The sequence below is a fragment of the Flavobacterium bizetiae genome, from assembly GCF_024271895.1.
Classification (GTDB): domain Bacteria; phylum Bacteroidota; class Bacteroidia; order Flavobacteriales; family Flavobacteriaceae; genus Flavobacterium; species Flavobacterium bizetiae.
In genome coordinates, this window is sequence record NZ_CP091861.1 from 2,904,045 (window position 1) to 2,961,715 (window position 57,671).

Sequence of the window (57,671 nt, forward strand, 5' to 3'; positions counted from 1 at the left end):
TTAAAACCATAAACCTTTATTTTTTTAGGCAAAAAGATCCAATGTCTCTGATCATTTAGGAAATTTATTTTTAAGATATTAAAATCCAGTTTTTTGGTTTCAATTTCAATTTCAGGATTGTTTTCGTACCATCCAATCCAGTTGATGTTGAAATCCTTATACCCTCTGTTTCCGTCCACTAAACCATAACTTCCTTTGCCTTTAAACTCATCAGAAGGTGGAGTAGTAAAGCTTACTTTTAAATCTTCTCCTAAATGTGTTACAGTATTTTTGCAGATTTCCAGCCATTCTTTATAATAATTATCAGGAGAAAGTCCGCCTTCGCTGAGTTCGTAAATACCAAATTGATTGCAGGCTTTGTTGAATTTTAAAACTCTTTCTGTCAAGCCTTCTCTTACCATTTTTTCTCCTTTAGAATTTACGATAAACATTCCGTGTTGGTTTTTTCCGTAAAATTTTGCCTGTTCAAAATAGACATATTCTAAAGCCAATCGTAATTTTTGAATTCGGGAACTCAAAACCGAATCATTTTCAATGGCGCCTGAAGCTTGTTCTAATAATTGATCGTATTGGTCCATCGCTTCCGGTGTTAGAAATGTATTTCTAGCATCTACCGGACTGGAATAAATATCTAAATAGGTGTTGCTTTTTTTCTGGTTAGTTTCGAGAAGATTTAAATATTTGCCGACAAAAGGAGCTGCTTTTCCGTAAAAACCTCTTAAAAAATCGGCAGTTGTGGCTTCGACATCAATATCGGTATTCCACATTAATTTTGCCAAAAGATATTGTCGTAACTCTGAGAAATCTCCAGCAATATCTGAATATCCCTGAACAAATAATCCTTTTACCTTATTCTTTTTAAAGAGTTTATAATTGCCCTGAAAAGACTCAAAATTTGGAAAAGGGGACATATAATTCGAAAACTGAACCGTATAATCCCAAAGAAATAAATGAGGTGAAGTAACGCTCCAGTTTTCTAACGTTTTTACAAACGACGGAGCATTTTCTGGTGTGATTGATTTTCCGCGATTCAATTCTATCGGGCAAAAAATAGTATAGATATTAGGCTCTATTTTCAAATTAACCGGAGGTTTAAAAGTATGAAGATAGGCGAGGGTTGTAATTTTTGTTTTTGGAAAATGGGCTGCAATTTTATTCAAAAAATAATAAAAGGAGCCTTGTGGTCCGCCGTGTTTTTTATTTAAAGCTTTACACTGAGTACATTCGCAATACACCACATCGTCATTTTGACTTACCGAATAAAATTGAGCATTAGGCTTTTCGGCTATAATCTGAGCCATTTTTTTCTCTACCAATTCTACAACCGTATCATTGCTCATACATAAAGACTCTGTATTGCGTTCGCCTTCGTACAAAGCAAAAAGTTTAGGATTGGTTTTAAAATATTCTTTAGCCGGAACCAAAACGCTAAAAGAATGTCCCCAAATACCAAAATCATCAACCTGCCAATCGAGTTTATGCCAATCCCTAAAATCTTCATCGTAACAATCAGGATAAAAAAGTGCCCGATAATCAAATGATGGCTCATGTATTTTTTGAGTGTTTTTTGCAAAAGTAAGCTGCGTTACCTTTGGGATATAGGTTTCTGAAGCAGTAAATTTTCTAAATTCCCAGATTTCTAACAAAGTAAAAACGGCATAACGAAGGTATTTTTGATTTGGCGCAATTAAGTAAATCGATTTTGAATCGCTTTTGATCTTAAATTCATTAGGCTTGAGTTTTTCAGTTGCTGATATTGATAGTATTATTTGTGATGCATTGCTTTCTTGTTGGCTTTCGGCTGTAATTTCAAAAGGTTTTGCGAATGCTTTATTCAAGTAATATTTTAATACTCTTGCGGCTTGCTGAGCATTTTCAGAAGTGGGAACAATTTTATTCGCATCCGTTATTATAATTTCAGATTGGGCCATTATATTTAAGCTAAATAAGAAAAAAAAGAAAAGTTGAAAGTAGTAGTATTGCTTTTTTCTCATGAGATTTAAAATTTGTATTGTAATAAAAAAGCAAAATCAAGTTCGGTTTGAAATTTGTTTTTCGTGTATTCCTGCTCATTATCGGTTATTAAGAACCCTACGATGTAATGATTGCTTATTAGTTTATTAAATCCCAAACTTAATCGATAAGAGCTTAAAGACTTTCGTCTGTCATATTCTGCAGCTGTGGTTCGATCATCAGGCGAAGTTCCGTATCCTGCTATTAACGTAATATAATCGTATTTTGTTTTATAATAATAACGACCCGTTAAAGTAAAAGAAGGACTATCTTCTTGAATATATGATCGTAGATTAACCCAATATGATCCAAAATATTTTCCGAGACCAACGTTTAGTGTTTTTAGATTGCTGTTGTCTTGCATGGCGATATAACGAACGCCTAAATCAGCTTCCCAGCCTTTGTTGAAATTATGAAAATAAGAATATCCCAAGCGCCATTCCGGAAAAGCACTGTCTTTGCTATAAGCCACATCAATATAAGAATAGTTGTTTTTTTTGGCAAAAAGATACGATTCGGCCTCAAACTGAAGTCCGCTGGCTTGTACTAAATCTGAAGAAAGTCGTTTGGCATAGCTCACTCTCCCAATCAAACTTCCCCAGGTTCGTTGATGCATATAATCGGCACTAACTAAATGCCACGGACCAACTCCTTCACGATCAATTGTGGTGATGTTATAATAGGCACCAACACGATCGATATTTGTTTTGGAGTATAAAGCAAAAAGATGCTGTTCTATGTCCGGATCGTTAGGAAATTTTTTTCGGATTGATTTTAAGTATTTAGCTTCATTTTGAGTATCATTTTGCAGCGAATAAATTGCAATTCGTTTCAGCCTAAAGGTTTTGTTGTCAGGATATAATTCGATTGCTTTATAGGTTAACTCTAAAGCTTCGGTGTAATTTTTATCTTCTAAATCTAAATTAATAAGATAAATAAAAGCATCTTCATATTTGGGATTTTTATCAATTACATAATTATAATAAAATCGGGCGCTGTCTTTTACTTTGAGTAAATCATAATTTCTGCCCAATGCTAAATGAAAATCGATATAATCGGGCGCTAATTTTTTGCCTAATAATCCTCTCTGAATATTAAGTTTATAATTAGGTCGTGCGCTTTTCATGTCTTTAGTTATCACCGTTAAAAGACTATCTGTGTCTATTTTTTGCGCGTTACTATTTTGGTTAGAAAACAAAAACAAGCAAAAAATCAATACAATTGTATGTAAAGTTGTGTTCTTCATCATCAATTATTTTTTAGTTGGGGTTGTGTAGCCTTTTCGAACCATAACACCCCAATTTTGTTCTTTTTTTCGAAAGAAGAGCCAATATCCTTTTAGTGATGCGAAAACCGTAATGGGATGATATACAAAAGGTTCCAGCGCAGCCATACCGATAAGAATTAGTAACTCTTTGTAATTGGCATAACTTTTATATAAAATCTCATCAATTAAGATGGATATTATCGTTATCGAGAGATAAAACAAGTACACTAATAGACTTATAATCAATAAATATTGGTAATCTATGATACCAAAAACAAAACTTGCAATTAAAGTGATTACACCTATAAATTCAATAATTGGAACTAAAAATTCAAAACTAAAAAAGTACGGTAATACCAAAAAACCGGTTCGGCCATATTTTGGATTCAGAAACATTTCTTTGTGTAAATACAATGTTTGTACCAATCCTCGTGCCCAGCGTATGCGTTGTCTTAAAAACACCTCTTTTGTACTCGGAACTTCTGTCCAGCAAAGCGATTCCGGAATGTATTTTATTAAAAAAGGCTCTTTATTATCGTGCATATATCTTCTCATTCTCGTCACCAATTCCATGTCTTCTCCTAATGATTTGTGCCAATATCCTCCGGCTTTTATTACAATGTCTTTGTCAAACATCCCAAGGCCTCCGGAAACAAGCAATAATCCGTTAATTTGACTCCATGCCATTCTTCCAAACAAAAAAGAACGTACGTATTCTAATTCCTGAAAACGCGGATACCATTCTTTAGGATAATGTACTTTAAACAAAAAGCCTTCTTTGATCTCGCAGGAATTCGAAATCCTGATTCCGGCGCCGCATGCTATTACGCGGGTTTCATTTTCCATGAAAGGTTTTGCCAGTTTTAAAATAGTATCTCTTTTTAAAATGCAATCAACATCTGTACATAAAAACAGCGGATATTGAGACGAATTGATTCCTGCGTTTGAGGCATCGGCTTTGCTTTTTCCGTTGACTTTATCAACAATCAATAGCTTTGAATAAACGGGATTTGTCGATTTATAGTGTCCACGAACAGGCTGCGTTATGATTTTTTCCTGATAGTAGAAATCAATTTTGACAAGATCGAATTCGGTAATTAGTTTTTCAAGCGTATCATCTGTGCTTCCGTCATTAACAATAATGATTTCATATTTTGGGTATGTTAATGAAAGTAAGGATTTTACGTTGTAGACAATATTTACACCTTCGTTGAAAGCCGGAGCGACGATCGAAACACCTAAAATATGATTGGAGCGAAGCAGCACTTCTTCGTCTAAATATTTCTGATATTTTAAATGTTTTATGATGGCCCAATACGATAATATCGAGAGGAATATGTAAAATAAAATATAGGCAATAGAAAACCAGGCTATAAAAAGATCATAACCCCAAATAAGATGTGATAGAAAATCATGAATCATAACTGGCGTTTTCTAATGTGATTGATCATTTTTTGTGTGTCTGCATCTTTTGTACCTAATACATTAAGTCCTGCAGGATCTATATTATTTAAACAGCAAACCATTTGAAGTTTGAGGTCTTTGATTTCTTCTTTTTTAATTTGATGGATTAAAAAATCTATTGTTTTTTCTGAGCCTATTGCTGACAGCGCTTCGAGAATTTCAAGTTGAATTTCTAATGTTTCGGTTTGTAGTAATGATAGTAATTCAGCTTCGGCTTCAAAAAGATAAAGGTCGCGAATGGCAATAATTGCATCTATGCGCAATTCTTTTTCTTCGTGATGTAAAAGCTTAATTATTTCTGCTGATTTGTTCCTGTAGTTGTAAAAGACCATCGTCATGACGGCCAGTTTTAGAATGGTTGGATTGTCTGATTGTATCCAAACATCGATATCGGGTGGAATTGGTATTTTTTCTGAATGTAAAACATCCATCACTTTTATGGTTGTAATAATCGAGACTTTTACCGGTAGTTTGTTTACGGCCTGCCAATCGCCTTTTGATAAAACCAAATAGGCAATATTAGCATTCGACCGAATAATTTTGTCCGGATGAAAAAGGTACTTTTTTAGAAGTGAAATTCCGGGTTTGTATTTTAATGCCTGAAAATGATAAATACCTTCACGTTTTTTATATTTTCTAAAATCCCGAATTAAACTTGCTGAATAATGATTAAGATCGAGTTGTTTGTAAATAAGAAGAATATTTTTTGCTGTCTTACCTTTTAAGTTGCTTTTCATCCGGATCATATCCTCGATGAGCATGTTTTTGCACCAGGTTTTATGTATCGGAATTTCTGATTTGAACTTCGCGATTTTATATTTTAAAGTATTTTTATCCGGTTTTGATAAGGTAATCTCTGTCAGGAAAATTTCAGATTTTCGTATTATAAGGTGTCTGTAAGGTAGTGTGTACTGATAATGAATTCTTTTTAGTATTAAAGCCAGCGCCAGAGATAAACTTGTAAATACAAATAAAGGAATGGCGTAATGTTTTATATAACCTATAAAATGTTCCATATAACATAGCTTTATGTAGTAATATTACGAAAAAAAACGCAATAAAGCTAATGAATGGGGGAGTTGTTGGGGTTTGAATTCTTTGAAAATTCTAATGTGAAGTAAGTTAGCAGATAGTTTGAAACCCCAATTAATTTGTTAATTGGGGATTTAGAATATTTTAAATTAGTTCTTATCTTTAATAATTTGTTTTATAAATTTTAGTATTTGTAACTAAGTAAATAAAGTTTCCAATTTTATAAAAATCAAGGCATGCTCCTTCAAGTTTTTCGCCATAATTCTCCCAGCTATTTCCTTTATCTTTTGATATAAAAACTTCATTATTACGACCTGCAAAAAGGTTATTGTCAATAGAGTAAAAACAAAAAACAGATGTTGGGGATAAATTGTTTTTCATTGAAAGTGTCAAATTAGATATGTTTTCGTCTGTACGGTAAATATTTCCAGGTGCACTGCCAGATCCTGTAGCGATAAAAAAAGTATTATTTAAAAATGCCATTGAAGTAATACTTCGTTCATCATTTAATTCATTATTCATCAAACTAAAATTATTGCCTCCATCTAAGGATTTATAAATTTGCCCAGTAACATTAAAACCTAAATAACTAGACAGTAAAAAAATACTAGAATTAACTTTTAAAAATTGTTTACCATTGTACTGGTTCTTTGTATCAAAAGCTTTAATAAATTTCCAATCTATACCATTATTGCTAGATTTAAAAACATAAGAACCAATAGTAACAAAAATATTTGAATCTATAATTGCAATAGTTCCAACTGAGCCAGTTATATAGGAAGCATCAGCCTGAGATACTAGAGTTGGAGAATAATAAGAACCTTCAATAGTTTTATAGTCATACAATGTATTCCAAACAGAAATCCAAGTGTTACCATTATCTATTGATTTATATATTCGAGTCTTAGTAGAACTGCCTGGAGACATAAAACTTGTGGTAGCATAAAGGGTGTTATTTAAATAATAAATTTTGCATACTCGTTTATCAATAAGACCATTGTTGATTGCAATCCAATTTTTTCCTCCATCAACAGATTTATATATACCATCTGCTACTGTCCCTATAAACAAATCTTTTCCATTTGTACAACTAGAATAAATTCCATATCCATTATCTTCACTAAATGGAACATTTGTCCATTCCGCAGAAGAAATATCGGTGTTATCAGAATCACTTTCTTCAGAGCTACTACAATTAGTAAATAAAGCTAACATAGAAACTACAAGACAAGCAGTTTTTAAAAATTTAAAATTTTCCATTTAGGGTTTTGTTTTGATTAATAAAATTCAAAAGTATTGGAATTGAAAAATCGAAAAAACAAGAATTAGTTATCGTATCTAATCCTTTATTTATCGTTAAATGGAATAAAAAAAAACTATTCGTTTATGAATAGTTTTTTAAGGTTGAATGAATCAATTATTAGCTTTTATTTTTAGTATCAAAATGTATATTTTATTTTAAAACTTCGATTTTAATTCTATAATTACCGCTAACAGGCACATCGGTATTTTTATTGATGAAAGTACAAGTAAAGTTTCCTTCGATGATGTAGAATTTAGATTGTGAATCTTCGGATACAAAATCAACTTTAGTTATTTTGTGTGTAGTTTGGCTGTTTGGTTTTAGATTTAAATAAGTATTCGTCTTTTTGTCTTCGTATACAATGCTTAAGTCATTGTTTAGATTACAAAAATCACTATCGATTCCGTCTGTTGAAAATGTCCAGATACTATTTGTATCCGTTATTCTTGTCGTAAGTATGTTGTTTTTTTGTGCATTTGCGTAATCATCAAGATTTTCAAAGTGAGCAAGACTAACTTCGACATATAAGGCTGAATTTTCTACCTCACCAACATACTGTAAAAATAAATCACCAGTATTGCTACAATTATCCTGGCCACCAAAACCGGTTGCATATAATCCTTCACTATTGAAAGTTGTACCGGATATATTTATTTTTAAGAATAAATCTTCATTTGAAGTTGAATCATTTTCATCAGAGCTGCTACAACTGCCAAATAGAATTAGAATTAAGGAACATACAGAAATTTTTACAAGTAATTTTAAATTATTCATCATATTGCTTTTAGTATTAATATGAATCAAAAATAATTTAACGGAATGTTGAATTTTGGGCCACTTAGTTCCCGTATACATTCACTGATTAATCGTAATTAATTAAAGAATTTGAAGTTTGAGAATTACCGTGGTACCCTCATTTTGGCTGGAAGAAATAACAATTGGATTAGAATTATCTGATTGAAATAAAGTAATACGTTCTTTTGCTAAATCTATTCCTTTTGAAGTATGAAGTTTGTTTGCGTTTCCTGATTGAACTCCTTTTCCGTTATCGATAATCTCACAAAAAAGATAATTATCTTGTTGTCTAAAAGAAATAGTTAGTTTAGGGTTTAAAGATCGGGAATCAAAGGCATGAACAAATACATTTTCAACAAAAGGCTGAATAAGCATTGGTGGGATTTCAGTTTCAAATAAATCTAAATTTTTATCGATAATTAAATCAAATGCAACCTGGTTTTTAAATCGCATATTTTCTAATGTTATGTAAGATTGCAAATATTCTATTTCATCAGATAATGCAATTCTTTGAGCGGATGAATTATTAAGAGTCTGACGGATTATTTTCGAAAATTCGCCCATATACATTAACGCATCATCTGTATTATTATCAATAATATAGTTCTGAATAGAATTCATAGCATTAAAAATAAAATGCGGATTCATCTGACTTTGCAGAGCTTCCATTTTAGTTTCGGCAAAACGCTTTTGAATTTCTGCTTTATTACGTTCCTGATTTTTTACCGCACGGATACGATTGATATAAATGAAATAAACACACATGCAAATTAGTACAAAACTTCCTCCCAAGAACCACCATGTTTTCCAAAAAGGCGGTGTTATTTGAATTTTAAATATATCATTTAAAGATATTTCGCCCGAAAATAAATCCTTCGTTTCTAATCTTATTATATAATTACCGTTTGGTAAATAAGTTAAATTAATGGTCTTGTCTTTTGTCCATTTGCTCCAATTAGAATTGGATAATCCTATAACCTGATAACGATATTTTAGTTTATTAGGATATTGGGCATTTTGAGGTTCAAAGCTAATAGATATTGTATTTTTATTATAAGGAAGTGCTATTTGGTCTGAATCATAACTCAGCCATTTAAAATGATTTTGATTGATACTTTCAAAATTGACGTCTATTCCCGTAATTTTTATCTTTCTCGAAGTATTTTTTGAAACAATATAATCTTTAAAATCAAATTCAAAATAGCCGTTTTGTGTTCCGATCGTTAAAATAGTTCCTGTAATATTTGACGAAGTAAAAGTCTTAGCTGTTAATCCCTGTTCTTCATCAATCAATCGAACAGTACCATTTTTATATATGTTTAATCCTTTTTCTGTTCCTATAAATAAATAATCCTGATAACATTCTATAAACGAAATCGAATTGCCATTTAATAGTTTTCGGTCAATTTTATGGATGATTTTAAAACCTTTTAAAACATCAATAATAAAAATATCTCCAAATGAATTGGCAACTACAAGCTCTTTTTTGTCATTGATCTTGATTTGTACGATTTCATTTTCTTTCCAAACATTATTGAAGTAGTACGAATAAAATTTACCGTTTTCATATCTATATAGTCCATTAGTTGATGAAGCTACATAGTATTTGCCTGCTAATGGTAAAATAGCAAAAGCATCTTTTGGATTGTTTAAATTACTAGATTCATAGCGCTTAAAAGCATAATTGGTTCTAAAGTTTTCAACTTCACAAAATTTGCCATAAGCGACCTGAAAGATTATTTTATTATGATCTGTAAAATCAAAAGCACTGGTTGAGTAGGGATAATATTCCTTGATTATTCCGTCAGTCTTTATCCCAAACAATCCTATAGTTGAATTTACCCAAATAATCGAATTAATAATTTTAAGGCCTCTTAATTCAAACGCCTCTAATCTGGTTTTTGAAAAAGAAACAAAATATTCGTATTGTGATAATTTAGGATTTGTTCTGAAACTAAATCGGGCAAAATCGTAAAACTTTTGATTAGATATTTCAGTAGTGATTTTGTTTTTTTTCAGAAAAAGTAATCCTGCTTTGTTTAAAATTAAGTTTTGATCTTTAAAGTTTGCAAGAGAAACAATATCTAATTTTGATTTTTTATGAAAAGAAGCTGGGTAATATTTTATTTCTTGTTTTAAATCGATTTTAAACAATCCTTTATTTATTGTCCCTACATACAGATTGTCTGTTTTAGCATCATAATATAGACTCCAAACTTCAAAACTTTCAATTCCGAAAGCATCATTAAGATTAATTATTTTATTGTTGATTACTTTATAAATACCGCCTGTTGCAAAGTTAATTCCGTTGCCTGCAATATAGGTTATACCTCGTTTATCTGTAGCAAAATTCCAAAAGACACTACTCCCAAAATGCAGATTAGCATCTTTACTTGACAAATAATCTTTTATACTAATCTTGCTTATCGCATTATTGATATGATCACTATGACAAATATAAAGACTATCACTTTTTTTATGGATTGAAAAAATATCCGGCTCTTTATGATTGATCAATTTGATACTTTTTTTTGCCAAATCTACTTGCCAAAAGCCATCATTAAAAGTGCCAAAATATATCTGAGAATCTATCTCAACAAAATCCATGACCTGAAAGAGGTTTCTCGATCCGATAATTTTGTGGCTAAAAATAATTTTATGGGTTTTAATATCGAGAACTGAAATCCCGAATTCAGTACCTATGTAGAGAAGGTTTTTGTAGATAAATAGCCTTCTGATTTTATCATTAATCAATCCTTTTTTTTGATTTATGATTTCGAAATTTTTACCATTATAAAAACTCAAACCTCCACCATGACTGCCAAACCACATATTATGATTGCCATCTTCTGTAATAGTCCAACAACTATTGTGCGCTAGACCGTCTGAAGTGGAGTAATTTTTTACTCCTCCGTTTTGAATGGCTGATAATCCATTTGCAGTTCCGACCCAAAGAATACCACGAGTATCTTTATATATTGAATAAATACTATTGTTAGGAAGTCCATCAATTGTAGAAAAATTCTTTGATGGAAATTGTTGCGAAAAAGTGGTCTCAACAATAAAAAACAGAATAAATAATAGATTACTTTTTTTGAATGATAGCATTTATAAATTCTTCTTTTTTTCTAACAGAGACAGGCAAAGTTTCTCCATTGCTAAGTTCAACAAGGAGTTCATTTGTTTTATTAAATCGGGTAACGTAATTAAGGTTTACTAAATATGATTTATGGATTCTTTGAAAAATAGAAGCCGGAAGCAACTCTTCGACATATTTTAAGGTTTTAGATAAAACAATATTTCTACCGTCTAAGCAAACAACTTTGCAGTAATTACTATCCGCTTCACAATATAAGATAGAATTGGTTTTTAGCAACTCAAATCCGTTTTCTGTTGGTAATGCAATCCTGTTGTAAGCTGAGCCTCCTGTATCAATATTTTCTAAAAGTAATCGTAGTTTTTCTTCCTGAGATGCTTTGTTTTGTTTTTGATCGTATTTTTTAATGGTCTCTAATAAATCGATATAATTAATTGGTTTTAATAAATAATCTAAAGCGCTGCATTTTATAGCATCGATGGCAAATTCTGAATACGCGGTGGTAAAAATGACTTCAAATTTTATTTTATTCAACTCTTTAAAAAGCTGAAAACCATTTTTATTAGGCATCTGAACATCGAGAAATACTAATTCGGGATTGTATTTTTCGATGGCCGTAATTGCTTCATCAACGCTTTCACATTTCTCGAGAATGAGAAATTTATCAGGAAAATAACGGGTTAAAAGTTTTTCCAGAAACTCTCTCGCGTTGTATTCATCGTCTACAATAATGGTTTTAATCATTCGATAAATGTAGAAATATTTTATTTAATTCAGAAGGATGAATTAGTAAACGTATTGAAATCGATGGTAACCGTAAAGTAACACAATTTATATTTTTCTTTGAAAGCGAGTGGGGTTAAAATCCTTCAAAAACGCCCAATCCAAATAAAGCAAAATCATATTTTACGGGATCGAGAGGATCCATTTTTCTAAGTTTAAGATCTAATTCGTTCAGGGCTTTTCCGTCGTTTTGTTTTCGGGTAAGAATACCTAATTTTCGGGCTACATTTCCTGAATGAACATCTAGCGGACAGGATAATAAAGCAGGCGAAATGGTTTTCCAGATGCCTAAATCGACTCCTTTTGTATCTTGTCGAACCATCCAGCGCAGGTACATGTTGATTCTTTTTGCTGCGGAATTGTTTAACGGATCTGAAATGTGTTTTTGCGTTCGGGGCAAATGATCGATTTCGAAGAATATTTTCTTGAATTCGTGTATGCTTTTTTGCAAACTGTCTTTTTCCTGATGTTTTGCAAAAACGGCTTCCAGGCCGCCATGATTTTTATAAATGTGTTGTAATCCTTTTATAAATCCTGAAAAATCTTTTCCGTTGAAGGTTCGGTGAACGAAATCTTCAAGACGGATTAAGTCGTCTTCGGTATGTGACATGACAAAATCATAAGGAGTATTACCCATTAAATCCATCATTTGATGGGAGTTTTTGATAATCATTTTACGATTTCCCCAGGCAATCGTAGCGCTTAGGAAACCAGCGATTTCGATGTCTTCTTTTTGAGAAAATAAATGCGGAATTTGTACAGGATCACTGTCTATGAAATCCTGATTGTTATATTGAATGACTTTTTCGTCGAGAAATTCTTTGAGTTCTTTTTGGGTCATGATTTTAATGCAAGTTCTTGTGATTCGGGTGCCCTAGCCCTGATGGGAGCGGCATCCTTTTTCTGGCTTCTTTAGCCAGGAAAAGATATGGCGGACAGCAGGAATAGCTCCTTATTCTAATTACTAATTAAACCATCGACCATAACTAATTTTCTATCCGCCATATTTGCCAGTTCTTCGTTATGCGTTACAATCACAAATGTTTGACCAAATTCATCACGAAGCTGAAAGAATAACTGATGCAGGTTTTCGGCAGAATGAGTGTCCAGATTTCCGGAAGGTTCATCGGCAAAAATCACGTCAGGTTTGTTGATTAAAGCTCTTGCTACAGCAACTCTTTGTTGTTCTCCGCCCGAAAGTTCGTTGGGTTTGTGATGTATTCTGTGTGATAAGCCTAAATATTCTAAAATTCTTTTAGCCTCTTTTTCGGTTTCGGCCTTTGGTTTGTTTGCCATAAATGCAGGAATACAAACGTTTTCTAAAGCAGTAAACTCAGGCAATAATTGGTGAAACTGAAAAATGAAACCAAGATTTAAATTTCGGAAATTAGATAATACTTTGTCTTGTTTGCTTTTCTTTTTAAAATAACGATTCATATAAATTGCTAATACAAAAAGTGGGAGCAACAAAGCCGCGATGGTAATGTATCTAAAAATATCGTCGAATATGGTGAGTTTGAAGAATAATAAAAAAGCAAGTAATCCTACGGTATAAATAGCGCCTATCCAGGAAATTAATCTGAATGTTTTTTCCTGTTTAGAATTGTCAGTTTCTACATCCTGTAATTTTAATACATTTTCTCCGTTTATAGTCAGAGACGATTCGGTGTTTATTTCCGGTTTATCGAGTGTTCCTAAAATTTGTAAAAGGGTTGTTTTTCCGGCGCCTGAAGCACCAACAATAGAAACAATTTCTCCTTTTTTGATGTGCAAATCGACTCCTTTTAGAACCTCTAATTTATCGTAGAACTTATGTATATTTTTTGCGTGAATCATTTTGAAACTGTTTTTACAAAGAAACAAAGATTCTGCCGATATAAAAATGGGTTGTAACAGAATTTTATGAAGAAAGCTATTTAAATAGGTATTGAAATTTTATGCTACATTTATTAGAAATTATTTAGCAAGATGAAAACAAAAATTGGGGTATTAGTTTTGATAATTGTACTTCTTGGTCTCTTTATTGGTGCCAAAGTATATGCTGATGATCAATTTGTGGTGTATAAAGCCGATCTTAAAAAACAAGATTTAAGATTGTACTGGAAGAATGATAAGAGAGAAAATTTTGGAAGTATCCAGAACCTCAAACTTTGGCTGGAGAAAGACAATTTGACGCTAAAATTTGCCATGAATGGCGGAATGTATAAAAAGGATAATTCGCCACAAGGGCTTTATATCGAAAAACAAAAGGTTCTGGTTGCTTTAGATACCTTAAAAGCAGCGGGTAATTTCTACTTAAAACCGAATGGTGTTTTTTATCTGACAACAAAAAAAGTTGCCGGAATTTGTAAAACAGAAGATTTTCGCAATAATAATACAATAGCATATGCGACCCAATCCGGCCCGATGTTGGTTATTGACGGAAAAATTCATCCTGACTTTAATAAAGGCTCGGGTAATTTGAATATTCGAAATGGAGTAGGGATTTTACCGAATGGAAAAGTAGTTTTTGTATTGTCGAAAAAGGAAATAAATTTTTATGATTTTGCGAATTATTTTAAAAGCTTAGGTTGCAAAAATGCTTTGTATCTTGATGGATTTGTATCGCGTGCTTATGCGCCATCAGAAAATTGGATTCAGACCGACGGAAATTTTGGTGCGTTATTTGCAGTAACAGAAAAAAAAGAATAATTAAAGGGTTTATTATATGGGAATTAAGAAAGAAAATGGCACTAATAAATAAGTTCAATTCAATCAATTCTTTATAAATTCGAATAATCTAAATGAAATGAAAATGCAGGAAGTAAAAACAATAAACGCAGACGATAGAACCAGAAAACTCCTTTTGGGTTTGCTTTTGGATGGTGTTGGAATGATATCCTTTTCGATTCCGTTGATTGGAGAATTCTCAGACGTAATTTGGGCGCCAGTTGCCGCATTTATTATGACCAGAATGTACAAGGGCAGAGTAGGTAGAGTGGCAAGTGTATTGACTTTTATAGAAGAAGCGTTGCCGTTTACAGATATAATTCCGTCGTTTACACTTACGTGGATTTATACTTATTATTTTCAAAAAGGAGAAAATTAAAAATCTAACAGTTTTATAAATAAAAAATGGCAACCTTAAAAGTTGCCATTTTTTTTTATTTCTTAATGAGAAGTTCAATTAATCTTTAAACAAAAATCCGAGTCCCATATTTTTAAGCATTTTCTTTTCGAAATTCCAGAAAAAACGGAATTGACCAAAAATAGTTCCTATGGCAACCAATAAAACCTGATAGATAGGAAAAATAATCAATAAACGAATTAAAGTAAACCATCCGCCAAAATCTTCCTTGGTGATGCCCAGTAAAACACAAAAGGGTTTAGACAACCATGCAGATGCCGATCCTGTGATGGCAAAAACAATCAATATAATTATGGCTTGTAGGTTTGAGGTAATCCCCCAACGTTTCTTTAATCGATTCATTTTTATTTGCAATATTTACAAATATAAGAACATTATCTTATAGGAACATAGCCGTAAAGCTTTTGTTTGTAAGTATTTTGAAAATAAATCATATAATTGTAAATAAGGTAATTTACTTCGTATCCGTAATGAATGTTTGGCTGATAATCGATCCTCATTTCGTATAAACTTGGATTGTAACGTTGTGGTTGCAAAACACGATTATTCCATTCTGTTACATACAAATTATTCTTATTTTCAAGATATGATAAAGAATAATAATTACGCGGAAGCGCCGTTGCAGCCAGCCAGGTGCTAAAACCATTGTCGATAATAATAACTTCGTATTCTAAAGAATCGTTTGCAATACGTACCGTATCATTTACAGCAACTTTAGGAGTATGTCCGGGATTGGTATTGTTTGCAATATTATTTTTTGAAGTGGTAGAACAAGCAACAATTGTAAATAAAAGGATAAAGATGTAGACGTAATTTTTCATAACTTTTTAGTTTGAAACTTAAATTTACAAAGATATCAATCAACTATGTTGCTATTTAACAACAGTTTATAATTAGTAATTGCAGATTTAAATTTATTTAAAAGTTAGAATATCAAAACCTTTGCCATTCTTACATTCAAAACAAAAAAAAGCTGCTTACCTAAAGTAAACAGCTTTTATATTTTATAAAGAAACCTTTGTCCGTTTGTTACTCTGAACCTTTGAACCTGGAAGTTTATTTACTTCCAAACAACTTCCCAATAAATCCTGCGATTCCACCTTTTGTTTTAGTGACTACAAGAACATCAGCTACATCTACCTTTCCGTCATTGTTTTGATCTAAACCAAATTGCATTCCGTATTTATTGATCGTTTCCATGATGCCGGAAGCTTGTCCGCTGCTTCCAGTAAGCGAACCAATAATATCAGAAATCTGAAAACTACTGTCATTAGGATCTTTTGCTTTATTAACCAAAGAACTTAGTATTTGCGGAATCATATTGGCTGCAACGCCTGATGAAGCCTCGCTGCTTAATCCGAATTTTTCTCCAAGATTTCCGGATAATTGTTGTGTTATTTGCTGCACAACAGGATTCGAGCTGTCAATAGAAGATTTTCCACTAAACAAACCGGCAAGTTGTTCGCCGCCACCTTCTGAAGCAATTTTTTGTAATCCTGCAAATATCGAAGTACTGGTTTCATTTATAACAGCTTCGTTATGCTCATTAGGAACTGCAGCGTTGTTTACTACAGCATTGCCTCCGTATTGTTGTACTAATTGAGTTAATTGTTCAAACATAATGTTTAGATTTAGATTAGACGACAAATTTAATAAAAAGAAAGGTATTTACTACAAAATTGTAATAAATACCTCTAAAGTTAATCTATTTTTTAATTACTCGGTTCGACAAATTCAAGAAATTGTGCAAATCCTTATTTATATGACCTTAAATTAAAGCCAATGTTAAGGTTTAGTATTTTGGCACTTTTACTTTGCACCAGGTCGTAACATCTTCAGGATTAAATCCGGGACAATTATTAACGTTCTTTTTAGGGAAAAACAAAACAGCATTATCAAATGTGCTCAGGTTGAAATAATAGTTGCTGTAATCTTCTCCATATCGCCACACATCGCTTGAACCTCCATTGCCAACCGTTTCAGTAAAAGTAAAAATAGAAGACTGCTCAGGAATAAAATATTCTTTTTCGATAATAAGCGAAAACACATTGCCAAAGATAGAAGTACAGAACAAAGCAATTGCAATTACCATTAGAATCACTTGAATGATCCATTTACGTCCAGAGCTTTTTTGGGGTGTATTCATCGTTATACTTTAAATATTCGCGAAAGTATAAAAAAGAAAGGGATTTACTACAGGTACTTAGTAAATCCCTTTCATCAAATTTAATCTATTTTTCTTAGCTCAACAAAGTAATAATCTGAGAAGCTAATTCAGTACCAATTCTGTCTTGCGCCTCTCCGGTTGCAGCCCCAATGTGTGGAGTCAAAGAGATTTTAGTGTGCATTAAGATTGCCATTTCTGGTTTTGGTTCGCTTTCAAAAACGTCTAAACCTGCAAAAGCAACTTTTCCAGAATCTAAAGCTTTTACTAGAGCTACTTCATCAATAACGCCACCACGAGCACAGTTTACGATTCCAACACCATCTTTCATGATTGCCAGTTCTTTCTCTCCAATGATGTAACCATCCTGAGCAGGAACGTGTAATGTAATGAAATCAGCTTCTTTAAATAAAGATTCTAAAGATTGAGAAACAATCGTAGTTGTAATCGACTGACCGTCAAAAAACTCAACTTTAATATCTACAGAAGGAATAAAACTATCTGCAGCAATTACTTTCATACCTAAACCAAGAGCCATTTTTGCTGTAGCTTGTCCAATACGACCAATACCAACAATACCAAGCGTTTTACCTCTTAATTCTACACCATTTGCGTAAGCTTTTTTCAAACCATCAAAGTTTGAATCCCCTTCAAGAGGCATATTTCTGTTAGAATCATGCAAGAAACGAACACCAGAAAACAAGTGTCCAAAAACCAATTCAGCAACAGATTCTGATGATGAAGCAGGTGTATTAATTACATGAATTCCTTTGCTTTTAGCATAATCAACATCAATATTATCCATACCAACACCACCACGACCAATAATTTTAAGTCCAGGGCAAGCATCAATAATATCTTTACGTACTTTAGTTGCAGAACGCACTAAAACTACATCTACATTATTTTCATTCACAAAATTAGCTACTTGTTCCTGAGCTACTTTTGTAGTTATAACTTCAAATCCACCTTTTTCTAAGGCTAGAATTCCACTTTTAGAAATTCCGTCATTTGCTAATACTTTCATTGTATTTATTGTTTATTTGGTTAATCGTTTAATTGTTTAATCGATAAACCAGCTATTTGATTTTTCTTTTTTGATATTTTAAAGGAAGCATTTTTTTTCGATTAAACAGTTAAACAAATTAACGATTAACCGAAAAAAACTAAACTTTAGTCTCCAAAGCTTTCATTACATCAACCAGTACCTGAACACTTTCGATAGGCATAGCGTTGTAAATAGAAGCTCTGTAACCACCCACAGAACGGTGTCCTGGCAATCCGGAAATGTTTGCTGCTTTCCATAAAGCATCAAAAGTTTCTGTATGATCCGGGTTGTTCAATAAGAAAGTCACATTCATTTTAGAACGATCCTCAACCGCAGCAGCCCCTTTAAATAATGGGTTTCTGTCGATTTCAGCATAAAGTAAATCAGCTTTTGCGTCGTTTAATTTCTCAACAGCAGCAACTCCGCCTTTTTCTTTAATCCATTGCAAAGTCAATAGAGAAACGTAAACAGCAAAAACAGGAGGAGTATTGTACATACTTTCTGCTTTAATATGTTTAGCGTAATCTAACATACTTGGAATTGTTCTTCCGCTTTTCTCTAAGATTTCTTCTTTTACCACTACCAAAGTAGTTCCTGCAGGACCCATATTTTTTTGAGCTCCGGCGTAGATTAAATCAAATTTAGAGAAATCTAAATTACGCGAAAAAATATCAGAACTCATATCGCAAACAACAGGAATGTTAGTTGCCGGGAATTCTTTCATTTGAGTTCCAAAAATAGTATTGTTACTAGTACAGTGAAAATAATCAGCATCAGCTGGTATTTCGTATCCTTTTGGAATATGGTTATAATTTTGTTCTTTCGAAGAAGCTACGATAACAGTTTCTCCAAAATATTTTGCTTCTTTTATTGCTGCAGTTGCCCAGGTTCCGGAATCTAAATAAGCGGCTTTTCCACCTTCTTTCAATAAATTATACGGAGCCATCAAGAAAGCGGTACTTGCACCACCTTGTAAAAATAGTGCCTGATATCCTTTTCCTGTAAGTCCTAATAACTCTAAAGCAAGGGAACGAGCTTCATCCATAACGGCAACGAAATCTTTACTTCGGTGCGAAATTTCAAGAATAGAAAGTCCTGAATCATTAAAATTTAATATAGCTTTTGATGCTTTTTCAAAAACCTCTTGAGGTAAAATACTTGGTCCTGCGCTGTAGTTGTGTTTTTTCATGGTTGTTGTTAAAAGTCGAAAATTTTAAAGAGGCAAATTTCGGCAATAGGAGCTGAAAAAGCGATAAATTATTCGAAATAATTAAACATATTTTTACTTTGTTGTTAACAAAAACGTTATAGTATCTACGTTATCTGCATAATCCCACAATTGAGGATTTTGAGTTTGCCCGAACGGAATACTATTTTGAATTAAATCATTGCTCACGATACACTGAATTTGTTCAGCATCAGCATCAAGACGCGCTTGTAATTCGTCTATGTTTTCGTAAAATTCATAAAAAACACTCGAAATAGGAGAGGCGTAACTAGGATCTTCTTTTAACGTTAAAAATCCGTTATCTAATAATTTAAAATTACTCATTAAAAATACTGCCTTATTATAATCGTAATTATTAGCATATTTCTCGTAATGAATAACGTCCTGATATTTAAAAATAGCCTGAAAAAAAGCATCAAACGAATAACCTTTTGGTACAAAAAGCTTGGAAACATTGCGGCATCCTAAACCAAAATACCTGAAAATATCTTCGCCTAAAGCTTCTAATTCTTCATGTGTTTCTTTTCCGTTTAAAACAGCTGCCGAATTTCTGTTTTTTCGAATAATAGACGGTTTGTCTTTGAAATAATATTCAAAATATCGCGCCGTATTATTGCTTCCTGTAGCGATTACAGTATCAAAGTTCTCCAGTTTTCCTTCCACGAAAGTGATCTTATCTTTTAGGCTTTCATCAACAAAAACTAAATATTTAGCTAAAAATGGCAACAAATGCTGATCGTTTGAAGATGTTTTTACCAATGCTTTGTTTCCTGTGATTAATACCGATAAAAAATCGTGAAAACCAACTAACGGAATATTTCCGGCTAAAATTAAAGCGACGTTTTTTTCGGTTTTGTTATCCTGAGCAAAATCTGTAGCGTATTGAGAAAGCCATTTCGTAATGTTTTCTTCGGTCAGCGCATCGGCCCATGATTTTATAGCAAAGTATACTTGTTCAGGTGTATACCATCCGTTATGAGATTGAGATAAAAGGATCAGTTTTATAAAATCATCAAAAAACAAGTCATTACCTAAAACCGATTCATTTCGTGTATTTTCTTCTTCGGAAAACTGACTTAAAAATTTTCCTAATTCAACAAAAACACTTTTTTTTGTTTCTAATGTCATAATGTTTGTTTATGAATTGTTTTGATTGTAATTTTGCACAAAAATAAGCTATATTACGTTATAAGGCAAAGCAGAATGAAATCTTTGGTATTTTAAACTCAAAGCCTGTAACTTTTAACATGTAACCAAGAACGAGATGGCAATTATTATAACTGACGAATGCATAAACTGTGGGGCTTGTGAACCAGAGTGCCCAAATACAGCAATTTATGAAGGCGCTGACGATTGGAGATATAAGGATGGAACTAGTCTTAAAGGAAAAGTAATTTTACCTGACGGAACTGAGGTTGATGCAGAAGATGCTCAAACACCAATTTCTGACGAAGTGTACTACATTGTTCCTGGAAAATGTACAGAGTGTAAAGGTTTTCATGACGAACCTCAATGTGCTGCTGTATGTCCTGTTGACTGTTGTGTGCCAGACGATAATCACGTAGAAGATGAAGAAACCTTGTTGAACAGACAAGCGTTTTTACATGGTGAATAAATTTTTATTTGTAGAAAATATAAATCCTGAGCTCTAAACTCAGGATTTTTTTTGCTCCAATTTTTAAATTTCAGGATTTGTTATTCGGTTGATTTATAATGATTTATTTTTTAAATGTTAATTTATTGATAAAAAATTAATACTTTAGTTGAAAATTTAACAACGCCTATGAAGAGATTGATACTTTTGATTATTGTGTGTTTTAGCGTTAATAGTTTTGCTCAAAATACAGAATATTCTATCATTGTAAAAGATATAGAAACGCAATTGCCTATAGAAAATGCAATGGTGGTCATACTTAAAACCAAACAGGTTTTATTAAGTAATGAAGACGGAAAAGTTACTTTTCTATTAAACGGAGCTTCGAATGTTCAAGTTTCAGAAATGAATTATGAGAATCTTACCCTTCGCTGGGCTAGTTTAAAAGAAGATCAATTTGTGGTTTATCTGCAAAATAAGGACAATAAATTAGATGAAATTGTCTTGTCTAAAGAAAATCCGCAAAAAATACTGCAAAGAGTTGTTTCAAACTCCATACAAAAACTCACAACACCTTACCGTCTTAAAGTATATGTAAGAGAATTTTTTATGCTAGATAATAAATACTCCTATTATAATGACGGACTTGTAAATTTTCAGTTTTCAGGAAATAAAAAAGCCACAACTACATTATTGGTCGAACAAAATAGATCGTATGGTTTGCTGGAAACAGATGTAAGTACAGATTTAAGAGGTTATAATCTCAATAATATTATGGAGAATTATTCGAACTTAAAGTATTTTAATCCTGTTTTAGATTCAAAAGTAAAAAACGAATATGATTTTATTATAAAAGGACATCCTAATAACAAAGACTATTTTGTAATGAATATTACGCCGCTGCATAAAAAAGATGCAGATAAATTTGAGGTTATTTACGATCCGGTAAAAAAGCTAATTATCGAATTTTCGTGTGTTTTGATTCCTGGAGATGTTGATGAAATAGAAGAAAAGCCAGTAATTGGGTCAAAAAAAATTACCAAATCTTATGTAAAAGTAGATTACAGATTAGACGATTCGAATTATTATCTTTTAAGTTCTAATGAAGAAATAGCTTATAATCTTACTTTAAAAGATAAAGTTAAAAATATTCAGGTTCGCAATAGTTTTGTTACAACGAGTTTCAACAAGCAAAAGTTTACCTATAATGAAAGTGATGTTTTTAAAGAGAAAACACTTTTTAATAAACAAAATAAAATCCTCACCAATTACTGGGACATTTCAGGATTTACCGCTACTGATGAGGAAAAAGCAATAATTGCTTCTTTAGATTTTAAGCTTTAAATTGTAATCTTTAAGAAATAAAAAAATCCTGAGTTTGACGCTCAGGATTTTTTGTATCTAAAAGTAAAGTCTTTTTCTCTAAATTGTATTAAAAATTAAATCCGAGTCTCGCGTAGTAATAAGCTCCGTTGAAACCCATTTGTACAGCATCCCAATATCCTCCGGCTTCTACCCAGTCATCTTGTTGATCAGGATAAATGTTTAAAAGGTTGTTGGCACCAATACTAATTTTAGTCGATTTAGAAACTTTAAAACCTAAAGTTAAATCAGTTACAATTTTTGCACCGTAAGTATCTGTTGCAGCTTTCTTTTGGTTGGCAAGTACTTGTGCATCAGTTTCAGACGGATCTAATCTATAGTCTTCAGGATCTTCATCCATTTGGTAATCCAGTAATTTTACTTCGCTAAATCTCGTAAAAGCCAATCCTGCATCAAACCATTTTCTGCCATAATTAAGGTTTAATCCAAATTTGTTTGGCGGTGCAGAAGCTAATAAGAAAGCTTTGTCGCGTTCTCCAAAGAATTGATTTGCAGGTAAAGTACCATTATGTACCTTGTCAATTTTCATATCATTAATATTACCCACAAGAGTTGCACCGAATCTATTTTCGTTAATTGTTTTTTTCCAGGCCAAAACCACATCAAGTCCTTTTGTTTTAGTATCTACACCATTTACAAAAAATTGAGCTTTAGATTTGTTTCCTAAAGCAGGCGCATCAAAATAACCTGTTAATACAATTCTGTCCTTTACATTAATTAAGTAACCATCTATTGTTGCGGTAAAGTCTCCAAAATTAGCTGTAAATCCTAAAGATGCATTTATAGCTTTCTCCTCATTTAGTTTTTGAATTCCAAAAGATCTTGTGATTTCGCTGTCATTTGAAGCTAATAAAACTTCAGTTGCACCGGCAGAACTAAAGTTGGTAAAATGTAAATTATAATAAATTTGCGCTAATGACGGAGCGCGAAATCCTGTACTTACAGAACCTCTTAAGTTAATATGATCTGTAATTTTTAGTCTCGAAGCAAATTTTCCGTTTACCGTACTTCCAAAATCACTGTAATTTTCATAACGAACGGCACCGCTTACCATCCATGCCTGAGTAACATCTAATTCAGCATCTGCGTATAAAGAAAAGTTAGTACGGCTTTTGTTTACTTCGTTTAACGGGCTATATCCCGGGAAACCCTGAGAACCTCCTGGTCTTGGTATAGTTGGTGAAGAAGTTGGATCTGTAGGATCGTAATCAGGATTTGGAACTGTAGGAGCGCTTTGAGTTTTAGGATCGGTAATTGGTACTCCGTTAGTATCGTAAGTTGCATAAGAACCTTCTTCTCCTGCAAAAATTTCGAATTTTTCTACTCTAAATTCAGTTCCAAAAGCGATGTTAAGTCCGCCAAGAATATCACCGTAATTTTTGGAAACATCTAAATTAGTTGTGTTTTGAAGTAAGCTATGACCACCGGCATCAAATTCTCTAGGCGATTTATCTTCAAGAGAAGCATTAATGGTTCCTTTTATATCATAATGAAATTTGTTCTTGCCTAAAGTGTTGCTTAAATCCCATTTCCAGCCGCCTGAAGTCTCTGATCTAATTCCGGCTGCGATCGAATTGTCGTTTATTTTTGATGTAATTCTAGGCGTATATCCACCCGGATAAATCGATTCTACAACTCTTTCTCCATCGTTTCGTGTAAATGCGTAAGCATCTGTATCTCTAAAATTACTTCCTCCAAAAGCATAAAATTGAGTTTTATCAGAAATCGGAATGGCAAGATTTACAAATAAGTTCACTCCTTGAATTTCAGCTTCTCCAAAACCTTTTCTAAAATCAAAACCCGGACGTAATGTTTTGTTTTTATTTAAGAATTCTCCGGTAACGTTAACGTAGCCTCCTTTAGTTCCTATTGCCGTTCCGTAATTGGCAGATACTTTTAGAGATCCTCCGTCAAAATTTTGATTTTTTCCAAAAGTGTTTCCGTTTCCTTTTTTATCTAATCTGAAATTTTTTGTATTGGCTGTGCCTTCAGGAAAATCACCTTTTGCATCTGTGTTAAACGCGCCATAAGTAATCGCTCCGGTAAACTCATTAATATTATCATTCGTAACAATATTGATAACTCCTGCGATCGCGTCAGAACCATATTGGGCTGCGGCACCATCTCTTAAAATCTCAATTCGTTTAATAGACGCAGCAGGAATTGCATTCAAATCTGTACCTGTGTTTCCGCGTCCGCGAGTTCCAAATAAATTAATCAATGACGACTGATGTCTTCTTTTTCCGTTAATCAAAACCAAAGTCTGATCAGGTCCCATACCTCTTAAAGAAGCCGGATCTACGTGATCTGCACCGTCAGAACCGGATTGTTTATTGGCATTAAAAGAAGGCGCAACATATTGTAGTAATTCATTAATTTCCAGTTTTCCGCTTTGTGTTGTAACATCTTTTACATTAATAACATCGATAGGTACAGCCGAATTGACAACTGTTCTTTTTGCATTTCTTGAACCAACTACCACGACATCACTTAAAATTTGACCGCCGCTTTCGTCTAAAGTAACTTCTATTTTGTCACCAATAACTTTTTTTTCTATCGAAGAATAGCCAACATAGCTAAAAATTAATGTAGCTCCATCTTTCACTTTTATGCGATAACTACCTTCAAAATCAGTAGATGTGCCGTTGGCAGTTCCTTTTTCAAGAACATTCACACCTGGCAAAGGCGCACCGGACTTGTCTTTTACAGCTCCTGAAATTTCTTTTTGAGCAAAAAGAAACATCGTATTTAGCAAGAATAAAAATAATGCAATCTTTTTCATGGTTTTGTGAGTTTGGTTTAATTTTTTGTTTTGATCATTGTTAAAAGTAATATAATTTAACAAAATATTAATAAAAAGTTTAATTTTTTTAAACGTAATATTTTAAAATACATTAATCCTCATTTTTACTTCACTTACGAGCTATTAAATCTTATATTTGCAAAATTTTAAAGCCAAAAAATATCATTTTGGCAGAAACAAAAAATCGAGACATAAATTATACATCATTAAGTAACGCTCTATATATTAAGGTAGAAGCTTGATGATAAGACCTGAGAGAATCAGGATCTAATAAAAAATAAATAGAAACAACAGATGAAAGCAGGAATTGTAGGATTACCAAATGTTGGAAAATCAACATTATTTAATTGTTTATCTAATGCAAAAGCGCAAAGTGCAAACTTTCCGTTTTGTACAATCGAACCTAATATTGGTGTTGTAAACGTTCCGGATCCAAGAATCAACAAGTTAGAAGAATTGGTAAAACCAGAACGCGTACAAATGGCAACAGTTGATATTGTTGATATCGCTGGTTTGGTAAAAGGTGCAAGTAAAGGTGAAGGTCTTGGAAACCAATTTTTAGGAAACATTAGAGAGTGTAATGCTATTATTCACGTTTTACGTTGTTTTGATAACGATAATATCGTTCACGTAGACGGAAACGTAAACCCAATTCGCGACAAAGAAACGATCGATATCGAGTTGCAGTTAAAAGACTTAGAAACAGTTGAAAAACGTTTAGAAAAAGTAAACCGTGCTGCTAAAACTGGAAATAAAGAAGCGCAAACAGAAAAAGCACTTTTAGACAGAATCAGAGAAGCATTATTGCAAGCTAAATCAGCTCGTACAATTGTACCTCAAGGAAATGATGAAGAGGTTTTAATGGAATCTTTTCAGTTAATTACTGCAAAACCAGTTTTATACGTTTGTAATGTTGATGAAAATTCAGCAGTAAACGGAAATAAATATGTAGATCAGGTTCGTGAATTAGTAAAAGACGAAGATGCTGAAGTTATTATCCTTTCAGTAGGAGCAGAGGCTGATATTACAGAATTAGAGAGCTACGAAGAGCGTCAGGTTTTCCTTGAAGATATGGGATTAACAGAGCCGGGAGCGTCAGTTTTAATTCGTGCAGCTTACAAATTATTAAAACAACAAACTTACTTTACTGCTGGTGTAAAAGAAGTTCGTGCCTGGACAATCAATATTGGAGCTACAGCGCCACAAGCAGCGGGAGTTATCCATACTGATTTTGAAAAAGGATTCATTCGTGCAGAGGTAATTTCATACGAAGATTACGTTCAGTACGGTTCTGAGGCAAAAGCAAAAGAAGCAGGAAAATTTAAAGTAGAAGGAAAAGAATATGTAGTAAAAGATGGTGATGTAATGCATTTCCGTTTCAATGTATAATTTCTTTTTGAGAGAATAGAATATAGAATATAGAGAATAGACTAAACTGCTGGAGAAATTCAGCAGTTTTTTTTATGCTTAAAAATAAACGTGTTATATTTTGAAATGACAAATTAGGCGAAAACATTATTATGAATATGATTGCCCTAGCCCCGATAGTAGAGGAAATCCTTTTGTGCCGGGGTTCAGCACAAAAGATTGTAACGAATAGCGGGATTAGCTCCTGAGAAAAATGATTTGCTTTTAATTATAGAAAACGAATAAAAAAAATCCGCCCAAATCCGCGTTTTCGCTTTAGCGAATCCGTGTCATCCGCGTGCTATTTTTAGTTACATCCAACATGGAAAAAATATAAAATTTCTCCTAAAAGCGAGAATTCAATTTTTTGATAATTGCGTAAATTTGAGAGTATTTCAAAAAATTAGCAAATGAAAATTAAAAATATATTCTCCAAGTCATGGTTTCTGCTTAAGAATACCTTTTTAGAATTTAATGATGATAATGCGATTAAGTTAAGTGCGGCATTATCGTATTATACCATATTTGCGTTGCCTCCTTTATTAATTATTATCATAACGATTTGCGGTTTTTTCTTTGGTGAAGAGGCTGTAACGGGAGAGTTATACGGACAAATAAATGGTTTGGTAGGTAACGGCGCGGCGATTCAGATTCAGGAAGCAATAAAAAATGTACAATTGTCTGGTGAAAATGTTTTTGCAACTGTTTTTGGAATCATTATGTTGTTAATTGGAGCGTCAGGAGTTTTTGCCGAAATACAAAGCTCGATAAATTTTATTTGGGGATTACGCGCCAAACCGGATAAAGGAATTAAGAAATTCATTCAAAATCGCTTAATGTCATTTTCTATGATCGCTTCGGTTGGTTTTTTAATGCTTGTCAGTCTTTTTATAAGCACCACTTTAGATTTATTAAGCGCACGCTTAAAAGTATATTTTCCGGAAAGTACGGTTTATTTATTCTATGTAGTAAACATCGTTATTGTATTGGCGAGTATAACGCTTCTTTTTGCTATTATCTTCAGAACATTACCCGATGGAAAAATAAGATGGAAAGATGCTTTTATAGGATCAACTGTAACGGCGATATTATTTATGATTGGTAAATTTGCTATAGGATTTTATCTGGGCAGTTCTACAGTTGCATCTGTTTACGGTGCAGCAGGTTCTGTGATAATTATTTTGGTTTGGGTGTATTATTCGGCAATTATTCTGTATTTTGGAGCAGAATTTACCAAAGTATATGCAAAATCTTACGGAGGTAAAATTTACCCGAATGAATACTCAGTAGAGATTCAAAAAGAGATTTATGAAATAGAGCCAAATAAAATATAAACCACAGATTAAAAGATTTTCACAGATTAAATTAGGTAATCATTTAAAATTATTTAATCTGTGGAAAAAAAGCAAGCTCAAAAAAAATAACCAAATATGAAAATAGTAGCCTTTGGAGGAAGTAACAGTAAGCATTCTATCAATAAACGCTTAGCAACTTATGCGGCAGGTTTATTTGATAATGCCGAAGTTGAAGTTTTAGATTTAAATGATTTTGCAATGCCATTGTTTAGCGTTGATGTTGAAAAAGAAATTGGTCAGCATGAAATTGCAAAAGCTTTTTTGGCTAAACTTGCCGGTGCAGATATTTTAGTTGTTTCTCTGGCAGAAAATAATAATAATTATTCTACAGCATTTAAAAATATATTCGATTGGTCTTCTCGAATTGAAAAAGATGTTTTTCAGAAAAAGCCAATGTTATTATTGGCAACTTCGCCTGGAACAAGAGGCGGTGCTTCGGTTTTAGAAATAGGTCGTAATGCTTTGCCAAGATATGGTGCTGAAATTAAAGGTACATTTTCATTACCTGCCTTTAATGCGAATTTTGATTTAGAGCAAAATAAAATCTCGAATGTGGAGTTAGATAAAGAATTAAAAGACATAATAAAGTCTAGTTTTTAATCGATGACCATAAAAAAGATTACCGTTTTAGTTCTTTTCCTGAGTTTTAGTTTTCTGCATTCATCTTACTCTCAAAAGTACAGTGATGTTGATAGAGCAGTTGTTAAATATCCTAAGCATTTTAATTCTACAGAAGATCTCGCCGAGAAAATTCAGAGCGATTTTAGTTCTGATGGAGATAAAGCACGCGCTATTTATACCTGGATTGCTCTTAATATAAAATACGATTATGCTTCTTTTTTAAAACCGCAAAGAACGCAAGGTTTTAGCTATTCTACAGAAGCTGAAAAACAAAGAAAGATCAAACAAATCAATGATAAACTGATTCAGAATACCTTTGATTCCCAGAAAGCAGTTTGCGAAGGATTTACAGCTTTGTTTCAGCATTTGGCTGGGTTAGTTGGCTTAAAGTCAGAAATTATTAGAGGAGATTCAAAAACAAGATTAGCAGATATTGGTAGAAAAAACACTTCTTCAAATCATGCATGGAATACTGTTTTGATTGATAAAAGGTGGCGTTTAATAGATGTTACATGGGGTCAGGGATATTACGATAGTAGTAAAGGAAGAATGGTAAGCGATTTTGATCCGGTTTATTTTGACACAGATCAGGACTATTTTTTTGCTAAGCATTTTCCGGATTCGGGTTTGTATTTGGGGAATAAAATAGATAAAAATGAGTTTCTAAACGGACCATTAATTTATAATAAAACCATTTCAGGAGATCATAGAATTAAATCCCCGGATTCAGGAATAATTGAAGCTAAGTATGGTGATAAGATCACAATTGAAATTAAAAACGTTTCGAAGTCAAATGTCATTTTCTATTTAAATAAAAGAAATCAACCCGTTAAAATTCAGAACTCTAAAGAAAAACGAGGAGGTTTAGAATTTCAGATTACTTACGATAAAAATATAGGCGATTATATTACTATTTATCTGGATACTTTTAGTATTGTTTCTTTTAAAGTAATTCGAAGATAAATATACTGGAGAGTTTAGTTTAAAGAATTTTCCTGTTTTATAGAATTGATGTATCTTAGCCATAAAGAAGATGAGATTTAATGATAACAGCCAATAGAGCTGTTAAAATGTAATTATGCGTATGGAGACAACTTTCCTGAAATCGATTTTAGATAATGATTTCTATAAATTTACGATGCAACATGCTGTAATAAAACTTTTTCCAAAAGCAAAAGTACGTTACGGTTTTATAAACAGAGGAAAGCATATTTTTCCGCCAGGTTTTGCTGATTTACTTCGACAATCAGTAAATGCAATGGCAGATTTGCGATTGACCAAAAGCGAAAAACACTACTTAGCTAAATTTTGTCCGTATCTGGATCCTACTTATTTAGATTTTTTACAAGGTTATAATTACGATCCGTCTGAAGTTCATATCAGTCAGGAAGGGTCAGAAATAAAAGTTACGATTGAAGGTTTTTGGTATCGTACCATTTTATGGGAAGTGCCTTTAATGGCTTTAATTTCAGAGCTTTTTTATAAATCAAATCATCTAATTCGACTGAACGACGATGCGATAAAAAAACTAACCAAAGACAAGATTGATAATTACAATTCATTAGGAGTTTCGATTTTAGAATTTGGTACAAGACGACGTCATTCTTACGATGTACATATTTTAATCAATGAAACTTTACAGGCGTATGGCTCGCAAAGCTTTATTGGTACTAGTAATGTACATTTTGCAATGGTCAATAATATTCGTCCGTTAGGAACACATGCGCACGAATGGTTTATGTTTCATGCAGCGCAATTTGGTTTTAAAATGGCCAATTTGATTAGCCTCGAACATTGGACACAAGTTTACGGCGGTGATCTCGGAATTGCCCTGACAGATACTTATACAACAGATGTTTTCTTTGAACAATTTGACAAAAAATACTCTAAACTTTTTGATGGAGTTCGTCATGATAGCGGAGATCCAATTGAGTTTGCACAAAAGGTAATTTCGCATTATACCAAAATGGGAATTGACCCAAAATCTAAGGTAATTGTCTTTTCGGATTCCTTAAATTATGATAAAGTAAAACTCATAACTGACTTTTGCAAAGACAAAATAAAAATGTCATTTGGTATTGGTACCAATTTTACCAATGATGTTGGTTTGCCAGCTATGAATATGGTTATAAAATTAACAGAAGTTAAGCTGGATAATACCCACTGGCAAGGTGTTGTGAAACTTTCTGACGAAAAAAACAAAAATACGGGAACGCCCCAAATGATTGCTTTGGCGAAAGAAGTACTGGGAATCAAATAGTATTTTTTTGTTTCAAAGCTGTTTTTTTATATTTTTAGCGACCTTATTATTTTAAAATCAATTTAAATAGAATTTAAAGCTGTTATAATTCATAACAAAAAAGAAATACGCTTTTATTTTTTAGCTATAAATGGTACATTAGCCAAAAATCCAATTCACTTTATGCTAGAGCAAAATCAATATACCGAAGATAATATTCGATCACTCGATTGGAAAGAACATATCCGTATGCGTCCCGGAATGTATATCGGGAAATTAGGAGATGGTTCTTCGCCGGATGATGGTATTTATATTCTTTTAAAAGAGGTTTTAGACAACTGTATCGATGAGTTCGTGATGGGGTCGGGGAAAACTATTGAGGTGACTATCAAGGATAAAACGGTTTCGGTTCGTGATTACGGACGTGGAATCCCGTTAGGAAAAGTAGTCGACGTAGTTTCGAAAATGAATACCGGAGGAAAGTATGATTCTAAAGCTTTCCAAAAATCAGTAGGTTTAAATGGTGTCGGAACAAAGGCTGTGAATGCACTTTCGAGTGCTTTTCGTGTAGAATCTGTTCGTGACGAAAAACAAAAAGCAGCAGAGTTTTCGGCAGGAAATTTAATTCTTGAAGAAGATGTGATCGATACAACAAAGCGAAAAGGGACAAAAGTAACCTTTACGCCAGATGAATCTATCTTTAAAAACTATAAATTCCGTTTAGAATATGTAATAAAAATGGTAAAAAACTATTGTTATTTAAACAATGGTTTGACTATTATATTCAACGGCGAAAAATACCTTTCAGAGAATGGTCTTAGAGATTTATTAGAAGAGACAATTAGCGAAGAAGATCTTGAATATCCAATTATTCACCTGAAAGAGCATGATATTGAGATCGCTTTAACGCACAGTAAAACGCAATATAGCGAAGAATATCACTCATTTGTCAACGGTCAGAATACCACACAAGGAGGAACGCACTTAGCGGCTTACAGAGAAGCAATTGTAAAAACCATTCGTGAGTTTTATAACAAAAACTTCGAAGCTTCTGATGTTCGTAAATCTATTGTGAGTGCGATTAGTATCAAGGTGATGGAGCCGGTTTTTGAGTCTCAGACCAAAACCAAATTAGGTTCTATGGATATGGGTTCTGATGACGGAACGCCACCAGTATCTGTTCGTACTTTTGTAAATGACTTTATTAAAACGAAATTAGACAATTATCTACATAAAAATCCGCCAACGGCTGAAGCTTTATTGCGTAAAATATTGCAGGCTGAACGTGAGCGTAAAGAATTATCAGGAATTAGAAAATTAGCTACAGATCGTGCTAAGAAAGCCAATCTTCATAATAAAAAATTAAGAGATTGTCGTGCGCATCTTCCTGATACAAAAAATCCTAGAAACTTAGAAAGCACACTTTTTATTACCGAGGGAGATTCGGCTTCCGGATCGATTACAAAGTCACGCGACGTAAATACCCAGGCAGTATTTAGTTTGCGTGGTAAGCCTTTGAATTCGTATGGAATGACAAAGAAAATTGTGTACGAAAACGAAGAATTCAATTTACTGCAAGCCGCTTTAGATATCGAAGACGGATTAGAAAAATTGCGTTACAACAATATCGTAATTGCAACCGATGCCGATGTCGATGGTATGCACATTCGTTTATTATTGATTACCTTTTTCTTGCAGTTTTTCCCGGAATTAATCAAAGAGGGACATTTGTACATTTTACAAACACCGCTTTTCAGGGTTCGTAATAAAAAAGAAACCATCTATTGTTATTCTGATGAAGAAAGAAAAGATGCCATCGAAAAATTGAAACCAAAACCGGAAATTACCCGATTTAAAGGTTTGGGAGAGATTTCGCCAGATGAGTTCAAAAACTTTATTGGAGAAACGATTCGACTTGACCCAATTATGATGGATAAAAATACTTCGATAGAGCAATTATTGTCTTTTTATATGGGTAAAAATACTCCGGACAGACAAGAATTTATCATCAAGAATTTGAAGGTGGAGTTGGATGCTGTTGAGGCTGAGGTTTAGAAGTTAAATAAAAATATGAAAACCTCAGTCACTGACTGGGGTTTTTGAGATATAGAATTCCGAGTCGGTGACTCGGATTTTGGAATTACAAAAAATGAAATGAGTGATTTTGTTTTTTACCTGTAATAGTAATCTTGCCAGTAAATATAAAACCGTTTTACCAAGCGTTGAAGTTTTAAAAGAACTCATCGAAAACAAATAATACTAAAATTATAATTTCGAATATAATTAAATGAAAGACGAAGAAGACGATAACATCATTCCAAACGACGACGACAATAATTCTGAAGAAAACCAGCTTGATGACAATCAGGACGGAGATGATTCTGAGGAAATTATTAGTGTAAATGCTAAGAATTTTGAAGGACAGCATTTTTACGAAAACCAGGAAGAAGAAGGAGAGGACGTTATTACCAAAGTAACGGGCATGTACAAAGACTGGTTTCTGGATTATGCTTCGTACGTAATTCTGGAACGTGCAGTTCCGGCGATTGAAGATGGTTTTAAACCGGTTCAGCGTCGTATTATGCACTCTTTGAAAGAGTTGGATGACGGTCGTTATAATAAAGTTGCCAATGTTGTAGGTCACACCATGCAGTATCACCCACACGGAGATGCGAGTATTGGTGATGCGATGGTACAAATTGGTCAGAAAGATTTATTAATTGATTGTCAGGGAAACTGGGGAAATATCTTAACAGGCGATGGAGCAGCAGCTTCTCGTTACATTGAGGCACGTTTATCTAAATTTGCTTTAGAGGTTTTGTATTCTCCAAAAATTACCGATTGGGGAGTTTCGTATGATGGTCGTCGTGCAGAACCAAACAATCTTCCGGTAAAGTTTCCGTTGCTTTTGGCACAAGGAGCAGAAGGAATTGCAGTTGGTTTATCCACGAAAGTGTTACCTCACAACTTCAATGAGTTAATTGATGCTTCGATCAAGATTTTAAAAGGAAAAGCATTTACATTATACCCTGATTTTATGACACAAGGTATTGCCGATGTGTCAAATTATAATGACGGACTTCGTGGCGGACGTGTTCGTGTTCGTGCTAAAATTGCACAACTAGACAAGAATACCTTGGTGATTACGCAAATTCCGTTTTCGACTAATACCACAACTTTGATTGACAGTATTTTGAAGGCCAATGATAAAGGTAAAATCAAAATCAAGAAAATCGAAGACAATACAGCGGCCGATGTTGAGATTTTAATTCATCTTTTCCCGGGTGTTTCTCCAGATAAAACGATAGATGCTTTGTTCGCATTTACCGCTTGTGAAACTTCTGTAGCACCTTTAGGTTGTGTAATTGAGGATAACAAACCGTTGTTTATTGGAGTTTCTGAAATGTTAAAAATTTCAACACACAGAACGGTTGATTTACTACGTCAGGAATTAGAAATTCAGTTAGAAGAATTAAAAAATAAATGGCATTTTTCTACTTTAGAAAAAATCTTCATTCGTGAAGAAATGTATATTGATTTCAAACTGTATTCAGACAGAGAATCACTTTACAAATATTTGTACGATAGATTCGAGCCTTTCAAAAAATCGTTTGTCAGAGAAATCAACGATGATGATTTGCAACGTTTGACTCAAATCCCGATGATTCGTATTACTCGTTTTGACTCTGATAAAGCAGATGATTTTATCTCGAAGTTAGAGGACGAGATGAAAGAAGTAGAGCATAATTTAGCCAATCTGACTGATTTTGCGATTGCTTACTTTACCAAATTAAAAGAGAAATACGGAAAAGGACGCGAACGTCAGACAGAACTTCGTGTTTTTGATAATGTTGAGGCTACAAAAGTAGTTTTACGTAACACAAAATTATACGTAAACCGCGAAGAAGGTTTCGTAGGAACTAGCCTTAAAAAAGACGAATACGTAGGTGATTGTTCTGATATTGATGATGTTATTGTGTTTTTAAGAGACGGAACACTGATGGTAACAAAAGTTGATGCCAAAACTTTTATCGGAAAAGATATTATTCATGTTGCTGTTTTTGACAAGAGTGATAAACGTACGATTTATAATATGATGTACCGTGATGGTAAATCAGGTCCTTCGTATATAAAACGTTTCAATGTTTCTGGTGTTACCAGAGATAAAGCGTACGATTTAACCAATGGTACCAATGGTTCTCAGGTGGTTTATTTTTCGCATAATCCAAATGGGGAAGCTGAGGTTGTTACCATTTTATTGCGTCAGGTAGGAACAATCAAAAAACTGAAATTCGATATTGATTTCGCTAAGCTAGCCATTAAAGGTAGAGCTTCAAAAGGAAATTTGGTAACGAAATATCCAATTAAAAAAATCGAACTAAAAGAAAAAGGAATTTCGACTTTATTACCAAGAAAAGTTTGGTTTGATGATACCGTAAAACGTTTAAATGTTGATGCCAGAGGTGAATTATTAGGTGAGTTTAAACCAAGCGATAAAATATTAGTAATTAGTCAGGCAGGTAAATTAAAAGTCATTATTCCGGAATTGTCAACTCATTTTGAGGAAGACATGATCGTTTTGGAGAAATTTAATCCTAAAAAACCAATTTCGGCCATTTATTATGATGGAGAAAAAGAGCGTTATTATCTGAAACGTTTCCTTGTAGAAAATGAAGGAAAAGAAGAAAGTTTTATAACGGATCATCCAAATTCCCAATTAGAAATTGTTTCTACAGATTATCGTCCGGTAGCGCAACTTATTTTTGCAAAAGTAAAAGGCGTTCAAAAAGAAGATTTACATATTGACGTAGAAGATTTTATTGCTGTAAAAGGATTTAAAGCTTTAGGAAATCAACTTACAACTGATAAATTGAAACAAGTAAATTTACTGGATCCTTTACCTTACGAAGAACCCGTTGAAGAGGTTCCTGAACGACCAGAATTAGATGATGATGATTCGGTTGAAACAGAATTAGATGACGACGGCCAAATAGGATTGGTTTTAGACTAATGTAAAAACAGAAAACGCTAAGAGATGATCTTAGCGTTTTTTTTTATAATACATTGTGTCAATTTAGTTCTCCGGAACATTTGCAATAATTTCTTCCTTGATCCATTTTACCTCTTCATTTTCAATAATAACGGTTATTATATCGCCATCTTTTACTTCTCCCGAGATTATTTTCTTAGCCAAAGGTCTTCTTAAATGGCTTCTTATGATACTTTTTATAGGTCTTGCTCCGTATTTGGCATTATAGCCATTTTCGGCAAGATAAAGTTTGGCTTCCATCGGAATTTCGACTTTTATATTAATGTTCTTTAGTAAATCCATAAACTCTTTTTTAAGATGGATTTCGAATATTTTTAAAGCATTTTCTTTACTGATAGGAGCAAAAGGTACAATTTCAGTTAATCGCCCTAAAAATTCAGGTCTGAAATAATTTCCCATGATCTCCATTAAAGAAGTTGAAGTTGGAATTTTACCACTATTGAATGTCTCAACAATATGATCAGCACCAATATTCGATGTAAACAAGATAATGGCATTTGAGAAATCACCTTCTTTTCCTAATCGATCGTGTAGTTTTCCTTCGTCCATAATTTGAAGAAAAACATCATATACAGAAGTATGTGCTTTTTCGATTTCATCAAATAAAACAATAGAATAAGGTTTCTGTCTAATTTTATTCACTAATAGCCCTCCTTCTTCGTAACCCACATATCCCGGAGGGGCTCCATAAAGTAAAGCTGCAGAGTGTTCTTCTTTAAACTCCGACATATCAAATCGTATAATGGCATTTTCATCCTGAAAAAGAAACTCAGCCAAACTTTTTGCTAATTCTGTTTTTCCGGTTCCGGTTGGACCTAAGAAAAAGAAAGAGGCGATAGGCTGTCCTGCTTTGCTTAATCCGGATCTTGACTCTAAAATAGATCCTGCAACGGTTGCAATACAGTGATCCTGGCCAATAACTCTACGATTTAGAACCTCTTCGATATTATTAAGTTTTTGTTTTTCTTCTTCTTTTAATTTTCCGGCAGGAATACCCGTTTTCTGAGCAATAATAAGCGATAGGTCAAAAGCTTCGATATGAACGCGTTTGTCTAATGCTTTTTGTTCAAGGGCAGTAATTAAACTTTCGATATAATTTATAAGTGATCTTGAAGTGTCTAATGTTTGTACTTCATTTTCTTCTTCTACATCCATTAAAAATGTAGTTTTATTTACCAAATCAGTCAAAAACCAATTGCACTCTTTGATTAATTGCTCTTCAGATAAATGAGTTTCATTCTTTTTTAGAACATCTAATTTGTCAAGAAGAGATTGCTTTTCTTTTAAAAATGTCTCTCCTGAAGTTTTTAGAACCGACATTGTATGATCAATCAGATTTATGGCAGATTCAGGAAGGCTTTTTTCTTTTAAGTATCTTCTGGATAATCGAATAGATTCTGATATCGTTTCATCATCAATTTGTATTTTATGATGTTCCTGATAGGTTTTGATCGATTCGCGGATCATTCGGAACAAAGTATCATCATCAGATTCTTCTAATTTTACAATTTCAAACATGCCTGAAAGACCTTGTTCTTTTTCAATTCTTTTAGAATATTCATCGATTGTTGAAGTTGCAATAATGTTTAATCCTTTGGCTAGTTCGCCTTTTAAAACATTCGAAACTCCGGAATCACCTCCGTTTTTATCTAATAAAGTATGAATTTCTTCAATGATCAAAATAGCTTTTGGATATTGTTTCAATTCCTGAATACAGTTTTTTAAACGATCTTCAATTTCACCCTTATAAGATGCTCCGGCAATTAAAGAGGATAAATCTAATTCAAAAAGCTGTACTTTATTTAATACATCAGGAACCTGATTTGTGATTACGTTTTGAATTAACGTTTCAATCAAAATTGTTTTTCCAATACCGCGATCACCAATAAGCAATACGTTTGGCTTAGAAAATCGACAAAGTATTTCTTTGATCTTGTTTAATTCAGATTCACGGCCAATAGCAGCTATTCCGTTCTTTTTTTTCTCAATATTTTTGTGAATGCAATATTTACCCAGAAAACCTTTTTTAACTTCTTGTTTGGCAATGCCTTCAGCTTGAGGAATTATAATTTGATCTTCCAGCAATTCATTCCTCGAGATCGGGTAGGATTTCATCTGATCGAAATTAAATCCTACTCCCGGAGAACTTATAGCGACAATAATAGCATAAAGACTAATTTCGTCTTCATTCAAAGCAATTCGTACTGATTCTGCTTCTTTTATAATTTCATCAATTAAATCGCTCGGTTCGGCGTCAAGAACATGAGTGGTCTTTGGTTCCTCTTCCATACGCACATCTGCCCATTCATCGAGATAATAAACATCTTTACCCATGGTTTCAAGACGTTTTAACAACGATAAATCCCGATTTAAAATGGCTTTTAATAAATGAGAGGCTGAATAATATTTATTTAAATTCGTTTTTGCAATCTTCTTTGCAATTTCAAAAGCACTTAATAGTTCAGAGCTGAAAATATTTTGTTCCTGTTCCATCATAATTTTAATCTTTTACCCAAATCAAATATTTTTTCACTTTATAATTTATAGACATTCCTTTAATGCAATTATTGTTTTTGTCTTTGTTTAATCTTATCGATTCTATTTTTATTTTTTTTCCCTTAATATTGGCACATAACTGCGCAAAAGTGAGAAGGTCATTATTGTTTTTTACAATTGGGATTTCGAGATCGTCACATAAAAATTCTGCAAAATCATCTTTAACCTTACTTCCTTCGGCTACTTTATTGAGTAAAATTTCGAATTGATCTTCGGATATTTTAGGTGCTTTTTTTACCTCCTTTATGCTATCCTTAATTGTTTTAGTTTTTGGAGCAACAGGAACATATTGTAACATATCGTCTAGCGGATCTTTTTTTACAGTTCCTCTTGGCAGGGCAAAAGCGTCAGCATTTTTCTCATAAACATAAGAGGTAACATCAAGCGGATTTGTTTTCTTAATTACTCTGGGATGAACATAAATAACTTTTTTAGCAACTTTACTAAAGTCTCCGTTTATTACCAGGGTGATTGTTTTTTCGCCGGGGGTAGAAAAAGTATACACCGGATTTGCAAAAGTTTCGTCGATACCTCTGTTTTCTCCAAATGCCCATTCCCAGGTTTTGGCACTCTCAGATCCAGACCTAAAGTAGGCAGGTTGCCCGACAGTAATAATTTTAGAAGTTATTATTTGTGGGGAGCCCAGCTTATCTGCTGCATATTTATCTTTTATAATTAACTCCTGAGTATTTATGCATTCGCCATTTATAGTTAAGGTGACCAGATATTTTCCAGGTTTTTTATAAATGTGTAAAGTGTGTTTTCTGGTGTCTGGTTCTGATCCGTCTCCAAAATCCCATTTCCAGGATTTGGCATTTGGTGTTTTATCATAAAAATCAATGGCTTCTTCACTTTGCGAATGATCAGAAAAAATATAAAATTTTACATCTTCGCAATCGACATGATTAAAAAATTGGATGATGAATGTTACAAGGCCAATTAATAATATAATGGCAAAGAAAAATATGACCCTGATATCGATTCTTTCTTTCTTCATATTTACAACTAATATTAATTCCTTACCTCTTTGTAAGAAAAATTAGCAGCAAAAATAACTTTTAATAATTATAAATTGTAAAAAAAAGCTTATATTTTTTTGTAAAACTTAAAATAATAGATATATATTTGTAGCTTTATGCTTATGTTTTATATTATTGATAACTAACAAAATACCACACCGGTTAGTTTGTACATAAGTTTTAGGCTTTTTAGATGATGTTCTAAAAAAGTCAGATATCTATTTTTAATCATTCAATAATTTTTCATGAAGCAGATCATTATAATCATGCTCGCTATTACTATATGTATGGGATGCAGTAGTAAAAATTATATTTCTCAAATTCCTTTTAAGTACGATTATTCTCTTGACTTGTTAAAAAAGCAATCTCAAATGCAGGAGGTTTCTTTAATAAATCAAACGATTGTAAATGATAATTCAGAAAATTTAAGTGATGAAGTTCTGGCATTAAAGGAAAAATATTCGATTGTACTGGCTGTAATGCCTAATAAAATAACAAATTATAAACTTTACTCTTATATAGATCCCTGGATTAACACACCCTATAAAGAAAAGAGTTTTTCAAGAAACGGAATCGATTGTTCGTATTTTTTACAATCTCTGTACAGTGACGTGTATAAAGTGACACTACCGAAAGATCCGGCCGGAATGTGGAAATCAAAGTTGATACAGATTTTTACAGGAAGGACTTTTTTAGCTGAGGGAGATTTGGTTTTTTTTAGATACGATAAAGATCATCCTATATCAGATGTGGGTTTATACCTGCACAACGATAGAATTTTAGCCTGTACAGATAAAGGTTTGGCGATATACAATTTTAATGATGAATATTTTCAATTACGCTATATAGGAGCAGGAAGAATAAATGAGGATGCAAAGAAAAAATAAGAAGAGTCTTGAGGATCTGGTAAAAGAAATTGAAAATATTTCATATGACATCAGGGCTGAAATAATTGCTAATGAACTCATTAAAAGTGAGGAGATTACCGCTGATGGAATTACAATTTCTAATCAGGGGCAATTTTCGAGAGCTTACCGAAGAGATATTTTAGGAGTAGCAATTCAGGATGATAATTACGATAAGAGCGAATATTTGAAGTTACTCTTATCAAGAGATAGTCTTTATGATGTGCTTCCAGAAGGATTTGTACATAGTCTGAATGAGAATGGTACTGAAAAGTCAGTCGGTAGGATGATTAAAGAAGGCAAACATCAGAAAAAACAGGAAACAGATGCTCGTATCTTTTTTGCTCCATTTGAGGATGAGATTTTTCATTACAGAACAAAGATAGAAAGTGTTGAAAGAGATTTTCTATACAAACTAAACGGAAGTAAACCACTAGACTTCTTTTATGATTTTTGGGGACTATCACAAGATTACCCAAAAGTTTTGGTATCCAAGTTTATTCAAATTTTGCCTTATGCATATCAAATTGTTGGGGATATCGATTTAGCATGTCATTGTCTGGCAAGTATTATAGAAGAAAAAGTACAGTATAATACTACTAGTTCTAAAGAATATAGTGATGATAGTCAGGAAATTAATTTAGGAGAAAATAGATTGGGGGTCGATTTTATTTGCGGAAATAAATACATGGATTATTCTATGAATGTAAGTATTGAAATAGGCCCAATAACTAACGCCTCCTTTGAGAGTTATATCCATAACGGAGAAGTGAAGTTATTTATAGATTGTTTTTACGAACATTTTTTTCCATTGGAAGTTGAGGTTAAGACAATTTTATTAATGGATCAGGGAACAGAGGCGTTCAATTTTACCAAACAACCAGTGTTGGGGTATACAACAAGAATTTAGAGATGATAAAAAAACATTTAACAGCGCTCATTGACATTAAGCTCATGGTAATTTTAGTTATAATTATTGCCATTAGCATTATACTTACGTTAATATTTAGTGATAAAGTAAAAGAATTTAAAACAACTTATAAAAAGAGATTTTACATTTATATACTCTCCTTTATGTTGTTGTATGCCCTGGTCGCTTTCTTGGGGCACAACAAGTTATTTAATGAAATATCCGATGAATTTATTTTTTATCAGGTAGCTTCGTTATTGTTCGGAACCCTGCATGCCTATTTCTATAGATGGTATTTTAAGAAGTTTGAGTTAAAATCAATTCCCAATGAATTGTTGTTCGCCTTACTTGTCATGTTATATTCAAGTGTATTATTTATTATTATTTATACAGCTCTCAACGGAATCTATTTTACTTTTTTGATGTGTTCGCATTTTCTTGTGTTCATTGTGCCTACGGGAGTCAACATCGTATTTAATTTAATGATGATAATACCGGCCAAAGAATACATTACATGGAAAATACCTGAAGGGGAAAACCCATATCCCGAAATAGATGGTGGAGAAATGAAACATCTTTTACTTATAACTCTTTTAATTCAAAAAAAATCAAATAGCGCTGCTTATACATCCCTTAGATCGAAAGGTCCGGTACGAATTGATTTTGGCAATTTGTTTTATCACACTGTTTCAGGGTATAATGAGCATAATGCCGAAAGCACAATCGACTTGCTGAATGATAAAGGAGAAAATTGCAATTGGGTGTTTTTTCTGCAACCCAAATGGTATCAAAGTGCAAAATATATAGATCCCAACTTTACTTTAGGAATGAATGGTATTACCGAGAATTCGGTTATTATTTGTAAAAGACAGGAAAAAGAAAAAACAATAGAAGATTCAATTAAAAATAAAGAAACAGAAGATCCAATATATGGCGTTGGAACTTAAAATGGGCAATCTTCATCGAATAAACAAAGGCTTAAAGTAAAAACGAAACAGTACACCTCAATTAAAAAATCATGGTAGAAAAATTGAACCACTTTCCCGTTAACTGGATTGATGGGATGAAGATAAATAAAAGTCATTTTTTATCAATGCAGGACAATGTTTCTGGATTAGTAAATGATGCGATAGGAATTCACACCACACCCATAAGCTACGGTTTACTTGATTCAGGAAATCAAAATAAAGAATCTACGAAAATTTCATTAGGAATAGACAACCACAAACTATTGCGTGTACGTGTAGAAGAATGTCATGCTATTACACCTAACGGATCCAGGATTGAAATAAGTAAGAGTAATACAGATACTTTAGATTTACAGATTCCTTATCCGGAAGATACTTATGAGATAAAACCTGGAGAACAATTAGTATTGCTTGCGTGTATATCAGTTAATTCGATGACAAGAATTCCTTTTGGAGAGCCTGATCCGGAAGAAGTACCTCCAAGATATCCTTATACCCAGCCCGAATATAAATTACATCTAATTAAATCCGAACAATTTCGTTCAGGAATAGGTTATGGAGGATATTATCTGGCTATTGGTAAGATCTTGATTGGAGATACTACAATTCTCGATGAAAATTATATTCCGTCATCTATGACTGTGGCTTGTCATCCAAAATTGGTCGATATGCAAGCTCAGATCGCTCGTTCATTTGGACAAATCGAAATTTATTCAGTACAAATTGCTCAAAAAATAAACCGAATCCAGCAAACCGGTCTTTTGGCGCATACCATGATACAATTGGCAGATAATACCGGATATTTTTTAGGGAATTGTTTAACTCAATTTCGATGGTTTTCACTACATCAGCACCCGGCAGCGATGTTGAGTACAGTAGTATCTTTTGCCAGAGTGATGAAAAATTTTATCGACTCAAAATCGGGTGCCGGAAAAGAAGAATTGCTGAATTATTTTGCCGAATGGTGTGATCTCTCTCAAGGAGATTTAGAAACATTATTTACATCACTGATCAATACAAATTATGATCATGTTCATATAGATAAAACAGCAATTCCTACCATGAACTTTCTAGCCAAAATAGAAAAACTGTTCGAAACTTTAAGCAAGTTGGATTACATAGGTAAGAAAAAAGAAAATATCGAATTATTCGTGGCCGAAACTGACAAAAAGGATATCGTACACAACCCAAAACGACACGGTTACTTTATAAAAGATTAAAAAACAAAACAGCGATAATAAATTATGGAAGTATTAAATAAATCAGAACGTCAGAAAGCATTTGTCGCTTTTTTAGTAGCCTTTACACTCGTTTTTATAGTGATGATAGTAGCGGTAACTTACAATTTTTATATGCCTGTAGCTGAAAATAAAATGTTGAAAGTTGAGAATGAAATGATGAAAAGAGAATATGATTATCAAACCAACTTTTCTGTCAAAATTGATAGTATCAGAATGACCATTGATTCTATTAATTCGCCAAAAGTAGATAATGATTTTCAACAGCGTCTGGCAAATGTAATGGTAGCAAATCTCTACCAAAAAATACCTAAAGATACTACAGAGAATAAAAAATTATATAATAACATCATCCTGGCGTACAAAAATATTATTGATTACAAAAAGCAAATCAGGAGCCTTACCCATAATGCACATTTAATAGACAGTTTGAACCAATCAGCTAAAACATATAAAGAAGAACTGGAAAAAGTAAGCCGTGATTTGGACGTTTGTCGTCAAATCTATCAGAATCAGTAGGCAAGAAATTAAAATATTGAATTATGGGATGGAAAGATATTTTTGAGGGATTAAGCATGCCTGATTACAACAAAATGTATCAGGATCGAATAGCAAAAGAACAAAAGGAAAAAGATGAAATCTTTGACTTTAGTAAAAATATAGATTCGATAAACGAACGCAGAGAAAATGATGCAATAGAATATCGACTATCTCAAAAAAAAGAACGCGAGCAAGAAGTAGAAGATGAAAGGGAAAAAGAAGAAAAAGCAGCAAATGATCTAAAACTTGTTATTGATACCGCAAAATTACAATGTGATTTGTGTACCAATCCTGCGGGCGACCTTAAAGTAAATTTTCGTACCCCAACAATTCAGGGCAAGAAAACGGCTACTGTAAAAGAGAAAGATCAAACGAGTCTCATCTTTAAAGGCAATTGCAAAAAAAGTCCGCAAAGTGCTAGTCCTTGCGCCTCGGTAATGCAATTGGGAGACTGGAAAGATGTGGGCAATATGAAAGTTCAAGGACAATTTCCTTTACTTCTTAAAAGCACTATTAAATGTAATTATGGAGGTGTCGATATAAAGATTACAGATTGTGCACAACGTAATGAACCAACAGATATTGATGCAGTGCCAAAGGAGGCAAAAAAGAAACAAATCCTTAACATAACCTGGATGTGCGCTGAAATGGAAGAGGAAATTAAAGATGCATTTGTAGGCGATAAAGTAAGTCTTTTAGTAAAAACTAGAAATTTTAAAGAAGGAGAAATTTTAACACTAATTCTTGACGATGAAAACGGATATGATGCAAAACAAGATGAAAAAGAAGTAACATTTACGGGAACAGTGGAGAAAGATGGTTATGCAAAATTGAAAGAGCAAATAACGGTTGAAGAAGTAGAAAAAACTACAAAACACAAAACGGACAAACAATTAGAACAAGAAGAAGTTCAAAAGAATAAAATTCATGTAACTCACGATGGCAAAGATTATACCCGAACTGAATGGAAAGAGTATCAGGACAAATGGCATGATGATATGGAGAAAAGAAATGCAGAGAAGAAAAAAGGATTTTGGGGGTAATTTTAAAAAAATACTATGGGTGTTCCAGGAAGAGTTTTAAGGGTAAAAAGTATAAATGGAGATGAAAATATTCCAGTAGCAAGATTGATAATTAATCCCGAATCAAACGGATATTTTTATAATGAAGATGGAACTTTTGAAGGGAAAGTAAATAAAACTGGTAATGCAGGAAGTATAAACGATGTCTATACTTGTACAGGAAAATCAATAACTAAAGATACCAAAGGAAATGAGGTTGTAAAATATAAAGGCGCAAAATTATTGAAGCTATTTGAAAATAATTTGACTCACTCCGATTTATTAATTTTTGGAGGAATTATTCATGGGGAAGCAACAAATCAAAATTCTACAGACGTAGGTATAACAATTAATGAATTAAAAATCGAAAGATATTGTTTTGCAAATGCAATACATAATTTCATGAAGAGTACAAATAAAAAAAAGCTTTCTGAATTATCACCGTCTTTTTCATATGCAAAAAAAGATGAAACCCCGTCATACAAATTAGTAGCTAATTCAACCGATGAAGATAGAAATAGCCAATGGATTAAAGTTGCTATTTTCTCCGTGATAAATGCTGTTCGAGAAAAGCAAGATTACTCGAATGGTGCTACTTACTGGGATGGTCCAGATGTTATGACTGGAAACTTTGCGGGAAATTATGATCCTTTAAAACATTTTAGACAAAAACCATTAAATGGGGATGAATATAGAGTACAAGGTATTTTCGATCCTAAAAATTTAAGTCTCAAATTTTATAATAATGCTAAATTATATTATACAAAATATGACACTCATAGAGCTCCATACTTGAAAGAATTAAATAAATTTTCAACATCTGAACATTATGTTGTAGCAACTATAGATCCGCTGGATAGACAACAGAAATTAAAAGCAATTGATAGTTCTAAAAACATATCATTTAATAAGAGTAATACATTATTAGAAGGAATTGGAACAGGGGCGTTTAAAGTAACGATAAAATGTCTTTGGGAAATAAGAATGCAATCTGCTTGTTCTGTGTTTTATAAACAATTAAATAAAAAATATTAAAATTTTAATATGAAGTTAAATCCTCTAATACTCATTTTATTTTTATCCTTTCTTTCATGTAAAAAGGAAACAAATCAATCAACGAAGAAAACGGACTTAGTATTTTCTAAAAGACAACATAGTCAAGATACAGTAGTACCTCAAAAATTCTTAAGTGAATATGATGGTAAGATTTATTTTAAAATCATTATAAAAAAAGATTCGACATTAAAAAATGACATTATAAGAGCACTTAAAAATCAAACTCAAGTTGACTATAATGAAATAAAGTTGGATAAAAAAGTGATCTTCTGCCAATTTAAATTAGAGGAAGAAACTTTATACAATTACTGTTTTAGTAATGATAAAATGATTTTTAAGTCAATTGTTCCTATAAATAAAGCCCATTTTAATTTAGAATATAAAGATTGGAATCATGATTCTAAACCTGAATTACTTACTTATTATGAACAATGGGAAGGCGGCGGTGGTGCAAATTCTTATTATAAATCATTATCAATTTACGAAATTCAAAAAGACACATTATATGAAATAGTGTCGATGCCTATACAAACTATTACTTGTGAACTTGATGAGAAATCATCAATTAGAGAATTCCAATATGATTTTAATAACAAAACAAATGTTTTGAAAGCTAAGAAAACAACAGGAAAAGGAAATCGTGATGCTAATAAAATTATAAAAATAGATTCAGTCAATCAAAGAACCTTTGTTTTAAAGAGATATAATAACAAGATTGACTTCAAATAGAATATTACAGCTAACAAAATGAGCTTATAAAAACAAAAAACTGTTAATATCTGGAAATTTAACATGCAAAATAGCGGATGTTTTTGCATGAATAAGATTAGAAATAAATAAAGTATTTACAAAATAATAATCATTTAAAAACTAAAAATTATGTTATCAAACTATGGAATTGGCGGTAATGAAGTAAAGTTAGATGCAGATGAAGCCATCATTGCAATCCCTCAAAACAGAACACTTGTTGCTCAGAAATTAACGGTAGATGCTCCTATTAAACCGGAATTGGTAGAAGGAATTACAAGTGTTGAAAAAGCATTCGAGCACTTTAAACCAGAGGTAAAAGTGAATTTTGAAACTGTTGATGGTGCTACAAAAGTCGAAGCACTAAAATTTAAAAATTTAGGAGATTTTGGAGTAAATGGAATTACAGCACAAAGTAAATTTTTATCTGATCTGGAAACAGAAAAAGATCAATATCAAAAAATTATTCGTCAGTTAAAATCCAATAAGATTCTGAAAGGAGCTTTAGAAGATCCGGAAGCTAAAAAAGCATTATTAGAAAGTCTTGGAACGTTAATCAATGAATTGAAAGAAAATAAATAAGAATTTAAAAATATTAAGATATGTCAAATAAACAAGCACATCAGGGTAATGACGTCGAGGCAGCTGTATTAGAGCGTAAAGTTTCAGGAAGTTCAATCGAAAAAAATGTTGAAAAACTAGCGAAATACGGTGGATTTGATTTACTGGAAATGTCTATTGAAGGTATTCAAAATCTTAATCCTGATAGAAAAGCAAGAAGAAAAATTTTTCTTGGCGAAGTAAACAAAACCAAAGAAAGAGAGACCCTTAAAAAGACATTAGAACTTTGGGCTTCAGTTTTAAGCAGTAACGATGCTTTGACTGATATGGTAGCCCAGAGTGAGGACAAATGCAAAGAATCAGAAGCTTTATTAAAAAAGAATTTGGTAAAAGCAGTTGAAGATACAAGAGAAATTGAGGCAGCATATAGAACGATAGGTTTGTTTTTTAAAAACACAGAAATAGACAAAGTAAAAAATCTTACGATTGTTAATGCTGACTTGGAGCAACTAAAAGATCTTGACAATACCCGTTTTATTGATTCCATTCATGCGGAATTAGTCGATAATTATGATCGTTTAGATCTTAAAAATAATTATGGAATTTTGGTTATTCCTGGATATTTGGGATCAAATAAAGTAATCGAAAAATGGGCTAAGATTGCGCATGAAAACAAAGTAATGCTGGTTACCGATTTCGAACATCTTGACGAGCCGGATGATGTAATGGAAATGTTTGATGCAGCTTCATTAACAGGAGGTGATGCCTATCGTTCTAACGTTATTATGACATGCAACTGGTTAGTAGGACGTGGAAGATTTGATCAAATTGGAGAAAATGAAGATTTACACATTGCACCTTCGGCGGCACTTGCTGGTAAAATTTACAAAACATTGATGTCGCAGGTTACAGCGGGTAAAAAATTTGGTGGAATCAACGAAGTTGATGGAGTCAAATTTGATCTTAAGAAAAGTGAAATTGCTAATCTTGAAAACTTAGGACTTGTTCCTATGGTAAATGAGTACGGAAAAGTTATGGCATTCTCTGCAAAAACATTGTTTAGCGGAGACAATTTAGGATTGCAAACGTATTCTGTAGTTCGCGTATTTGATTATGTAACCAAAGTATTGATGGATTTCCTGAATCGTCGTGCATTCGAAAATTTTACAGCGAAAACGCGTAAAGAAATAATGAATCAAATTGTTAGTTTTCTGGACGGAATTACTGGTCCTGACAAACTAATTGAAAATTTCGAGATTAGAAGATTCGAACAAGATCCAATTCAAAAAGACAGAATCTATATGGATATTCATATGAAACCTTATTTCCCTGCTAAAAACTTCCTTATAAAAATGGATGGACATAAAGGAGATGACGGAACAGAATGGGATACTGATTACGAACAGCAAAAATAGTTATGCATATTAAATTGAAGATTAAAATTGTTGTTCATTGATCTTCAATACAACCTAACAGGTTTTGAAAACCTGTTAGGTTTAATTCATAAAAAAGATATTGATCCTTTGAATAATCAAACCAAATAATTCAAAATACATGAATGTACTTAAAATTTTACTTTTAATCGTATTGACTATAATTTCAAATACGGTTAAAGCACAAAATGTTAATCAGACAGATACTATAAGTTGCCCTATTTCGCAAAATGAGTTATTGTTGTCCGGAAAACGATTTGCAAGTACGACACCTATTTTATTGCGTGTTTTTAATGAGGATTATGAGTATGCAGTATTTCAATTAGGCAAGAGAAAAAGTAAAATATACCTGTATTTTAAAATATTCACAGATAATGTCTGTGTAAAACAAAAACAGCCTCTGGAATTGTATTTTAAAAATGGAGACCGGTATATTTTGAAAAATTCATTTGCGGTGAACTGTGACGGAACAGCTGCGTTACAACTTACAAGAAAAGACAGGAAAAAGTTAATGACTAATGACATTAATAGCATAAAATTTTTCACACTAAAAAAAGATTATGAATTCAGCCCCAATGCTTCCGATAATCAAAATATAAAACTGTATCTCCATTGCCTGAAATTATATAAAGTTAAAAAGATATAAATAAATAGCATTTATTAAAAAACAAAATATGCCCATTCCGGAATTAAATCTTTCACTAGGACTTACAGATAATAATGGTTCTGTTTTTTATGCAGGAAACGGCGAAGGTGAAATCATCGTTCGAACCGATTCTGCTTTAAAGCAACATACCATTAGCATAACAATTTCAGAACAACAAGTAGGTTCAGTAAATTTTAAAACACATTTACCCGGAGCTGAAACTCCTGCAGAAATTGAGATACCAACCTATCAGCTGATTGTTACTGATGATAAAACTAATGAAAAAGAAGTCTATAAAGTGACTCGAGATACCTACTTTTTTAAAGAGCAAACTATAAAAAAGGGTTTATGGACTTTTCTTGGATTAAATTTTTTGGCTACTAAAAATTTTCTTTTCGAAAATATTCCTTTTGAGCCTTTAAATGAAGAAATCGAAACTTTTGATATTTCTAAATGTAGAAAATTAAATCACGATGAACTTACGTATACATTTCAAAAAGAAGATCAGACAATAGAAATTTTTGCTGGTGACGTTAATGAATTAAAAGTCAAAAAAGGAACAAGTTATTTTGTCATTGTCGATGAAAAAAAAGGACAACGCTTTATTGGAGATATCTTATATCGTGAAAAGTTTTTAAAACTTACACCAAAAGTAAAACTCAATGTTATTAAGCGAAAAAAAGTTTCCAAAGTAATGAAAACCAATAAAGAAGGACAGACCGACCGATTAATCTATATTTAATAAGAACAGATGAAAGGAGTTTTTTATAAACTGCCAATAGATTTTAATGCTATTGTTCAGAAAAAAGAATTAGAAAAAACGGCTATTGAGCATTCTATAGCGCAGCAGATAATATTATTGGCGACAACCACTTTTGGTGAATGTAAGTTTGATGAAACTTTCGGCTCTAAAATCTGGGAGATTGATTTTGATTTGCTCATGAATGAAAATGCTTTGAAAGAGATAATCTCAAAAACGATGAGAGATACTTTGTTTCTTCATGAGAGAAGAATTAAAGCAAATGAAATTAAAGTCGAATTATCAGAAACCAAATATTTTGTAGATGACGTAAGCAGGTCCAAAAAAAGAGTCGATATCATTATTGAAGCTACTATAAAAAGTACTAATCGAAGTTTTGATTTCAGAGGATATTTTTTCGTTGGGCCATTATCTTATAAATAGTTACCAATCAAAATTAGTAGTAAATGACTTCAACTATATTCTAAATGCAATATCTTAAAAAATAAAATATAAATAAAATATTACAAAAATAATTAAAATAGTAGGAATTTTATTTGTATATTTATCGTATGAATAAATAAATTAATAATTAAAATTTTTCATTATGTCGTTTTTAACATCGTTGACAGTAGCCGGAAAAGACTACAAAGTATTGAATGTGAGTTATGATTTAGCTCAGGAAACTGATGCTTCAGGGCGTCCATCTACAGTAACACGTGGAGGAAGAATCATGATTGAGGTAGAATCAACAGGAGGAACAGAATTGTTCGAATGGATGACTAACAATTTCGAAAGAAAAGACGGGTCTGTAAAATTCATCAAGCGTGACTCAAATGCTACCTTAAAAGAGCTGAAGTTTACAGAAGCTTACATGGTAAAGTACAAAGAAAACTTTAATCATAACAGCGACAATCCTTTAACGGAAAGCTTTATGATCTCTGCCCGTAAGATTTCGATGGGTGGCGGAGAGTTTGACAATGCTTGGGTATAATCCTTAGCAGGGGCTTTATCAAACTTAATGAAAGGAAGTCCGTTAATCGGACTTCCTTTTTATCTTTTTATTTATTCCAACTTTTCTAGCCTAATTTCTTCAGGCTAAATAATGATATACCTATTAATTTAAAAATACAACACATGAGTTTTTTAGCAAAATTACATATTGATGCAAAAGAATATAATATTCTAGATTTTAATATTCATTTTAAACAGGAAATCGATGCTTCGAGCAGACCAACAGGAGATGCCAAAGGTGGTATTGTTAAAATGATAATAGAAGCAACTCAGGATACCGATTTTTTATCCTGGATGTTAAACAGAGATTTAACAAAAGACGGAAAAATTACTTTTTACAGAAGAGATGCGATGAGTAAGATGAAAGAGTTATCATTTGTTAAGGCATTTTGTATTGGTTACGAAGAACAGTTTAGCAGTACAAACGATATTCCGATGAAGATAACGATGGAAATTGTAGCGAAAGAATTGATTTTTGGAGATTCTAAATTTTTAAATAACTGGATAACGATAGATTAAGCTTTAAAAGCTAAACATATAAAACCAATACATCATGTTAGAAAAAATTGAACAAGTACGCATATTTATAAATGGCTTTGATCATAATGTAATTTATTATGATTTAAAGCTATCGCAAAAAATGGCAGATCACCACTATTTCTCTTTTATGTGGCAATATACCAGTAAGCCAGTAATAAACCCGGAAGATCAGGAAAAAGCGACTCGAAATTATATAGGCAACGAGGTGATTTTTACTTTCAGATGTAATGGAATAGAGCTAATGTCTAAAGGAATAATTAAAGGACTAGATTCTAATTATGAATTTGGAAGTCCAATAGGATTGCAGGTTACAGGAGTGAGCCATACCATAGCATTGGACGATATAACAAAGTCAAGAATCTTTTTAGGGAAGAATCTGCAGGAAATTGCATTAGAATTGTTTGCTGAAGAAAGTTCTGGAGAATTTTATCAACGCGAAGCAATTTTACCTACTTACACTAAAAGATTACCTTTTAAAACACAGTACAATGAAAGTAGTTTTGATTTCATGAAACGACTTTCGATACAATATGGACAATGGTTTTACTTTGATGGAATGCGTGTACAGTTTGGGCAGACAAAAGATTCGAAAGTAACTTTAATTAATGGAGCTTCTCTTCATAAATTTAGAATACAAACTAATTTGGTCTCACATAAAACAGGATTTGCAGGATATGATTACAACAATGCATCAAATATAGAAAGTGCTGCTGCGAAAACTTCTACAGGTAGTAGGGACAGTTATGCAGCTATAGTGGGTGCTAACCAAGGTCAGGTAGCACGTCCTGATTTAAGCCATGGAGCTTATACCAATAGTGCGCAAAATAAAGAGGAAATCGAACAAATGGTTCAGATTCAAACTTCTGGAATGGATGCTAATAGTATTTTTTACAGCGGCATTTCTTATTTACCTATTGGTTTGGGGCAGATATTTACTATACAAAATTTGACGGTATCACATGAACTTGTAGCAGTAGAAGTCATTCACCATTCGCAGATAAACGGAAATTACACCTGTGAGTTTAAGGCAATTCCAGCTGATGTAAAGGCACCACACTATACTAATGTAAAAATATTTACCAGAGCCGACAGTCAGCCGGCAAGAATAAAAGACAATAATGACCCTGAAGGAATGGGGCGCGTAAAAGTGGACTATTATTGGACAGGGTGGAATAACACCAGCGAATGGATGCGATTAATACAGCCGTATGCAGGAGATGGTATGGGGGCGTATGTAATTCCCGAAATTGGTCATGAAGTTCTCGTAAATTTTGAAGGTGGTAATGTAGATTGTCCCTATGTAACGGGAAGTCATTACAACGGAAGTGCCAAATCCGGTCATGCGACGCCCAAAAACGACCTGAAAGTAATGCGTACCCGCTCCGGAATCATCATGATTTTTAACGATGCAGAAGGAAGTGTTTTAATCGAAGACCCTAGTGGGAATAAATATTTCATGGACGGAAAGGGCAATATTTTTGTAACGGCGCCTAAGAATATGACTTTTGATGTAGGCGAAGATCTTACCATCAATGTAGGAAAAAATATGATCACTCAAGTAGGTGAAGATCAAACTACAGATGTGGGAAAAAACAAATCAACAACAGTTACTAATAAAATAAGTTTGAAAGCTCTGGAATATAAACAAAACATTGATAAAAATAAAACTATGGATATAGGTGGCGACTTAAATGAAACAACTGGAAAAACAACACATCATGCTAATGGTGATGTTTTAATAAAAAGTACAACAATAGCTAAATTATTAGGGGCTGAGGATGCAGAAGTTAATATAGGATAATAAACATGAAGCAATATATTTATTCTTTAATAATAACTATTATAAGCTCAAAATGATAAAACCAATAAAACTACTAATTTTTGGCATGTTAATTAGTTTGACCGTTTCCTGCCAAAACAAACCACAAAATAGAATGTTAGAAGATTATACAAAATTACCCGAATTTAAATGGGTCGAAAACCTAAACTGCCCAACAGGTTACCCTATAGCCGTATACAGGGGTGGACTGGAAGGAAACGGCTTCGTAAGTTTAAGTGATAGATTCTCAACAGGCATACGGGGCTGGGGATCAAGTGGAAACGGCACTAGCAATGGTATAAAACCCCTGCCAAGCCGTATTAACTGTATTTGGGTTTCGTATGCCGAGAACTATACCTACTCTATAGACAGTGATATAGATTATCAAAGAATGGTCCAGCTTTTTAAGGAAGAATATCCAGATAGTAATAGAAAATTTGGTAAAAAACAAACCACTTTTGATACTGTTTTAGTAGGTTTTGCGCCGGGAGGCGTTGTAGTAATTTGGGCAATGGGAGCAGGTAGAACTGTAGAAGTTGGGCGCTACAAAGGCGAGAAATATACAGTACCGCAAGCAGAGATCGATAAACTAGACAATCATGAGCGATTATTGTTTGATGCTACAGATCGCAAAAACATCATGCTCAATACCAAAGTTATTCCGCTTGAGGTTCGAGAAGCCCATGCTGGCAAGCCTATTCCTTTTGGTTTATGGGATACTTATAGAACCAGATATAGCTGGCGCCCTACTTTTGTTTTGAGAACTGAAGGAGAAGTGGTGGCGACCTATTATGATATGTTTAATGGAGAAGCAGAAGAAATATTTGCAGAAGGCTTAATAGAAAATAAATTTGAGAAACGAGCTATACCTAAACGTGTAAATTTTGGCTGGAGGGATAAAGAAGGACAAGGTTACGGAGGGAGAATTATTTTTGACGAGCAGGAAATTCTTAATGCGTTTGAGGAAATATATAAGGATGATATTGAGGGAGCATCCGAGTTGCAATTTAGTATAAACTATGCCAACGATTATGTTGCGGTTTTGCTTAAACAAAGAGAGAAAGAAATAAGATTACCAAAAACTAAAGTAAAGGTATACCATTCAAGTAAACTAACCTTAAAAAAATAATTATGGGTAAATCATTTGTTTACAACACAGGATCAGCAGACGATGATAAAAAAGAGGATGAATTGCGTCTAACTTTTGGGATATTTATTGATGGTACTCTTAACAATAAATAAAGCCAAAATGATAAAACCAATAAAACTACTAATTTTTGGCATGTTAATTAGTTTGACCGTTTCCTGCCAAAACAAACCACAAAATAGAATGTTAGAAGATTATACAAAATTACCCGAATTTAAATGGGTCGAAAACCTAAACTGCCCAACAGGTTACCCTATAGCCGTATACAGGGGTGGACTGGAAGGAAACGGATTCGTAAGTTTAAGTGATAGATTCTCAACAGGCATACGGGGCTGGGGTTCAAGCGGAGGTGGTACAAACAACGGTGTAAAACCTTTGCCTAGCCGTATTAACTGTATCTGGGTTTCGTATGCCGAGAACTGTACCTATTCTATAGACAGCGACATCGATTACGAAAGAATGATTCAGCTTTTTAAAGAAGGATATCAAGACAGTAGTTTCTTTTTTAATGGAGACGGAGAGTATAAACAAACCACTTTTAGAACTATTTTAGTTGGCTTTGCACCGGGTGGCGTTGTAGTAATCTGGGCTATGGGAGCAGGAAGAACTGTAGAAGTTGGTCGCTACAAAGGGGAGAAATACATCGTTCCGCAAGCAGAGATTGATAAACTGGATAACCATGAGCGATTATTGTTTGATGCCACAGATCGCAAGAACATCATGCTCAATACCAAAGTAATCCCTCTTAACGTGCGCAAAGCCAATGCTGGCAAGCCTATTCCTTTTGGTTTATGGGATACTTATAGAACCAGACATAGCTGGCGTCCTACTTTTGTTTTAAGAACTGAAGGAGAAATGCTATTGAGTTATATAGAAATGTTCAATGGCGAAGCTGTAAATTTATTTGATCAAGAACTGGTTCAAAATAAGTTTAAAAAACGTGCTATACCTAAGTTTTTTGATTTAGGCTGGAGAGATAGAGAAGGACAAGGTTATGGAGGAGATATTATTTTTGATGAGCAGGAAATCTTTAAAGCATTTGAGGAAATATATAAGGATGATAAAGAAGGACAAGCCGAGCTGCAATTTAGTATAAACTATGCCAATGATTATGTTACAGTTTTGCTGAAACTAGGAGACAAAGAAATAAGGCTGCCAAAAACTAAAGTAAAAGTATATAAATCAAGTAGTTTAACCTTAAAAAAATAATCATGGGAAAATCATTTGTTTACAACACAGGATCGGCAGAAGATGACAAAAAAGACGACGAATTACGTCTAACTTTTGGAATATTTATCGATGGTACACTTAATAATAAATAAAGCCCAAAATGATAAAATTATTAAGAGCATTAATTTTTGGCATGTTAATTAGTTTGACCGTTTCCTGCCAAAACAAACCACAAAATAGAATGTTAGAAGATTATACAAAATTACCAAAATTCGAATGGGTCGAAAATGTTTGTAGCCCTTTAGGATATCCTATAGAAGTTTATAGAGGTGGGCTCGAAGGAAATACGTATGCAAGTTTAAGTCAGGGCGTAACAACAGGTGAATGGGGCTCAAGTGGAGGTGGCACAAACAATGGTGTAAAACCCCTGCCAAGCCGTATCAACTGTATCTGGGTTTCGTATGCCGAGAACTGTACCTACTCTATAGACAGTGATATAGATTATCAAAGAATGGTCCAGCTTTTTAAGGAAGGATATCCAGATAGTAATAGAAAATTTGGTAAAAAACAAACCACTTTTGATACTGTTTTAGTAGGTTTTGCGCCGGGAGGCGTTGTAGTAATTTGGGCAATGGGAGCAGGTAGAACTGTAGAAGTTGGGCGCTACAAAGGCGAGAAATATACAGTACCGCAAGCAGAGATCGATAAACTAGACAATCATGAGCGATTATTGTTTGATGCTACAGATCGCAAAAACATCATGCTCAATACCAAAGTTATTCCGCTTGAGGTTCGAGAAGCCCATGCTGGCAAGCCTATTCCTTTTGGTTTATGGGATACTTATAGAACCAGATATAGCTGGCGCCCTACTTTTGTTTTGAGAACTGAAGGAGAAATGGTGGCGACCTATTATGATATGTTTAATGGAGAAGCAGAAGAAATATTTGCAGAAGGCTTAATAGAAAATAAATTTGAGAAACGAGCTATACCTAAACGTATAAATTTTGGCTGGAGGGATAAAGAAGGACAAGGTTACGGAGGGAGAATTATTTTTGACGAGCAGGAAATTCTTAATGCGTTTGAGGAAATATATAAGGATGATATTGAGGGAGCATCCGAGTTGCAATTTAGTATAAACTATGCCAACGATTATGTTACGGTTTTGCTTAAACAAAGAGAGAAAGAAATAAGATTACCAAAAACGAAAGTAAAGGTATACCATTCAAGTAAACTAACCTTAAAAAAATAATCATGGGTAAATCATTTGTTTGTAATACAGGATCGGCAGAAGATGACAAAAAAGACGACGAATTACGTCTAACTTTTGGGATATTTATCGATGGTACGCTTAACAATAAATAAAGCCCAAAATGATAAAACCTATAAAACTACTAATTTTTGGCTTGCTGATAAGCTTGACAGTTTCCTGCCAAAACAAACCACAAAATAGAATGTTAGAAGATTATACAAAATTACCGAAATTCGAATGGGTCGAAAATGTTTGTAGTCCCTTAGGGTATCCTATAGAAGTTTACAGAGGTGGACTCGAAGGAGATACATATGCAAGTTTAAGCCAAGGCGTAACAACAGGCGAATGGGGCTCAAGTGGAGGTGGTACAAACAATGGTATAAAACCCCTGCCAAGCCGTATCAACTGTATCTGGATTTCATATGCGGAGAATTGCACGTATTCTATAGACAGCGAAATAGATTACGAAAGAATGGTAAAGCTTTTTAAGGAAGGATATCCGGATAGTAACAGAAAATTTGGTAAAAAACAAACCACTTTTGATACTGTTTTGGTTGGTTTTGCACCGGGAGGCATTGTG

At 33.0% G+C, this 57,671-nt stretch carries 50 protein-coding genes and 2 pseudogenes (2 of these 52 cut by a window edge); 31 read left to right on the forward strand and 21 right to left on the reverse strand.

The annotated features are described in order from the left end of the window. The 11 genes and pseudogenes from L0669_RS12550 to L0669_RS23710 form a co-directional block, all read right to left on the reverse strand. Positions 1-1,931, reverse strand: partial view of a DUF4838 domain-containing protein gene (locus L0669_RS12550; RefSeq protein WP_263758034.1) — the 5' portion only. The gene continues 220 nt to the left of window position 1, outside the view; only the first 1,931 of its 2,151 coding nucleotides appear in the window; the start codon lies at positions 1,929-1,931; its stop codon lies off the left edge, out of view. A 68-nt stretch (positions 1,932-1,999) separates the two neighbouring features. Further along, on the reverse strand, positions 2,000-3,262 hold the full coding sequence (locus L0669_RS12555) for a YaiO family outer membrane beta-barrel protein (RefSeq protein WP_263758036.1): 1,263 nt from the start codon (positions 3,260-3,262) through the stop codon (positions 2,000-2,002). A 3-nt stretch (positions 3,263-3,265) separates the two neighbouring features. After that, positions 3,266-4,702, reverse strand: coding sequence for a glycosyltransferase family 2 protein (locus L0669_RS12560; protein WP_263758037.1), 1,437 nt, complete (start codon positions 4,700-4,702; stop codon positions 3,266-3,268). Next, positions 4,699-5,760, reverse strand: coding sequence for a HEAT repeat domain-containing protein (locus L0669_RS12565; RefSeq protein WP_263758038.1), 1,062 nt, complete (start codon positions 5,758-5,760; stop codon positions 4,699-4,701). Before L0669_RS12565 ends, L0669_RS12560 begins: the two co-directional genes overlap by 4 nt. A gap of 178 nt (positions 5,761-5,938) precedes the next feature. Continuing rightward, positions 5,939-7,036 carry a beta propeller repeat protein gene (locus L0669_RS12570; RefSeq protein ID WP_263758039.1) on the reverse strand — a complete coding sequence of 366 codons (1,098 nt, stop codon included), beginning with the start codon at positions 7,034-7,036 and terminating at the stop codon, positions 5,939-5,941. 193 nt (positions 7,037-7,229) lie between these two features. Next, positions 7,230-7,856 carry a hypothetical protein gene (locus L0669_RS12575; protein ID WP_263758040.1) on the reverse strand — a complete coding sequence of 209 codons (627 nt, stop codon included), beginning with the start codon at positions 7,854-7,856 and terminating at the stop codon, positions 7,230-7,232. A 99-nt stretch (positions 7,857-7,955) separates the two neighbouring features. After that, positions 7,956-10,982, reverse strand: a complete 3,027-nt coding sequence (locus tag L0669_RS12580; protein WP_263758041.1) for a sensor histidine kinase — start codon at positions 10,980-10,982, stop codon at positions 7,956-7,958. Beyond that, positions 10,960-11,715, reverse strand: a complete 756-nt coding sequence (locus L0669_RS12585) for a LytR/AlgR family response regulator transcription factor (protein ID WP_263758043.1) — start codon at positions 11,713-11,715, stop codon at positions 10,960-10,962. Before L0669_RS12585 ends, L0669_RS12580 begins: the two co-directional genes overlap by 23 nt. A 115-nt stretch (positions 11,716-11,830) precedes the next feature. Next, positions 11,831-12,595, reverse strand: coding sequence for a TIGR02757 family protein (locus L0669_RS12590; RefSeq protein WP_263758045.1), 765 nt, complete (start codon positions 12,593-12,595; stop codon positions 11,831-11,833). Between the two features lie 116 nt (positions 12,596-12,711). Then, a pseudogene (locus tag L0669_RS23705) lies at positions 12,712-13,161 on the reverse strand (ABC transporter ATP-binding protein); the annotation flags it as partial. 207 nt (positions 13,162-13,368) lie between these two features. Beyond that, positions 13,369-13,590, reverse strand: a pseudogene (locus L0669_RS23710) (ATP-binding cassette domain-containing protein); the annotation flags it as partial. Between the two features lie 132 nt (positions 13,591-13,722). Between L0669_RS23710 and L0669_RS12600 the strand changes: the two are divergent. Together L0669_RS12600 and L0669_RS12605 are read left to right on the forward strand one after the other, a co-directional pair. Then, positions 13,723-14,445: a phosphodiester glycosidase family protein gene (locus L0669_RS12600; RefSeq protein ID WP_263758047.1), complete on the forward strand. Its 723-nt coding sequence runs from the start codon at positions 13,723-13,725 to the stop codon at positions 14,443-14,445. Positions 14,446-14,542: 97 nt separating this feature from the next. Then, positions 14,543-14,842: a hypothetical protein gene (locus tag L0669_RS12605; protein ID WP_173972642.1), complete on the forward strand. Its 300-nt coding sequence runs from the start codon at positions 14,543-14,545 to the stop codon at positions 14,840-14,842. A 78-nt stretch (positions 14,843-14,920) separates the two neighbouring features. Here L0669_RS12605 and L0669_RS12610 read toward each other — a convergent pair whose 3' ends face one another. From L0669_RS12610 to L0669_RS12640, 7 genes are all read right to left on the reverse strand, one after another. Then, positions 14,921-15,223 (reverse strand): DUF6787 family protein, encoded by a 303-nt coding sequence (locus tag L0669_RS12610; RefSeq protein ID WP_173972643.1) that lies wholly within the window; start codon positions 15,221-15,223, stop codon positions 14,921-14,923. A gap of 32 nt (positions 15,224-15,255) precedes the next feature. Then, the gene (locus L0669_RS12615) at positions 15,256-15,702 is read right to left on the reverse strand and encodes a DUF6146 family protein (protein WP_173972644.1); all 447 of its coding nucleotides are present in this window, start codon (positions 15,700-15,702) and stop codon (positions 15,256-15,258) included. A gap of 235 nt (positions 15,703-15,937) precedes the next feature. Further along, the gene (locus L0669_RS12620; RefSeq protein WP_263758048.1) at positions 15,938-16,501 is read right to left on the reverse strand and encodes a hypothetical protein; all 564 of its coding nucleotides are present in this window, start codon (positions 16,499-16,501) and stop codon (positions 15,938-15,940) included. 172 nt (positions 16,502-16,673) lie between these two features. Next, positions 16,674-17,027, reverse strand: a complete 354-nt coding sequence (locus L0669_RS12625; protein ID WP_263758049.1) for a hypothetical protein — start codon at positions 17,025-17,027, stop codon at positions 16,674-16,676. A gap of 94 nt (positions 17,028-17,121) precedes the next feature. Continuing rightward, the gene (locus tag L0669_RS12630) at positions 17,122-18,072 is read right to left on the reverse strand and encodes a D-2-hydroxyacid dehydrogenase (RefSeq protein ID WP_173972647.1); all 951 of its coding nucleotides are present in this window, start codon (positions 18,070-18,072) and stop codon (positions 17,122-17,124) included. 139 nt (positions 18,073-18,211) lie between these two features. Further along, entirely contained in the window at positions 18,212-19,282 is a 1,071-nt protein-coding gene (gene serC, locus L0669_RS12635; RefSeq protein ID WP_263758051.1) for a 3-phosphoserine/phosphohydroxythreonine transaminase, read from the reverse strand. A 93-nt stretch (positions 19,283-19,375) separates the two neighbouring features. Continuing rightward, positions 19,376-20,449, reverse strand: coding sequence for an acyl-CoA reductase (locus L0669_RS12640; protein WP_263758052.1), 1,074 nt, complete (start codon positions 20,447-20,449; stop codon positions 19,376-19,378). A 136-nt stretch (positions 20,450-20,585) separates the two neighbouring features. On the opposite strand from L0669_RS12640, the gene L0669_RS12645 reads away from it, so the two are divergent. Both L0669_RS12645 and L0669_RS12650 read left to right on the forward strand, forming a co-directional pair. Then, positions 20,586-20,936 (forward strand): 4Fe-4S dicluster domain-containing protein, encoded by a 351-nt coding sequence (locus L0669_RS12645; RefSeq protein ID WP_173972650.1) that lies wholly within the window; start codon positions 20,586-20,588, stop codon positions 20,934-20,936. A gap of 168 nt (positions 20,937-21,104) precedes the next feature. Beyond that, positions 21,105-22,259: a hypothetical protein gene (locus tag L0669_RS12650; RefSeq protein WP_263758054.1), complete on the forward strand. Its 1,155-nt coding sequence runs from the start codon at positions 21,105-21,107 to the stop codon at positions 22,257-22,259. An 88-nt stretch (positions 22,260-22,347) separates the two neighbouring features. Here L0669_RS12650 and L0669_RS12655 read toward each other — a convergent pair whose 3' ends face one another. Next, the gene (locus L0669_RS12655; protein ID WP_263758055.1) at positions 22,348-25,080 is read right to left on the reverse strand and encodes a TonB-dependent receptor; all 2,733 of its coding nucleotides are present in this window, start codon (positions 25,078-25,080) and stop codon (positions 22,348-22,350) included. A 315-nt stretch (positions 25,081-25,395) separates the two neighbouring features. Between L0669_RS12655 and ychF the strand changes: the two genes are divergently transcribed. The 7 genes from ychF to L0669_RS12690 all read left to right on the forward strand — a co-directional run bounded on the left by ychF (position 25,396) and on the right by L0669_RS12690 (position 35,734). After that, positions 25,396-26,490 carry a redox-regulated ATPase YchF gene (gene ychF / locus L0669_RS12660; RefSeq protein ID WP_173972653.1) on the forward strand — a complete coding sequence of 365 codons (1,095 nt, stop codon included), beginning with the start codon at positions 25,396-25,398 and terminating at the stop codon, positions 26,488-26,490. Between the two features lie 428 nt (positions 26,491-26,918). Continuing rightward, a complete protein-coding gene (locus L0669_RS12665) occupies positions 26,919-27,842 on the forward strand; it encodes a YihY/virulence factor BrkB family protein (RefSeq protein WP_263758056.1) in 924 nt (307 codons plus the stop codon). Between the two features lie 96 nt (positions 27,843-27,938). Then, positions 27,939-28,463, forward strand: coding sequence for an NADPH-dependent FMN reductase (locus L0669_RS12670; protein ID WP_173972655.1), 525 nt, complete (start codon positions 27,939-27,941; stop codon positions 28,461-28,463). Between the two features lie 3 nt (positions 28,464-28,466). After that, a complete protein-coding gene (locus tag L0669_RS12675) occupies positions 28,467-29,447 on the forward strand; it encodes a transglutaminase domain-containing protein (protein ID WP_263758058.1) in 981 nt (326 codons plus the stop codon). A gap of 121 nt (positions 29,448-29,568) precedes the next feature. Beyond that, positions 29,569-30,744, forward strand: coding sequence for a nicotinate phosphoribosyltransferase (pncB, locus tag L0669_RS12680; protein WP_263758059.1), 1,176 nt, complete (start codon positions 29,569-29,571; stop codon positions 30,742-30,744). A 162-nt stretch (positions 30,745-30,906) separates the two neighbouring features. Beyond that, the gene (locus L0669_RS12685; protein WP_263758061.1) at positions 30,907-32,778 is read left to right on the forward strand and encodes a DNA topoisomerase IV subunit B; all 1,872 of its coding nucleotides are present in this window, start codon (positions 30,907-30,909) and stop codon (positions 32,776-32,778) included. A 232-nt stretch (positions 32,779-33,010) separates the two neighbouring features. Then, positions 33,011-35,734 (forward strand): DNA gyrase/topoisomerase IV subunit A, encoded by a 2,724-nt coding sequence (locus L0669_RS12690; RefSeq protein WP_263758062.1) that lies wholly within the window; start codon positions 33,011-33,013, stop codon positions 35,732-35,734. Positions 35,735-35,797: 63 nt separating this feature from the next. Here the strand turns inward: L0669_RS12690 and L0669_RS12695 are convergent, their stop codons facing one another. After that, the gene (locus tag L0669_RS12695; RefSeq protein WP_263763949.1) at positions 35,798-38,266 is read right to left on the reverse strand and encodes an AAA family ATPase; all 2,469 of its coding nucleotides are present in this window, start codon (positions 38,264-38,266) and stop codon (positions 35,798-35,800) included. 7 nt (positions 38,267-38,273) lie between these two features. Then, complete coding sequence (locus tag L0669_RS12700) at positions 38,274-39,326, reverse strand: PKD domain-containing protein (RefSeq protein WP_263758063.1); 1,053 nt, start codon at positions 39,324-39,326, stop codon at positions 38,274-38,276. A 267-nt stretch (positions 39,327-39,593) separates the two neighbouring features. On the opposite strand from L0669_RS12700, the gene L0669_RS12705 reads away from it, so the two are divergent. From L0669_RS12705 to L0669_RS12800, 20 genes are all read left to right on the forward strand, one after another. Beyond that, entirely contained in the window at positions 39,594-40,235 is a 642-nt protein-coding gene (locus L0669_RS12705; RefSeq protein WP_263758065.1) for a C40 family peptidase, read from the forward strand. Next, on the forward strand, positions 40,219-41,163 hold the full coding sequence (locus L0669_RS12710) for a type VI secretion system baseplate subunit TssG (RefSeq protein WP_263758067.1): 945 nt from the start codon (positions 40,219-40,221) through the stop codon (positions 41,161-41,163). The genes L0669_RS12705 and L0669_RS12710 overlap by 17 nt, the downstream gene beginning before the upstream one ends. 2 nt (positions 41,164-41,165) lie before the next feature. Continuing rightward, positions 41,166-42,110, forward strand: a complete 945-nt coding sequence (locus L0669_RS12715; RefSeq protein WP_263758068.1) for a TssN family type VI secretion system protein — start codon at positions 41,166-41,168, stop codon at positions 42,108-42,110. A 71-nt stretch (positions 42,111-42,181) separates the two neighbouring features. Beyond that, a complete protein-coding gene (locus L0669_RS12720) occupies positions 42,182-43,351 on the forward strand; it encodes a hypothetical protein (RefSeq protein WP_263758069.1) in 1,170 nt (389 codons plus the stop codon). Between the two features lie 24 nt (positions 43,352-43,375). Then, complete coding sequence (tssO, locus tag L0669_RS12725) at positions 43,376-43,888, forward strand: type VI secretion system transmembrane protein TssO (protein ID WP_263758071.1); 513 nt, start codon at positions 43,376-43,378, stop codon at positions 43,886-43,888. 23 nt (positions 43,889-43,911) lie between these two features. Then, positions 43,912-44,952: a DUF4280 domain-containing protein gene (locus tag L0669_RS12730; RefSeq protein WP_263758072.1), complete on the forward strand. Its 1,041-nt coding sequence runs from the start codon at positions 43,912-43,914 to the stop codon at positions 44,950-44,952. 15 nt (positions 44,953-44,967) lie between these two features. Next, a complete protein-coding gene (locus L0669_RS12735) occupies positions 44,968-46,005 on the forward strand; it encodes a hypothetical protein (RefSeq protein ID WP_263758074.1) in 1,038 nt (345 codons plus the stop codon). Positions 46,006-46,014: 9 nt separating this feature from the next. Then, complete coding sequence (locus tag L0669_RS12740; RefSeq protein ID WP_263758075.1) at positions 46,015-46,755, forward strand: hypothetical protein; 741 nt, start codon at positions 46,015-46,017, stop codon at positions 46,753-46,755. 150 nt (positions 46,756-46,905) lie between these two features. Beyond that, the gene (locus L0669_RS12745; RefSeq protein WP_263758076.1) at positions 46,906-47,355 is read left to right on the forward strand and encodes a hypothetical protein; all 450 of its coding nucleotides are present in this window, start codon (positions 46,906-46,908) and stop codon (positions 47,353-47,355) included. A gap of 20 nt (positions 47,356-47,375) precedes the next feature. Continuing rightward, on the forward strand, positions 47,376-48,749 hold the full coding sequence (locus L0669_RS12750; RefSeq protein ID WP_263758078.1) for a DUF5458 family protein: 1,374 nt from the start codon (positions 47,376-47,378) through the stop codon (positions 48,747-48,749). A 139-nt stretch (positions 48,750-48,888) separates the two neighbouring features. Then, positions 48,889-49,413: a hypothetical protein gene (locus L0669_RS12755; protein WP_263758079.1), complete on the forward strand. Its 525-nt coding sequence runs from the start codon at positions 48,889-48,891 to the stop codon at positions 49,411-49,413. Between the two features lie 28 nt (positions 49,414-49,441). Then, complete coding sequence (locus L0669_RS12760; RefSeq protein ID WP_263758080.1) at positions 49,442-50,155, forward strand: hypothetical protein; 714 nt, start codon at positions 49,442-49,444, stop codon at positions 50,153-50,155. A gap of 9 nt (positions 50,156-50,164) precedes the next feature. Continuing rightward, the gene (locus L0669_RS12765; protein ID WP_263758081.1) at positions 50,165-50,596 is read left to right on the forward strand and encodes a GPW/gp25 family protein; all 432 of its coding nucleotides are present in this window, start codon (positions 50,165-50,167) and stop codon (positions 50,594-50,596) included. A 163-nt stretch (positions 50,597-50,759) separates the two neighbouring features. Next, positions 50,760-51,146: a type VI secretion system tube protein TssD gene (gene tssD, locus L0669_RS12770; RefSeq protein WP_263758082.1), complete on the forward strand. Its 387-nt coding sequence runs from the start codon at positions 50,760-50,762 to the stop codon at positions 51,144-51,146. 143 nt (positions 51,147-51,289) lie between these two features. Further along, on the forward strand, positions 51,290-51,685 hold the full coding sequence (tssD, locus tag L0669_RS12775; RefSeq protein ID WP_263758083.1) for a type VI secretion system tube protein TssD: 396 nt from the start codon (positions 51,290-51,292) through the stop codon (positions 51,683-51,685). Between the two features lie 34 nt (positions 51,686-51,719). Beyond that, positions 51,720-53,507, forward strand: a complete 1,788-nt coding sequence (locus L0669_RS12780; RefSeq protein ID WP_263758085.1) for a type VI secretion system Vgr family protein — start codon at positions 51,720-51,722, stop codon at positions 53,505-53,507. 52 nt (positions 53,508-53,559) lie between these two features. After that, on the forward strand, positions 53,560-54,654 hold the full coding sequence (locus tag L0669_RS12785) for a DUF2931 family protein (protein WP_263758086.1): 1,095 nt from the start codon (positions 53,560-53,562) through the stop codon (positions 54,652-54,654). Positions 54,655-54,774: 120 nt separating this feature from the next. Beyond that, positions 54,775-55,881, forward strand: coding sequence for a DUF2931 family protein (locus L0669_RS12790; protein ID WP_263758087.1), 1,107 nt, complete (start codon positions 54,775-54,777; stop codon positions 55,879-55,881). A gap of 121 nt (positions 55,882-56,002) precedes the next feature. Then, entirely contained in the window at positions 56,003-57,091 is a 1,089-nt protein-coding gene (locus tag L0669_RS12795; RefSeq protein ID WP_263758089.1) for a DUF2931 family protein, read from the forward strand. A 121-nt stretch (positions 57,092-57,212) separates the two neighbouring features. Further along, positions 57,213-57,671: the 5' end (the start) of a DUF2931 family protein gene (locus L0669_RS12800; protein WP_263758090.1), read on the forward strand. The gene runs 621 nt beyond the window's last position; 459 of the gene's 1,080 nt are visible here — the first part of the coding sequence; its start codon is at positions 57,213-57,215; the stop codon falls past the right edge of the window.

Excerpts from the sequence above, each read along its gene's own strand:
- L0669_RS12555 (WP_263758036.1), bottom strand. The coding sequence starts at position 3,262 with ATGATGAAGAACACAACTTTACATACAATTGTATTGATTTTTTGCTTG.
- L0669_RS12560 (WP_263758037.1), bottom strand. The coding sequence starts at position 4,702 with ATGATTCATGATTTTCTATCACATCTTATTTGGGGTTATGATCTTTTT.
- L0669_RS12565 (WP_263758038.1), bottom strand. The coding sequence starts at position 5,760 with ATGGAACATTTTATAGGTTATATAAAACATTACGCCATTCCTTTATTT.
- L0669_RS12570 (WP_263758039.1), bottom strand. The coding sequence starts at position 7,036 with ATGGAAAATTTTAAATTTTTAAAAACTGCTTGTCTTGTAGTTTCTATG.
- L0669_RS12575 (WP_263758040.1), bottom strand. The coding sequence starts at position 7,856 with ATGATGAATAATTTAAAATTACTTGTAAAAATTTCTGTATGTTCCTTA.
- L0669_RS12580 (WP_263758041.1), bottom strand. The coding sequence starts at position 10,982 with ATGCTATCATTCAAAAAAAGTAATCTATTATTTATTCTGTTTTTTATT.
- L0669_RS12585 (WP_263758043.1), bottom strand. The coding sequence starts at position 11,715 with ATGATTAAAACCATTATTGTAGACGATGAATACAACGCGAGAGAGTTT.
- L0669_RS12590 (WP_263758045.1), bottom strand. The coding sequence starts at position 12,595 with ATGACCCAAAAAGAACTCAAAGAATTTCTCGACGAAAAAGTCATTCAA.
- L0669_RS12600 (WP_263758047.1), top strand. The coding sequence starts at position 13,723 with ATGAAAACAAAAATTGGGGTATTAGTTTTGATAATTGTACTTCTTGGT.
- L0669_RS12605 (WP_173972642.1), top strand. The coding sequence starts at position 14,543 with ATGAAAATGCAGGAAGTAAAAACAATAAACGCAGACGATAGAACCAGA.
- L0669_RS12610 (WP_173972643.1), bottom strand. The coding sequence starts at position 15,223 with ATGAATCGATTAAAGAAACGTTGGGGGATTACCTCAAACCTACAAGCC.
- L0669_RS12615 (WP_173972644.1), bottom strand. The coding sequence starts at position 15,702 with ATGAAAAATTACGTCTACATCTTTATCCTTTTATTTACAATTGTTGCT.
- L0669_RS12620 (WP_263758048.1), bottom strand. The coding sequence starts at position 16,501 with ATGTTTGAACAATTAACTCAATTAGTACAACAATACGGAGGCAATGCT.
- L0669_RS12625 (WP_263758049.1), bottom strand. The coding sequence starts at position 17,027 with ATGAATACACCCCAAAAAAGCTCTGGACGTAAATGGATCATTCAAGTG.
- L0669_RS12630 (WP_173972647.1), bottom strand. The coding sequence starts at position 18,072 with ATGAAAGTATTAGCAAATGACGGAATTTCTAAAAGTGGAATTCTAGCC.
- serC (WP_263758051.1), bottom strand. The coding sequence starts at position 19,282 with ATGAAAAAACACAACTACAGCGCAGGACCAAGTATTTTACCTCAAGAG.
- L0669_RS12640 (WP_263758052.1), bottom strand. The coding sequence starts at position 20,449 with ATGACATTAGAAACAAAAAAAAGTGTTTTTGTTGAATTAGGAAAATTT.
- L0669_RS12645 (WP_173972650.1), top strand. The coding sequence starts at position 20,586 with ATGGCAATTATTATAACTGACGAATGCATAAACTGTGGGGCTTGTGAA.
- L0669_RS12650 (WP_263758054.1), top strand. The coding sequence starts at position 21,105 with ATGAAGAGATTGATACTTTTGATTATTGTGTGTTTTAGCGTTAATAGT.
- L0669_RS12655 (WP_263758055.1), bottom strand. The coding sequence starts at position 25,080 with ATGAAAAAGATTGCATTATTTTTATTCTTGCTAAATACGATGTTTCTT.
- ychF (WP_173972653.1), top strand. The coding sequence starts at position 25,396 with ATGAAAGCAGGAATTGTAGGATTACCAAATGTTGGAAAATCAACATTA.
- L0669_RS12665 (WP_263758056.1), top strand. The coding sequence starts at position 26,919 with ATGAAAATTAAAAATATATTCTCCAAGTCATGGTTTCTGCTTAAGAAT.
- L0669_RS12670 (WP_173972655.1), top strand. The coding sequence starts at position 27,939 with ATGAAAATAGTAGCCTTTGGAGGAAGTAACAGTAAGCATTCTATCAAT.
- L0669_RS12675 (WP_263758058.1), top strand. The coding sequence starts at position 28,467 with ATGACCATAAAAAAGATTACCGTTTTAGTTCTTTTCCTGAGTTTTAGT.
- pncB (WP_263758059.1), top strand. The coding sequence starts at position 29,569 with ATGGAGACAACTTTCCTGAAATCGATTTTAGATAATGATTTCTATAAA.
- L0669_RS12685 (WP_263758061.1), top strand. The coding sequence starts at position 30,907 with ATGCTAGAGCAAAATCAATATACCGAAGATAATATTCGATCACTCGAT.
- L0669_RS12690 (WP_263758062.1), top strand. The coding sequence starts at position 33,011 with ATGAAAGACGAAGAAGACGATAACATCATTCCAAACGACGACGACAAT.
- L0669_RS12695 (WP_263763949.1), bottom strand. The coding sequence starts at position 38,266 with ATGGAACAGGAACAAAATATTTTCAGCTCTGAACTATTAAGTGCTTTT.
- L0669_RS12700 (WP_263758063.1), bottom strand. The coding sequence starts at position 39,326 with ATGAAGAAAGAAAGAATCGATATCAGGGTCATATTTTTCTTTGCCATT.
- L0669_RS12705 (WP_263758065.1), top strand. The coding sequence starts at position 39,594 with ATGAAGCAGATCATTATAATCATGCTCGCTATTACTATATGTATGGGA.
- L0669_RS12710 (WP_263758067.1), top strand. The coding sequence starts at position 40,219 with ATGCAAAGAAAAAATAAGAAGAGTCTTGAGGATCTGGTAAAAGAAATT.
- L0669_RS12715 (WP_263758068.1), top strand. The coding sequence starts at position 41,166 with ATGATAAAAAAACATTTAACAGCGCTCATTGACATTAAGCTCATGGTA.
- L0669_RS12720 (WP_263758069.1), top strand. The coding sequence starts at position 42,182 with ATGGTAGAAAAATTGAACCACTTTCCCGTTAACTGGATTGATGGGATG.
- tssO (WP_263758071.1), top strand. The coding sequence starts at position 43,376 with ATGGAAGTATTAAATAAATCAGAACGTCAGAAAGCATTTGTCGCTTTT.
- L0669_RS12730 (WP_263758072.1), top strand. The coding sequence starts at position 43,912 with ATGGGATGGAAAGATATTTTTGAGGGATTAAGCATGCCTGATTACAAC.
- L0669_RS12735 (WP_263758074.1), top strand. The coding sequence starts at position 44,968 with ATGGGTGTTCCAGGAAGAGTTTTAAGGGTAAAAAGTATAAATGGAGAT.
- L0669_RS12740 (WP_263758075.1), top strand. The coding sequence starts at position 46,015 with ATGAAGTTAAATCCTCTAATACTCATTTTATTTTTATCCTTTCTTTCA.
- L0669_RS12745 (WP_263758076.1), top strand. The coding sequence starts at position 46,906 with ATGTTATCAAACTATGGAATTGGCGGTAATGAAGTAAAGTTAGATGCA.
- L0669_RS12750 (WP_263758078.1), top strand. The coding sequence starts at position 47,376 with ATGTCAAATAAACAAGCACATCAGGGTAATGACGTCGAGGCAGCTGTA.
- L0669_RS12755 (WP_263758079.1), top strand. The coding sequence starts at position 48,889 with ATGAATGTACTTAAAATTTTACTTTTAATCGTATTGACTATAATTTCA.
- L0669_RS12760 (WP_263758080.1), top strand. The coding sequence starts at position 49,442 with ATGCCCATTCCGGAATTAAATCTTTCACTAGGACTTACAGATAATAAT.
- L0669_RS12765 (WP_263758081.1), top strand. The coding sequence starts at position 50,165 with ATGAAAGGAGTTTTTTATAAACTGCCAATAGATTTTAATGCTATTGTT.
- tssD (WP_263758082.1), top strand. The coding sequence starts at position 50,760 with ATGTCGTTTTTAACATCGTTGACAGTAGCCGGAAAAGACTACAAAGTA.
- tssD (WP_263758083.1), top strand. The coding sequence starts at position 51,290 with ATGAGTTTTTTAGCAAAATTACATATTGATGCAAAAGAATATAATATT.
- L0669_RS12780 (WP_263758085.1), top strand. The coding sequence starts at position 51,720 with ATGTTAGAAAAAATTGAACAAGTACGCATATTTATAAATGGCTTTGAT.
- L0669_RS12785 (WP_263758086.1), top strand. The coding sequence starts at position 53,560 with ATGATAAAACCAATAAAACTACTAATTTTTGGCATGTTAATTAGTTTG.
- L0669_RS12790 (WP_263758087.1), top strand. The coding sequence starts at position 54,775 with ATGATAAAACCAATAAAACTACTAATTTTTGGCATGTTAATTAGTTTG.
- L0669_RS12795 (WP_263758089.1), top strand. The coding sequence starts at position 56,003 with ATGATAAAATTATTAAGAGCATTAATTTTTGGCATGTTAATTAGTTTG.